57 protein-coding genes, 1 pseudogene and 2 riboswitches (2 of these 60 running past the window's edge) are annotated in these 57671 nt (G+C 38.4%); of the genes and pseudogenes, 15 read left to right on the top strand and 43 right to left on the bottom strand.

Going from position 1 to position 57671, the window contains the following annotated elements:
- Positions 1-25 carry the 5' portion of a glycerol-3-phosphate 1-O-acyltransferase PlsY gene (gene plsY, locus AC3WR0_RS06550; RefSeq protein ID WP_166026309.1) on the bottom strand. 563 nt of this gene lie to the left of the window's left edge, so only the first 25 of its 588 coding nucleotides appear in the window; the start codon lies at positions 23-25; its stop codon lies beyond the left edge, outside the window.
- Between the two features lie 176 nt (positions 26-201).
- Between plsY and AC3WR0_RS06545 the strand changes: the two genes are divergently transcribed.
- The 4 genes from AC3WR0_RS06545 to AC3WR0_RS06530 all read left to right on the top strand — a co-directional run bounded on the left by AC3WR0_RS06545 (position 202) and on the right by AC3WR0_RS06530 (position 5259).
- Positions 202-495: a DUF3243 domain-containing protein gene (locus AC3WR0_RS06545; protein WP_492551545.1), complete on the top strand. Its 294-nt coding sequence runs from the start codon at positions 202-204 to the stop codon at positions 493-495.
- 159 nt (positions 496-654) lie between these two features.
- On the top strand, positions 655-1845 hold the full coding sequence (gene chrA / locus AC3WR0_RS06540; RefSeq protein ID WP_492551544.1) for a chromate efflux transporter: 1191 nt from the start codon (positions 655-657) through the stop codon (positions 1843-1845).
- A gap of 100 nt (positions 1846-1945) precedes the next feature.
- Positions 1946-3682, top strand: a complete 1737-nt coding sequence (locus tag AC3WR0_RS06535) for a glycosyl hydrolase family 18 protein (protein WP_492551543.1) — start codon at positions 1946-1948, stop codon at positions 3680-3682.
- Between the two features lie 251 nt (positions 3683-3933).
- Entirely contained in the window at positions 3934-5259 is a 1326-nt protein-coding gene (locus AC3WR0_RS06530; protein ID WP_492551542.1) for a diguanylate cyclase, read from the top strand.
- 91 nt (positions 5260-5350) lie between these two features.
- Here AC3WR0_RS06530 and AC3WR0_RS06525 read toward each other — a convergent pair whose 3' ends face one another.
- Positions 5351-5503 carry a hypothetical protein gene (locus AC3WR0_RS06525; RefSeq protein WP_492551541.1) on the bottom strand — a complete coding sequence of 51 codons (153 nt, stop codon included), beginning with the start codon at positions 5501-5503 and terminating at the stop codon, positions 5351-5353.
- 280 nt (positions 5504-5783) lie between these two features.
- Here AC3WR0_RS06525 and AC3WR0_RS06520 point away from each other — a divergent pair, with 280 nt between their 5' ends.
- The 6 genes from AC3WR0_RS06520 to AC3WR0_RS06495 all read left to right on the top strand — a co-directional run bounded on the left by AC3WR0_RS06520 (position 5784) and on the right by AC3WR0_RS06495 (position 14213).
- Positions 5784-6995, top strand: a complete 1212-nt coding sequence (locus tag AC3WR0_RS06520) for a PAS domain-containing sensor histidine kinase (protein WP_492551540.1) — start codon at positions 5784-5786, stop codon at positions 6993-6995.
- A 483-nt stretch (positions 6996-7478) separates the two neighbouring features.
- Positions 7479-7892: a CoA-binding protein gene (locus AC3WR0_RS06515; RefSeq protein WP_492551539.1), complete on the top strand. Its 414-nt coding sequence runs from the start codon at positions 7479-7481 to the stop codon at positions 7890-7892.
- Positions 7893-8357: 465 nt separating this feature from the next.
- Positions 8358-10343, top strand: a complete 1986-nt coding sequence (gene parE, locus AC3WR0_RS06510; protein WP_492551538.1) for a DNA topoisomerase IV subunit B — start codon at positions 8358-8360, stop codon at positions 10341-10343.
- Complete coding sequence (parC, locus tag AC3WR0_RS06505; RefSeq protein WP_492551537.1) at positions 10340-12778, top strand: DNA topoisomerase IV subunit A; 2439 nt, start codon at positions 10340-10342, stop codon at positions 12776-12778. Before parE ends, parC begins: the two co-directional genes overlap by 4 nt.
- Before the next feature lie 100 nt (positions 12779-12878).
- On the top strand, positions 12879-13634 hold the full coding sequence (locus AC3WR0_RS06500; protein WP_492551536.1) for a YybI family spore inner coat protein: 756 nt from the start codon (positions 12879-12881) through the stop codon (positions 13632-13634).
- 99 nt (positions 13635-13733) lie between these two features.
- Entirely contained in the window at positions 13734-14213 is a 480-nt protein-coding gene (locus tag AC3WR0_RS06495) for a staygreen family protein (protein WP_492551535.1), read from the top strand.
- Positions 14214-15065: 852 nt separating this feature from the next.
- On the opposite strand, the gene AC3WR0_RS06490 is transcribed toward AC3WR0_RS06495, so the two are convergent.
- From AC3WR0_RS06490 to AC3WR0_RS06465, 6 genes are all read right to left on the bottom strand, one after another.
- Positions 15066-15197 (bottom strand): hypothetical protein, encoded by a 132-nt coding sequence (locus AC3WR0_RS06490; RefSeq protein WP_492551534.1) that lies wholly within the window; start codon positions 15195-15197, stop codon positions 15066-15068.
- Between the two features lie 97 nt (positions 15198-15294).
- On the bottom strand, positions 15295-15486 hold the full coding sequence (locus AC3WR0_RS06485; protein WP_492551533.1) for a hypothetical protein: 192 nt from the start codon (positions 15484-15486) through the stop codon (positions 15295-15297).
- 46 nt (positions 15487-15532) lie between these two features.
- Complete coding sequence (locus AC3WR0_RS06480; protein ID WP_492551532.1) at positions 15533-16384, bottom strand: type II toxin-antitoxin system SpoIISA family toxin; 852 nt, start codon at positions 16382-16384, stop codon at positions 15533-15535.
- Positions 16385-16555: 171 nt separating this feature from the next.
- Positions 16556-16951 (bottom strand): acyl-CoA thioesterase, encoded by a 396-nt coding sequence (locus tag AC3WR0_RS06475; protein ID WP_492551531.1) that lies wholly within the window; start codon positions 16949-16951, stop codon positions 16556-16558.
- Positions 16952-17077: 126 nt separating this feature from the next.
- Positions 17078-18871: a CocE/NonD family hydrolase gene (locus tag AC3WR0_RS06470; protein ID WP_492551530.1), complete on the bottom strand. Its 1794-nt coding sequence runs from the start codon at positions 18869-18871 to the stop codon at positions 17078-17080.
- Positions 18872-19035: 164 nt separating this feature from the next.
- Entirely contained in the window at positions 19036-20376 is a 1341-nt protein-coding gene (locus AC3WR0_RS06465; RefSeq protein WP_492551529.1) for a YheC/YheD family endospore coat-associated protein, read from the bottom strand.
- 224 nt (positions 20377-20600) lie between these two features.
- On the opposite strand from AC3WR0_RS06465, the gene AC3WR0_RS06460 reads away from it, so the two are divergent.
- The gene (locus AC3WR0_RS06460) at positions 20601-21995 is read left to right on the top strand and encodes a UDP-N-acetylmuramoyl-tripeptide--D-alanyl-D-alanine ligase (RefSeq protein ID WP_492551528.1); all 1395 of its coding nucleotides are present in this window, start codon (positions 20601-20603) and stop codon (positions 21993-21995) included.
- A 31-nt stretch (positions 21996-22026) separates the two neighbouring features.
- Here AC3WR0_RS06460 and AC3WR0_RS06455 read toward each other — a convergent pair whose 3' ends face one another.
- Together AC3WR0_RS06455 and AC3WR0_RS06450 are read right to left on the bottom strand one after the other, a co-directional pair.
- Entirely contained in the window at positions 22027-23121 is a 1095-nt protein-coding gene (locus AC3WR0_RS06455) for a YheC/YheD family protein (RefSeq protein ID WP_492551527.1), read from the bottom strand.
- A gap of 271 nt (positions 23122-23392) precedes the next feature.
- Positions 23393-25003: an Ig domain protein group 2 domain protein gene (locus AC3WR0_RS06450; protein WP_492551572.1), complete on the bottom strand. Its 1611-nt coding sequence runs from the start codon at positions 25001-25003 to the stop codon at positions 23393-23395.
- 288 nt (positions 25004-25291) lie between these two features.
- Between AC3WR0_RS06450 and AC3WR0_RS06445 the strand changes: the two genes are divergently transcribed.
- Positions 25292-25615 (top strand): winged helix-turn-helix transcriptional regulator, encoded by a 324-nt coding sequence (locus AC3WR0_RS06445; RefSeq protein WP_492551571.1) that lies wholly within the window; start codon positions 25292-25294, stop codon positions 25613-25615.
- A gap of 171 nt (positions 25616-25786) precedes the next feature.
- On the opposite strand, the gene fsa is transcribed toward AC3WR0_RS06445, so the two are convergent.
- The 6 genes from fsa to AC3WR0_RS06415 form a co-directional block, all read right to left on the bottom strand.
- The gene (fsa, locus tag AC3WR0_RS06440) at positions 25787-26449 is read right to left on the bottom strand and encodes a fructose-6-phosphate aldolase (RefSeq protein ID WP_027319595.1); all 663 of its coding nucleotides are present in this window, start codon (positions 26447-26449) and stop codon (positions 25787-25789) included.
- Between the two features lie 27 nt (positions 26450-26476).
- Positions 26477-27370: a phosphogluconate dehydrogenase (NAD(+)-dependent, decarboxylating) gene (gene gnd / locus AC3WR0_RS06435; protein WP_492551526.1), complete on the bottom strand. Its 894-nt coding sequence runs from the start codon at positions 27368-27370 to the stop codon at positions 26477-26479.
- 126 nt (positions 27371-27496) lie between these two features.
- Positions 27497-28993, bottom strand: a complete 1497-nt coding sequence (gene zwf / locus AC3WR0_RS06430) for a glucose-6-phosphate dehydrogenase (RefSeq protein ID WP_492551525.1) — start codon at positions 28991-28993, stop codon at positions 27497-27499.
- 592 nt (positions 28994-29585) lie between these two features.
- Positions 29586-30833 carry an L-lactate MFS transporter gene (locus AC3WR0_RS06425; protein ID WP_492551524.1) on the bottom strand — a complete coding sequence of 416 codons (1248 nt, stop codon included), beginning with the start codon at positions 30831-30833 and terminating at the stop codon, positions 29586-29588.
- A 150-nt stretch (positions 30834-30983) separates the two neighbouring features.
- Positions 30984-31745, bottom strand: a complete 762-nt coding sequence (locus AC3WR0_RS06420; protein WP_492551523.1) for a LytR/AlgR family response regulator transcription factor — start codon at positions 31743-31745, stop codon at positions 30984-30986.
- Complete coding sequence (locus AC3WR0_RS06415; RefSeq protein ID WP_492551522.1) at positions 31742-33403, bottom strand: LytS/YhcK type 5TM receptor domain-containing protein; 1662 nt, start codon at positions 33401-33403, stop codon at positions 31742-31744. Before AC3WR0_RS06415 ends, AC3WR0_RS06420 begins: the two co-directional genes overlap by 4 nt.
- A gap of 263 nt (positions 33404-33666) precedes the next feature.
- On the opposite strand from AC3WR0_RS06415, the gene AC3WR0_RS06410 reads away from it, so the two are divergent.
- A complete protein-coding gene (locus tag AC3WR0_RS06410; protein WP_492551521.1) occupies positions 33667-34839 on the top strand; it encodes a class I SAM-dependent methyltransferase in 1173 nt (390 codons plus the stop codon).
- Between the two features lie 914 nt (positions 34840-35753).
- Here the strand turns inward: AC3WR0_RS06410 and AC3WR0_RS06405 are convergent.
- From AC3WR0_RS06405 to AC3WR0_RS06385, 5 genes and pseudogenes are all read right to left on the bottom strand, one after another.
- Positions 35754-36755, bottom strand: a complete 1002-nt coding sequence (locus tag AC3WR0_RS06405) for an LLM class flavin-dependent oxidoreductase (RefSeq protein WP_492551520.1) — start codon at positions 36753-36755, stop codon at positions 35754-35756.
- A 222-nt stretch (positions 36756-36977) separates the two neighbouring features.
- The gene (locus AC3WR0_RS06400; RefSeq protein WP_492551519.1) at positions 36978-37112 is read right to left on the bottom strand and encodes a BA3454 family stress response protein; all 135 of its coding nucleotides are present in this window, start codon (positions 37110-37112) and stop codon (positions 36978-36980) included.
- 42 nt (positions 37113-37154) lie between these two features.
- Positions 37155-37550: a transcriptional regulator SpxA gene (gene spxA / locus AC3WR0_RS06395; RefSeq protein ID WP_027319604.1), complete on the bottom strand. Its 396-nt coding sequence runs from the start codon at positions 37548-37550 to the stop codon at positions 37155-37157.
- Between the two features lie 151 nt (positions 37551-37701).
- Positions 37702-38121, bottom strand: a complete 420-nt coding sequence (locus AC3WR0_RS06390) for an RrF2 family transcriptional regulator (RefSeq protein WP_492551518.1) — start codon at positions 38119-38121, stop codon at positions 37702-37704.
- A gap of 142 nt (positions 38122-38263) precedes the next feature.
- Positions 38264-39741: pseudogene (locus AC3WR0_RS06385) on the bottom strand (aldehyde dehydrogenase family protein).
- A gap of 285 nt (positions 39742-40026) precedes the next feature.
- Between AC3WR0_RS06385 and AC3WR0_RS06380 the strand changes: the two are divergent.
- Complete coding sequence (locus AC3WR0_RS06380) at positions 40027-41205, top strand: MFS transporter (protein WP_492551570.1); 1179 nt, start codon at positions 40027-40029, stop codon at positions 41203-41205.
- 28 nt (positions 41206-41233) lie between these two features.
- Here AC3WR0_RS06380 and AC3WR0_RS06375 read toward each other — a convergent pair whose 3' ends face one another.
- The 7 genes from AC3WR0_RS06375 to AC3WR0_RS06345 all read right to left on the bottom strand — a co-directional run bounded on the left by AC3WR0_RS06375 (position 41234) and on the right by AC3WR0_RS06345 (position 48030).
- The gene (locus AC3WR0_RS06375) at positions 41234-42013 is read right to left on the bottom strand and encodes an SDR family NAD(P)-dependent oxidoreductase (RefSeq protein ID WP_492551517.1); all 780 of its coding nucleotides are present in this window, start codon (positions 42011-42013) and stop codon (positions 41234-41236) included.
- Entirely contained in the window at positions 42013-42999 is a 987-nt protein-coding gene (locus AC3WR0_RS06370) for an aldo/keto reductase (protein ID WP_492551516.1), read from the bottom strand. The genes AC3WR0_RS06375 and AC3WR0_RS06370 overlap by 1 nt, the downstream gene beginning before the upstream one ends.
- Positions 43000-43147: 148 nt before the next feature.
- Positions 43148-44269, bottom strand: coding sequence for a 5-methyltetrahydropteroyltriglutamate--homocysteine S-methyltransferase (locus AC3WR0_RS06365; RefSeq protein ID WP_492551515.1), 1122 nt, complete (start codon positions 44267-44269; stop codon positions 43148-43150).
- Positions 44270-44337: 68 nt separating this feature from the next.
- Positions 44338-44446: riboswitch (SAM riboswitch) on the bottom strand.
- Positions 44447-44532: 86 nt separating this feature from the next.
- On the bottom strand, positions 44533-45726 hold the full coding sequence (locus AC3WR0_RS06360) for an LL-diaminopimelate aminotransferase (RefSeq protein WP_492551514.1): 1194 nt from the start codon (positions 45724-45726) through the stop codon (positions 44533-44535).
- 44 nt (positions 45727-45770) lie between these two features.
- A complete protein-coding gene (locus tag AC3WR0_RS06355; RefSeq protein ID WP_492551513.1) occupies positions 45771-46541 on the bottom strand; it encodes a TatD family hydrolase in 771 nt (256 codons plus the stop codon).
- A gap of 188 nt (positions 46542-46729) precedes the next feature.
- Positions 46730-47317: an ATP-dependent Clp endopeptidase proteolytic subunit ClpP gene (gene clpP, locus AC3WR0_RS06350; RefSeq protein ID WP_492551512.1), complete on the bottom strand. Its 588-nt coding sequence runs from the start codon at positions 47315-47317 to the stop codon at positions 46730-46732.
- A 17-nt stretch (positions 47318-47334) separates the two neighbouring features.
- Positions 47335-48030, bottom strand: a complete 696-nt coding sequence (locus tag AC3WR0_RS06345) for a sigma-70 family RNA polymerase sigma factor (RefSeq protein ID WP_492551511.1) — start codon at positions 48028-48030, stop codon at positions 47335-47337.
- 166 nt (positions 48031-48196) lie between these two features.
- Here AC3WR0_RS06345 and AC3WR0_RS06340 point away from each other — a divergent pair, with 166 nt between their 5' ends.
- Positions 48197-48340, top strand: a complete 144-nt coding sequence (locus AC3WR0_RS06340; RefSeq protein ID WP_492551510.1) for a hypothetical protein — start codon at positions 48197-48199, stop codon at positions 48338-48340.
- A 52-nt stretch (positions 48341-48392) separates the two neighbouring features.
- On the opposite strand, the gene AC3WR0_RS06335 is transcribed toward AC3WR0_RS06340, so the two are convergent.
- The 15 genes from AC3WR0_RS06335 to AC3WR0_RS06265 form a co-directional block, all read right to left on the bottom strand.
- Positions 48393-48596: a hypothetical protein gene (locus AC3WR0_RS06335; RefSeq protein ID WP_492551509.1), complete on the bottom strand. Its 204-nt coding sequence runs from the start codon at positions 48594-48596 to the stop codon at positions 48393-48395.
- Positions 48597-48916: 320 nt separating this feature from the next.
- Positions 48917-49108 carry a YbxH family protein gene (locus AC3WR0_RS06330; RefSeq protein ID WP_492551508.1) on the bottom strand — a complete coding sequence of 64 codons (192 nt, stop codon included), beginning with the start codon at positions 49106-49108 and terminating at the stop codon, positions 48917-48919.
- A gap of 24 nt (positions 49109-49132) precedes the next feature.
- Entirely contained in the window at positions 49133-49279 is a 147-nt protein-coding gene (locus AC3WR0_RS06325) for a hypothetical protein (protein ID WP_492551507.1), read from the bottom strand.
- Positions 49280-49363: 84 nt separating this feature from the next.
- Positions 49364-49528, bottom strand: a complete 165-nt coding sequence (locus AC3WR0_RS06320; RefSeq protein WP_492551506.1) for a hypothetical protein — start codon at positions 49526-49528, stop codon at positions 49364-49366.
- A gap of 87 nt (positions 49529-49615) precedes the next feature.
- A complete protein-coding gene (locus AC3WR0_RS06315) occupies positions 49616-49759 on the bottom strand; it encodes a hypothetical protein (protein WP_155899807.1) in 144 nt (47 codons plus the stop codon).
- Between the two features lie 23 nt (positions 49760-49782).
- Positions 49783-49953: a hypothetical protein gene (locus AC3WR0_RS06310; RefSeq protein WP_155899809.1), complete on the bottom strand. Its 171-nt coding sequence runs from the start codon at positions 49951-49953 to the stop codon at positions 49783-49785.
- 214 nt (positions 49954-50167) lie between these two features.
- On the bottom strand, positions 50168-51397 hold the full coding sequence (locus AC3WR0_RS06305) for a Zn-dependent hydrolase (protein WP_492551505.1): 1230 nt from the start codon (positions 51395-51397) through the stop codon (positions 50168-50170).
- Positions 51398-51498: 101 nt separating this feature from the next.
- Complete coding sequence (gene ribH, locus AC3WR0_RS06300) at positions 51499-51966, bottom strand: 6,7-dimethyl-8-ribityllumazine synthase (RefSeq protein WP_492551504.1); 468 nt, start codon at positions 51964-51966, stop codon at positions 51499-51501.
- Positions 51967-51978: 12 nt separating this feature from the next.
- Complete coding sequence (locus AC3WR0_RS06295; protein ID WP_492551503.1) at positions 51979-53169, bottom strand: bifunctional 3,4-dihydroxy-2-butanone-4-phosphate synthase/GTP cyclohydrolase II; 1191 nt, start codon at positions 53167-53169, stop codon at positions 51979-51981.
- Positions 53170-53183: 14 nt separating this feature from the next.
- A complete protein-coding gene (gene ribE, locus AC3WR0_RS06290; protein ID WP_492551502.1) occupies positions 53184-53825 on the bottom strand; it encodes a riboflavin synthase in 642 nt (213 codons plus the stop codon).
- Positions 53826-53963: 138 nt separating this feature from the next.
- A riboswitch (FMN riboswitch) is annotated at positions 53964-54092 on the bottom strand.
- Between the two features lie 134 nt (positions 54093-54226).
- On the bottom strand, positions 54227-55255 hold the full coding sequence (locus AC3WR0_RS06285) for a potassium channel family protein (protein WP_492551501.1): 1029 nt from the start codon (positions 55253-55255) through the stop codon (positions 54227-54229).
- Positions 55256-55258: 3 nt separating this feature from the next.
- Complete coding sequence (locus AC3WR0_RS06280; RefSeq protein ID WP_492551500.1) at positions 55259-56500, bottom strand: glutathionylspermidine synthase family protein; 1242 nt, start codon at positions 56498-56500, stop codon at positions 55259-55261.
- Positions 56497-56958, bottom strand: coding sequence for an RNA helicase (locus tag AC3WR0_RS06275; RefSeq protein WP_492551499.1), 462 nt, complete (start codon positions 56956-56958; stop codon positions 56497-56499). The genes AC3WR0_RS06280 and AC3WR0_RS06275 overlap by 4 nt, the downstream gene beginning before the upstream one ends.
- Positions 56959-56976: 18 nt before the next feature.
- Entirely contained in the window at positions 56977-57375 is a 399-nt protein-coding gene (locus AC3WR0_RS06270) for a DUF350 domain-containing protein (RefSeq protein ID WP_492551498.1), read from the bottom strand.
- A gap of 30 nt (positions 57376-57405) precedes the next feature.
- Positions 57406-57671 carry the 3' portion of a hypothetical protein gene (locus AC3WR0_RS06265; RefSeq protein ID WP_492551497.1) on the bottom strand. It continues 247 nt past the right edge of the window, so the window shows 266 of its 513 coding nt (coding positions 248-513); the start codon falls outside the window, past its right edge — the gene reads right to left on this strand; the stop codon is at positions 57406-57408.

Below are 57671 nucleotides of genomic sequence, written 5' to 3'. Positions count from 1 at the left end.
TCACGATTATGATTGTTATTGCCATTAAAAATTTCCCCTTCTTTAATTAGATCCAGTGCTTTTATTGTACCATTTATTTATGAAAACGCCATCCCACCTTTTAAAATCACATAGCACATTCGATGTGCTAACAGAAGTTTATTTATCCTGTCACGGGGAATCGTATAGGGAATTATTCAAAATTCTAAAGGAGTGATAAAGATGGACAAGCAATTAAATGAAGGCAAGTTACAAAACGAAGTGAATAAAAATGAAGAGGTTATGTCTAACTTCGATGAGTTTAAAAGCTTTTTGCAAGGAAAAGTAGAAATGGGAGAAAAAATAGGAATGGGTGAGGAACAGCTTGCAAAGGCTGCTGAAAAGGTAGCCGGTTTCCTTGCTGAAAAGCAATCTCCAAAGAATAGTGAAGAACGATTATTACAGGAACTTTGGAAGGTTGGAACTGAAGATGAGAGACATAAACTGGCTCATATGCTAGTCAAATTTGTGCAATAAGAAATTCTCTATTAATTTTGTGGAGATAAATAAAACGGATGAAAAATTAAAATGGTTCCTTCGGGAGCCATTTTTTATTTTTCAAGTACATTATTTTTTTTTAAAAATGAATTATAATTTAAATGATATTAATCAAACTCGAAATGGAGGTTTTCATTCGTGTCTGGCATTTCTGCCGAAAAATCAAAAATACATAGATTAAGTGAGCTTTTTCTTGTTTCCTTAAAGCTAGGGCTGTTCTCATTTGGCGGACCATCAGCCCATATTGGGTACTTTCATAATGAATACGTAAAAAAGAAAAGATGGCTTGATGAAAAAGCTTTTGCCGATTTAGTTGCACTGTGTCAATTCCTTCCCGGACCGGCCAGCAGCCAGGTTGGAATGGGAATTGGAATGATGAGGGCAGGTGTAATAGGCGGTTTGGCATCTTTTTTGGGATTTACCCTTCCTTCTTCAATTTTACTTGTCTTATTTGCTATATTTCTTAAGGGGTTAGATATTAGCAGTCAGGGCTGGCTTCACGGATTAAAAATTGTTGCGGTAGTGATAGTCCTTCAGGCAGTACTTGATATGGGAAGAAAACTGGCAAACCAGAAGATAACAGCCACTATAGCGCTGCTTTCTGCTGCGGCTGTTCTCATTTGGAATCAAAGCTCTGTGCAAATATTGGTGATTTTAATAGCTTCTGGATTTGGCTGGTTGTTTTTAAAAAAGAAACCTGAAAATATGGTAACTGCATTTTCGATTGATATAAACAGAAAAACATCCATAATTGCTCTTTTTCTTTTCTCATTATTATTAGCATTACTGCCCCTTTTAAGCTATTACAATGGTTCTGTTAGTCTTCAATTATTTGATAAATTCTTTAGAAGCGGTGCTCTTGTATTTGGAGGAGGCCATGTTGTGCTGCCATTACTAGAAAAAGAGTTTGTGCCTCAAGGATGGTTAAGCAAGGAATCATTTTTAGCAGGCTATGCCGCTGCTCAAGCTGTACCAGGACCTTTGTTTACCTTTTCGTCTTATCTCGGAGCAGCGATAGGTGGATGGAAGGCTGCTCTAACGGCTACTATAGCCATTTTTTTGCCTGCATTTCTGTTAATTGCCGGTACTCTTCCTTTTTGGGAGAAATTAAGACAAAAACCAGCTGTATCAGGTATGCTTGCAGGTGTGAATGCAGCAGTGGTGGGGATATTGCTGGCAGCTTTATATAATCCTATTTTTACAAGTGCTATTCAATCAGGGAAAGAGTTTGCGATCGGTTGTATTTTATTTGGGGTATCTTCTTACTGGAAAGCTTCTCCGTGGATCATTGTTCTCTTAGGGGCAGCTGCTGGATATCTATTTTTGTAACAGGAATCTCTAAATTTGAGGTTCCTTTTTTCTTTTTAATTCCAAAATGCCTTTTCATTTCCATGGGTTTTTTATACAGTAGAATGAAGGGGGAAATTGAATGGCTCGAATAGAATATCACAAACAGAAAACACCAGCATTTAAATGGATAATTGGCTGTACTTTAGTCCTTTTATTTTTAACATCATCTATTATTCTTCTTATTTCGTACCCTTTTGCCTCAAACGAAAGGAAATCCTATTTTCAAGGCAGCAATTCAATCATTTATCACGGGAGTACCAAAGGAAATGCTCTATTTTCAGCAAAGGAACTTTATCTGCCTTTTGATTTTTTTAAAAAATACCTCGATCCTAATTTGGTATATGACGGAAAATCAAAGTCTGTCATTTTAACGACTAAAGATAAGGTCTTGCAAATGCCTGAAAATTCACTTGTTTATTTTAATAATAGGAAGCCGGTAAATTTGCCCTTTCCATCTGTATTATCAAAAGAGGGGAAGTTATATTTAGCTGCTGATTCCTTAGCAGACTATTATGCAATCCAATATCGAAAGCTTCCCAAAAGTGGTGCAATCCTTATTGAGAAAAATGGGGACAGCTACTTTAAGGGCAAAATTGAAAAAAATAAAATAAAAAAAGCAAAGTTAAGACTTAGGACTGGTCCGGGTTTGGATTTTCCTTATACAGGTGAAACTGTTCTTGGAGAGCCCGTCCGAATCGAAAAGGAATTAAAAGATTATTATTTTGTCAGAAAAGAAGATGGGTCCGCAGGATATATAAATAAGGATTATGTGCATAGAGGCGAAAAAGTAGAGATTGCCATAAGCCAACAGGTGGAAAATAAGCCTCTTCCTCTATTAAAAAGTCCTATACAATTAACCTGGGAGGCTGTTTACAGTAAAACACCTGACTTTTCAAAGACTTCTCCGATGCCTGGAGTCAATGTCATCTCACCAACCTGGTTTTCTCTTACAGAAGCGGATGGAACCATTAGAAACCTTGCTTCTCTTCCGTATAGCCAGCAGGCAAAAGCAAAGGGGTATAAAATCTGGGGGTTATTTTCAAATGGATTTAATCCAGAGCTTACACATGAAGCGTTTAAAGACTTTAGTATACGAGATAAAATAATTCAGCAGCTTGTAGCTTTTACGCAAAAGTATCAGCTGGACGGTGTTAATTTTGATATTGAAAATGTCGATCCTAAGGATGGTCCGCTTGTCACACAATTTATGAGAGAAGCTGTACCTTATCTTCATGCTGAGGGCAAAACTGTTTCCATGGATATTACATTTGCTGTAGGATACAGTAACTGGTCCTCATTTTATGAAAGAGACAAACTGTCACAGGTTGCTGATTACCTAATTGTCATGGCATATGATGAGCATACAGGAAAATCAACCGGAGCAGGCAGTGTTGCTAGTTTTCCGTGGGTTGAAGACAATCTTCAAAATCTATTAAAACAAGTCCCAGAAGAAAAATTAATACTCGGTGTTCCGCTTTATACAAGACTTTGGAAGGAAGCGGTAATGGAAGACGGAAGCACTGAGCTTTCTGTACAGGCATTATCCATGGATAAAGTAAAGGCTTGGATAAAAGAAAAAAAACTAGTTCCTAAATACGATAGTGATAGCGGACAAAATTATGCAGAGTACCTCGATCCTATTGAAAAAGCCACTTATAGAGTGTGGATAGAAGACGAACTATCCCTTAAAAAGCGTGCTGATTTAGTGAGTAAATATAAACTTGCGGGACTAGGCAGCTGGTCACGTTACTTTGCAGATCAGTCGGCATGGATAGCGTTGCAGTTAAACTCAGAAAAGGAAGTAAGTAAAAAATAACGCTTTTAAATAGTAACATAAGCTATATTGAAATAAGTTTGATAGTGATTAATGTTTTTCGGTGTATTTAAAAAAGGACAAAAAAAGTCGAATTTATTACAAAAATGCGGATAGTTTTCAAACTATTGGTGCAATTTATTGAAGAAGCAGCTATATGTCAATATAATTTAATTTAATAAGACAAAAGTGAAACCGGCCATTGTCCTTATTGGCCGGTTTTTTCATAACTAGATTTTTGAAAGGGGAGGACCATGCCAAAACCCCCTGGGCAATTAGCGAAATACAAATTTCATAATGTCAGAGTCCTTTATGTTGAAGATGAAGCAGAGTCAAGGGAAAAACTTCTTCGGGTTCTTAACCGCCGCTTTTCTGATATTCATGTTGCTCTTGATGGTGAGGAAGGATATGAGCTTTATCACCGGCTGTTACCTGATTTGATCATAACAGATATTAAGATGAACCAGCTTAGTGGGCTGAATATGATCGAGAAAATTCGGGAACACAGCGATAAGGTTCAAATTATTGTTACGACTGCAGATGATGATAATGAATTTTTTATTCAGTCCATAGAAAACAAAGTAAACCATTTCATCCTTAAGCCCATTGATTTGAATAAATTTCATCAGGCTATCCAAAAGTCTGTTTACGAGGTACAGCTTGAAAAGGAGCTGGAAAAACAAAAGAAACTTACCAGAGCCATACTTGATTTTCAGGAAAACCTTATATTTGTTGTCGAGAATAATTCAATTGTTGAGTACAATCATGCGTTTTCCAATTTTACAGGATACAAAAAGGAAAATCCCTGCCCAAAGGCTGGCTCACTCATATCTCTATTTTCTGAGGAAGACGTATATTATTATCCTGATACTAAAGAGGAATGGATTGAAGAATTCCTAACTAAGGAGAAGGGGACAGCGAAGGTAAGCTGGAGAGGAAAAAATGGGAGGAAGGCTGTATTTATTTTAAAAGCAGCGGAAATTACACAGCAGGGACGGATATTATTCGTTTGCACAGATATTACCGAGTTAGAAAAAGAGAGTAAAAAAAATGCTCTTCTACCAATGATAGATCCTTTAACAAATATATTTAATCGCCTCAAATTCGATGAAATTTTCACCTCGGAAATTAGAAGAGCTGAAAGGTACGGACATACCTTTTCCATTATTATGTTTGATATTGATTTCTTCAAAAGAGTTAACGACCAGTACGGGCACCAAAGAGGAGATGAAGTTTTAACGACTCTTTCCACCATTGTCCAACAAAGAATCCGAGAATGTGATATTCTTGCACGCTGGGGAGGTGAAGAATTTATATTGCTAGTACCGGAAACAGATTCAATAGGAGCAGCTCAATTGGCGGAATCCATTCGAATACTTATTCAGGATTTCCCATTTAATGAAGAAGGGCAGATAACCTGCAGTTTTGGCATCTCAGAATTTACAAGTAACAAAACCAAATCACAGCTTCTTAGACAGGCAGATCAAGCTCTTTATGAATCAAAGAAAAGAGGCCGTAATTGTATTACCTTGTATGAGGAAACAATTCAAAAAGTGCAAGAATGTGCAAGTTCTAAATAAGGATTTTATTTTAAAAGCAACACCATCTCCTCCTTTTTCATATTGAAATGGCTTAGGAAAGACCTGCTTAATGAAAGGTTATTTAAAAGGGTCACTGGTATATAGAAAGATTCATCGGAATTATTCTGATGTTTGCAGGATTGGACCCTTTGGATTTATTAACCTGCGTCACCTTGATAATGGTTTTTGCTGCACTTGATGGCGGTTTACCGGCAGCCATTTTATCTGATTTTCTCACTTCCACTGTAGACTTCTTCTTTTTAGTTTTCATTCATCTTCAATAATTGCCGACATAGGCATACTATTATTCGGGATTAGTAAACAGTTTGTCAGTTTGAAAAAAAGGTCTATTTCTTTAAATTATGACAGTTGAACCGATTTAGCATGATGATGGTCATTGTAGCTCTTATTTCTAATCTGTGGAAAAAATACTGCTGAAAGTGCTTGCTATCATAAAACTAGTCAATCTTTATTGGTTACTTTGTTTTTTTATCTCCCAATATATTTTTAAGGGCAGTGAGCCTATGATCAAATTAAAAGCAGGCGAAAGTAATTTTAAGGAAATTGCAGAAAGGTACCAAATAGTTGTCAGTAATATAAAGGAAGCTATTATCCAGCTTGATCCTTATGGCAATATCCTTTTTATTAATAACTCATGGATGAATCTTACAGGTTTTAATGTTGAAGATAGTTTGGGCACATGCATCCTGGATTATATAATACCTGCCGAGCTCAAGGGAATAAGCAGCAGCGTGATGACAAAAGTCCTTACCGGGGAGTTTTATTTTGTTACTCAAAGCTTAAATACAAAAATTGTGGAATTTTCACTTAAACCAATTTTTAATGGAGAGGGAGCAATGGACGGATATACGGGTTCAATTACAGATGTCACTGAACGGAAACAGCAAGAAACACTTTTTAAAGCGGGAAAAACCTTTGCCGAGACCCTCAATCGTGATCTGGAAAAGCGGATTCATGAGGAGGTTGCAAAAAACAGAGAGAAGGATCACATTCTTATTCAGCAATCCCGACTGGCCGCAATGGGAGAAATGATTGCGAGCATTGGACACCAGTGGAGACAGCCCTTGAATAATCTTTCTCTTCTTATTCAGGATGTTAGAGAGGCAAGAGAATTTGGTGAAATTGATGACCATTATATTGACCAATTCACACGGGAAAGTATGATCCAAATCAAACATATGTCTCAAACTATAAATGATTTCCGAAGGTTTTACCGGCCAAATAAAGAAAAAATGAGATTTTCACTTGCAGAGTCGATTGAAGATGCTTTATCTATTTTCTCATCCAGCTTAAAAAGCCATTATATTCATGTGGAATTTGAATACCGCGGCAGTCAGATGGCCTATGGGTACCCAAATGAATTCAGCCAGGTGGTCCTAAATATACTTACGAATGCTCGTGATGCTTTTGTCCATAAAGGGATCTCTGACCGGTGTATCAAAATAAGGATAATTGAAAATGCTGATACTCTTGAAGCTGTATTTGCAGACAATGCTGGCGGTATAGCCGAAAATCATTTAAATAAAATTTTTGATCCTTATTTCACAACTAGACCTCACGGAACTGGGCTTGGCCTTTATATGGCCAGAATGATTCTCGAGAATATGGATGGAACTGCAACCGTCGTGGCGTATGATAATGGAGCGAATTTTTCTCTTGTTGTACCCAGAGTTTCAACATTTTTAAAACCAAAGCCGGAGCCGTTGCTTTTATAGCAAACATTTTTTAGGAAGCTGTTTAAATGGCTTCCTTTTTATTTTTGCCTTTGTTGAAAAAATATTGTTGTTAGTAAGGAGCGTAATCTCTTTATTAAAAAAAATGGCTATACACTGAATTAACTATGGATATCTGTTGTTTTTTTTACTTGTGCCTATTTTTGTGTAGGTGTAAGTCCCTTTGCCTATTGACTCTGTTTCATGGCTCGCATTTCCGCCGGTGCTGAATACCTCGTTCCCCTTTAAACTAAGGAAAGAATCCAGGGATTTACATCGTACAAAATTATGCGTAAGTATACTTTCTGATTTTCGAGGAGTCCGGCACCTTCTACCATAAGCTTTAACACAGCCAAATAAATAATAGCATAAGTAATGAGAACCTACTCAAAAAATTACTTTAAACTTAGTTTATGATTTTTTTCTTGAAAACAGGTAGAATAAATATAATGCTTTAATCTACAAGCTTTATAAGGAGGAACTGGTATGTCGATGGAAATCCCTTCAAGGGCTGAATTAGGAGAAATTCTAAACAAAGCAAAGCGGATTGCTGTAGTAGGACTTAGTGACAATCCGGCTAAAACATCCTATATGGTTTCAGAGGTTATGCAAAAAGCCGGTTATGAGATTATACCTGTAAATCCTACTATTAAAGAGGCACTCGGCGTCAAAGCTGTACCGACTTTAAAAGACATTGAAGGCCATGTTGATATCGTAAATGTCTTCCGCCGTTCCGAACAATTAATGGAGGTTGCCATGGAATTCGCTCAAGTAGACGCAGATGTTTACTGGGCACAGCTGGGACTTGCTAACGAAGAAGCTTACAATTTTTTAAAGGAAAAAGGATATACGGTTGTAATGGATCGTTGTATTAAAGTAGAGTATGCTCTGACTAGATAAATAAGTTGAGTGGCATGAGATTTTCCTTCTCATGCTTTTTTATTTGGCAAAAATGAATTTTATTTAGAAAATCTGCAAATATTGCAAAGAACAAAGGATATTCTGCCTCATGTTTTGTTGTTTTCTAAAGCTTTTAATTGTATGGATTAAAAACCGATTAAGAAGTTCATCATACCTGCTTGATTATTTAAAAAACGCCCTTATCAAGCCATTTATCGATATTACAAAATTAAGTTGTTTTACAAGAACCCTTTGCCAAATCGAAATAAATCGATACAATAGAGCATAGAGCTTGTCGAACTTATGGTACAATAGAATCGCGAACATAAGTTCTTAACCGTAAATTTCCTTGCCAACATAAAGGAAAACGGTTTTAATTGAACGAATACATTTACGGAAATTTTATTTGAAAATCGTTTTTTAGAATGTTAGCTTTTTCTGGAAGAAGTGAAAGGGGTATTTTTAGTGGCAAGAACACAGCAAGCATTTGATTACAATGATGATGCCATTCAGGTATTGGAAGGTCTGGAAGCGGTCCGCAAACGCCCAGGCATGTATATTGGAAGCACCGATTCCCGAGGCCTCCATCACCTGGTGTATGAAATTGTTGATAACTCTGTCGATGAAGCACTGGCTGGTTTTGGCAATCAAATCATCGTCAGAATACATAAAGATAACTCAATCAGCGTTATTGATAAAGGACGAGGAATGCCGACCGGAATGCATAAACTCGGCAAACCAACACCTGAGGTTATTCTGACAATTCTTCACGCAGGCGGAAAGTTTGGCCAGGGCGGATATAAAACGAGCGGAGGCTTGCATGGTGTAGGTGCATCCGTTGTAAACGCACTTTCAGAGTGGCTGGTAGTTACAATTAAAAGAGACGGATTTGTCTACGAGCAGCGATTTGAAAATGGCGGAAAGCCCGTAACAACTCTTGAGAAGACCGGGAAAACCAATCAGACGGGAACGACCATCCATTTCAAGCCGGATCCAACCATATTTTCAACGACTACGTATAATTATGAAACACTATGTGAGAGGTTAAGAGAATCTGCTTTTCTTCTTAAAGGTTTTAAAATAGAAATCATGGATGACCGAAACGATTTTCATGAAGTATTCCATTATGAAAACGGGATTGAAGCATTTGTAGAGTACTTAAACGAGGAAAAAGATGTACTTCACCCTGTTGTAAGCTTTGAAGGAACTCAAAATGGAATCGAAGTAGAGTTTGCATTTCAATTTAACGATGGATACTCGGAAAATATTCTTTCCTTTGTTAACAATGTACGGACCAAGGATGGCGGTACACATGAAGCTGGCTCGAAAACAGCTATGACAAGGGCTTTTAATGATTATGCAAGAAAGGTATCCCTTCTTAAGGAAAAGGATAAAAACCTAGATGGTGCCGATATCCGTGAGGGTCTTTCAGCCATTATCAGTGTTAGAATTCCCGAGGAGCTATTGCAGTTTGAAGGACAGACAAAAGGAAAATTGGGTACAAGCGAAGCAAGGTCTGCTGTTGATTCAGTAGTTTCAGAGCACCTGGCTTATTTCTTTGAAGAAAATCCAGATATCAGTTCCCTTCTAATCCGTAAGTCAATTAAGGCCTATCAGGCTAGAGAAGCAGCACGGAAAGCCCGTGAGGATGCGCGAAGCGGCAAAAAACGCAAAAAGTCTGAAGCCGTTTTATCGGGCAAACTTACTCCTGCCCAATCCCGAAACCCTCAAAAAAATGAACTTTACCTGGTAGAGGGTGACTCTGCTGGCGGTTCTGCCAAACAGGGACGGGACAGACGTTTCCAGGCAGTTCTTCCCCTGCGTGGTAAGGTTATTAACACAGAGAAAGCAAAGCTTGCTGACATCTTTAAAAACGAGGAAATCAATACCATTATCCATGCTATTGGAGCAGGTGTCGGTACAGATTTCAACCTGGAAGATGTGAACTACGAAAAAGTTATCATCATGACTGATGCTGATACAGACGGAGCACATATCCAAGTTTTGCTTCTGACTTTCTTTTATCGCTATATGAAACCACTTTTGGAAGCAGGAAAAATCTTTATTGCCCTGCCACCGCTTTATAAAGTAAGTAGAGGTACGGGTAAAAAAGAAGTCATTGAATACGCCTGGAATGATGATGAGCTTCAAGGTGCAATGAAGAAGGTCGGAAAAGGTTATATGATCCAGCGTTATAAGGGACTTGGCGAGATGAATGCCGACCAATTATGGGAAACCACTATGGATCCTGAAACCCGGACTTTAATCCGCGTTAAAATTGATGATGCTGCAAGGGCTGAAAGACGTGTGACAACCCTTATGGGTGATAAAGTAGAGCCTCGCCGAAAGTGGATTGAAGCCAATGTAGCTTTTGGCCTGGACGATGACGACGATATTGATACTATTTTAGAGAATGAAAACATTATGGTCGCAGAGGAGGAAACTGAATGAGCACACCAGAAAAATTCCGCGACTTGCCTCTTGAAGATGTACTTGGCGACCGATTTGGACGATACAGTAAATACATTATCCAGGAACGCGCCCTCCCTGATGCAAGGGATGGCCTGAAGCCTGTACAGCGAAGAATACTATATGCAATGCATGTAGAAGGCAACACTCAAGAAAAAGGTTTCCGTAAATCAGCAAAGACAGTTGGTAATGTAATTGGTAATTATCACCCGCATGGTGATACTTCGGTTTATGATGCGATGGTAAGGATGAGCCAGGATTGGAAGGTCCGTAACGTACTTGTTCAAATGCATGGAAACAACGGAAGTGTTGACGGGGATCCTCCGGCTGCCATGCGTTATACAGAGGCAAGATTATCAGCTATTTCTACAGAACTTCTAAGGGATATTGAAAAACAGACAGTTGATTTTATCCCGAACTTTGACGATACCTCCAAGGAGCCTACTGTACTGCCTGCAATGTTTCCCAACTTGCTGGTAAATGGCTCTACAGGTATTTCTGCCGGTTATGCAACTGAAATACCCCCTCACCATCTTGGAGAAGTAATTGACGGGGTTATCATGAAAATGGATAAACCAGATGTCACAGTAGATGAGCTAATGACGGTTGTAAAAGGTCCAGACTTCCCGACCGGGGGCATTATTCAAGGTTTAGATGGGATTAAAAAGGCTTATGAAACTGGAAAAGGGAAAATTATCATCCGCGGTAAAGCTGGTGTTGAAGATTTGCGCGGGGGCAAGCAGCAAATTGTTATTACAGAGATCCCTTATGAAATAAATAAAGCTAATCTTGTAAAGAAAATGGACGAGTTGAGATTGGACCGCAAAGTGGAAGGTATTTCAGAGGTTCGTGACGAGACAGACCGGACAGGCCTAAGAATTGTTATTGAATTGAAAAAAGATGCCGATGCGACAGGTGTTCTTAATTACTTATACAAAAACAGTGATCTTCAGGTAACTTATAACTTCAATATGGTTGCTATCCATAAGAAGCGCCCTAAATTAATGGGTTTAAATGACATGCTGGATGCCTATATTACCCATCAGAAAGAAGTAATTACTCGGCGTTCAGAATACGAACTTAAGAAAGCAAGTGAGCGCCAGCATATCGTCGAAGGATTAATGAAGGCACTTTCCATCCTTGATGAAGTGATCGCAGCGATCCGTGCGTCTAAGGACAAACGGGATGCAAAAGAAAACCTGATGGCAAAGTTTGCATTCACGGAACCTCAATCGGAAGCAATTGTTTCCTTGCAGTTATACCGTTTAACTAATACAGACATCACTGCATTGAGAGCAGAGGCAGAAGAATTGGCTAAAAAGATTGAAGAACTTACTTCCATCCTGGAAAGTGATAAGAAACTGATTTCTGTTATTAAAAAAGATTTAAAAGACGTTAAAAAGCGTTATGCAGATGAGCGCCGCTCAAAAATCGAAGCAGAAATCGAAGAAATTAAAATTAATCTTGATGTTATGATAGCAAGTGAAGATGTAGTCGTAACGATTACAAAAGAAGGCTATATCAAGCGAACCAGTCAGCGATCTTTCGCTGCTTCAAACGGCCAGGACCTTGCCATGAAGGATTCGGACCGAATACTTGCGACATTGGAAATGAATACGAAGGACGTCCTTCTTCTGTTTACAAGCAAAGGTAATTACCTATATATGCCGGTCCATGAGCTTCCTGACATACGATGGAAGGACCTTGGCCAGCATGTTGCGAATATCATTCCAATTGACCGAGATGACGAGCTTCTTCATGCCCTGCCAATTAAAGATTTTGAAACGGATGCCTTCCTGGTTTTTGTTACGAAAAATGGAATGGTTAAAAAGACTGAGTTAAAAAACTATAAAGCTCAAAGATATTCAAAATCATTAACGGCGATCAATCTTAAGGATGATGACAGGGTTATTGACATTCACCTTACAAATGGCAAACAGGAAGTATTTATGGTCAGTCATTATGGCTATGCCCTCTGGTTTGATGAAGAGGAAATAAGCATTGTTGGTGCCCGGGCTGCTGGAGTTAAAGGCATGAACCTTAAAGATGGGGATTATGTCATTGCAGGCAAAGTTTTTGAACCTGAATCCAAAGTTTCCATCTTAGTTTCTACCCAGCGAGGGGCAGTCAAGAAGATGAAATTAAAAGAATTTGAGAAATCATCACGAGCTAAACGCGGTCTTGTCATTCTTCGTGAGTTAAAAGCCAACCCTCATAAAATTATTGGTTTTGAGACTGTTACTGATGAGGATGAAATTTTTATACAGACAGAAAAAGGACAAATCGAATCCTTTAAAGCAGCAGATCTAAAAAATAGCGATCGCTACTCAAATGGCTCGTTCCTTATAGACGAGTCAGACAGCGGAAAAGCGGTTCGAATTTGGAAGGCTGAAGAACCAATAAGTATTCAAAAATAAAGAATTGAATGGCCGCCTGAAAATTCAGGCGGTTTTTTTCTGCATTAATTTCCCAAACCTGCGCAAAATAACCTTAAAGAAGGACTGGGAGGTTATTTTAATGGTTAGGGAATTGTTTTTTTCGTTTGCAGCATTCTTTTTCATGTCCATTTCAGCAATGACAGGCTTATTTTCAAATGAAGAACAGGCGAAGGATCTTACCCTTTATAAAAACGCAGTGGACCTCACTGGGGATGGCAGAAAAGAAGATATACTGCTGCATGCAGACCCTTACCATGGGAAAAGTCCCTTTTTAAAGAACGTATTTATTGAAATACATTCATCGACTGAAAAAACATACAGAATAGATTTAGATAGTGGATATAGGCCGAATTTAAGTTTTCAAGACTTGAATGGAGATGGAATAAAAGATATTTTTACAGCTATAGAAAAGGGAGGAAACGGAGGGATCATTCAAAACCATCTATATACTTTGAAAGACTTTAAACTAGAGGAACTACAATTGCCTGAGCCATTGGAAATGGACGGAAACTTCGTAAATGGATATAAAGCAGAATTGACATTAAACGCAAACGGAAAAACCTTTTTATTTGATCTCAAAAGCAAAAATAAAGAATATGAGAAACTTGGGCTTTACGTTGATGGAAAATTAAATGAACCAACTGAACTAAAAATAAATGGTTTTCATTCATTAGAACCCGTTTCTTTTCGAGACGGATCCTGGGGGCTTCGGGGAATACAACTTATAGATGGTATTGCAGCAGCCGACAGCATTGGGAATGTAAATACGCTCTGGAAGCATGAGGAGGGAGGATGGTCACTCAGTCAGGCATCTGTCCTGGAAGAAGGAAAATAATCTGAAGGAACTTCATAGCTAGGCCACTGTCACGGTTTTTACATTCTTTCATATATTGTGAGTAAGCATTTAACAACCTAAAGAGGGGGGATGCTTGCCATGAGTATATTTGATCCTTCAAAGTTATCCGTAAAGTTTTTAGCTCCAGCTACACCTTTTCGGCCAATTGACGGCCGGAAATATACACTCACTCATTCTGATCAAACCGGAGAATTATTTTTAAGTATTGGGAATGAATATGATTATCCGTCAATAAACATGCATTTCCGCGATGAGGTTATAGCAGAATGGCAGCCTCACATGGGGGAATTTACACTTTGCGGAAAAGTTTATGTTGATGGTGGGGAATTTGATGAGAATTACTCCAGTATCCGGTATAAGATTTTTAAAAAAGAATTGAAATTAGCGTTATCAGCCATCATTTATGGGGATCAGATCCTATTTTCTTATTTCCCATGGCTGCTGGATGCTCCAATTTACATTCAATTTGAATCAACATACGCTGCATACAGCCAGGTATTGTATTATGGGACACCTAGACATTATTTAACTGGAGCTTTGCAGACAACGACCATATAAGCACAGGACCAACACCTGTGCTGTTTCACTTTTGTTAATAATAAGTTTGCAGAAAAACAGGCAGTAAAATAATAATAATGTTATGTAAACTAAAGTCAGAAAAAATAACAGCAAGGGGATAACTAACTAGAATACTTAAGCCACGTTAAATATTAAATACAATATTTAAAACTAAGACTAAATCATTATGGAAATACGACTGCAAGCTAAAATAATGATCTTAAACAATCTAAGTTTAATAATTAGATATAGACTGTAAATTATATAGGTAGTTAGATATTAGAATTTAATAAATTATTTTAGCAACCATAGCTGGAAAAATAATTGGTACAAGCTTAAATTTAATATCCAAGGTTTTATCGAAACCAGCCAAAAGGATTATGCGTAAAACTGAAAACAAAATCCTAAGTTATTAAAGAAGTAAATCTGACTGTATGAGGTGAATTTTTTTGTTTTGTCTCATTATCTTAAGTATACTTAGTGATTGAGACGATTAAACAGTCTTTTTATCTAGGTTCCGAGAATATATATTATGTAAACTAGAAAATAAATTTTAGGGGGAGGTATTCTCCCCTTTGGGTTCTACGTAATTTATATTATGAGCAATGTTCTTCTCATCCTTTAAAGGAAAGTTTATTAGGGGCTGAACCATCTTGCACTTGTTTGAAAAAAATAGGATTAATAATTTTTTAATGGATTAGCAATTGATAGAAATTACTCACTTTGGACGAATTATGTTATGCTGGGAATCGTTTCACTAAGCGCACGAATTGAACTGCAGCTAAATATTGGTTGGATCGAAATATTATCTTAAACAAGATTCATAGCATTTCGGTTAATAAATTAGTTATTTTAGCTAAACATACCTTTAAATGCCCGAATCACTTTAAGGGCTTTTTCATTTTCTTTTGCCATTTTGGTTTCCGACTTTAGCCGGGTGATTTTCTTTGGTTCAACCTTTTTCGGTCTCTTTTTATCTCCCATTTCTTCGCCCCTCTTCTTGTAACTGCTGGTACTAACCTATACAAGAAAAGGAGGTTTTATACATAGAAAAAAGCAAGATGCTGTCATAGCACCTTGCTTATTGATTTCCGATGTATTGGAGAACCTTTTTGTTCATCTCTTTCACGTTCTGAGACAAGCGGCTGGTTGATTTATCCGATAAATGTGTGGTCTTGCTTGCTCTGGCAAGTGTTGATCCTGCCGTTTCTTTAGTCTTTGCGCCACCCGGCTTACCTGCTGATTTAAGAGTGCGCCCCATTGGTTTCCTCATATAAAGCCCTCCTCGTCAGTGGTCTTTTTACCATTATACCACTCATTTAATGAAACGAATAAAATAGATATATTAAATTGGTAATATGAACAGCATCAACTTCTAGAAGCTCGCCGCTTGTATTCTTTAAGACGATAAGCATGCTTCTTTGATCCATATAGACAGGAACAATCATGCTATCCTCCTTTATCACGGATATAATCTCCGATTGAAAAAGGGAGGAAACGTATTCTTCCTTTTCATTCCCTAACTCAAAGGAATTAAGCCTTTCGATGTCATCTACTAGCCTATGAATCGCTTGCAGGAGCGAGACGTCTTCGATATACGCTTCAAGTTCTTCATTGTTCATTTTTGCTCTTTCTTCACTTGGAATAAGGTTAGCATCAAATGGTTCAATCGTAAGATCCCATAGCTGAATGGCAAATCCATACTGGTCAGAATACAATTTCAGATATTTCTCCAATTCTTCGCTATCAAAAATGGCATTTGGTTCGGGAATCAATTCCCCAAAATATGTGCCTGCATTCTGTATCATCTCTGACATTGTTCCTACACGTCTCATGGTGCCTCTATGAATCTTGTTATTGGCTTCTATAACATTTTCCACATAATCCCCATATTGAAACTCGGCCTTCCAGATTTTCATTATACTTGGCGTTAATATCAGTGATAGGTCAATAAAGATAACAATTGCGGTTAGGGTAAGCAAAAACTGCCAATTGGATATCTTTATTTCATTCATTAGGATGCCCGATGCCACTGCACCTATAAAAATAGTATAAAGGCCTTTTCTCAATGCCCTTAGTGAAGCGTGGTATTTCATGTTATCAGCCAGGAAAAAGACCAGGTTTCCAATAGAAAAAGCCAACAATACACCTACAAATATCTTAAATGCCACTCCCCCAACTCCTCTCTTACTTCTTTCTTTCTACGAGTCGTTGAATTGACTTCTTTTATTCTATCATAATGAAATATCTTCCTGAGCAATTTGAAAGTAAAAAGATGCCTTAATCTTGGCATTCTCCTCTTGATTCAAAATAAGGAAGTGTTTCTTTTTCTCTTAGGTAACTTATTCCCGTTTATGTTCCTCAAGTTCCTGACGAATGTTAAATGGAATAGGTTCTGTCTTTCTTATCTTTTTGTTGAAATTAACATAAGTGGCAGTTCCTTTTGCACATAACTCTCCTGATTGATAAAGCTCTTCCTCGAGTATAAAACTGGAATTGCCTATATGTTTAACCCATGTATGTACTTCTACTTCCCGGCCATAAAAGATTTCTTTAATATAATCAATGTTAAGGTTAACTACAACGCATCTCCAGTCAGCAAATGATAAGTCAGGGTTAAATATCCTAAATATGTTTTCCCTGCCAGCCTCCAACCAGACAGGTACACAAGTATTATTGATGTGTCCCATACCATCTGTTTCAGAAACGCGGGGTTGAATGGTTAATTTAAACAACACATTCCCTCCATTTAATCTATGTATTTAAACAAGGCTCATAATAAGTCAATTTTTCTAAATAGTCAATCAATGTATTAGATAGTAACTAAAAGAAAGTCCATTCCAGGCTGGAACGGACTTTCCTCTTTACTTAACTATTGGTAAAACTACTGATGATGGATGCTGACTGTCATGCATAATTGTTACAATACCCCCAAGCTGTTTACCAAACTGCGGAAGCGGGGATAAGGAATGTGGGAAATCGCTCGGGCCAACCGCAATTCTTAGCTTATGCCCCTTCTCTAGAACGGCATTCGTTGGAAATATTTCTACATTGAGTTTCATAGGCTGGCCTGGAACAACCTCTTCTGCAGATTCAGCAGTAAAGGGATGCCACGGCTGAATTAGTTCGCCATCCAGGTATCTCGATTTGCTTTCATCAAGCTTCCTGAAACTCGCAGCCAGCCATCCTGCGGTCAGCTCAGTCGATGTCCCATCAGGAGCAACATCTGTTACCCTTACAGATACTACTGCCTCTCTCGCTGTTGTTTTAATATATAATTCAGCACCAATCGGACCGCTTAAACGATACTCAGCTGCAAAAGGACTTGAGGTATATGTCACTTCCGAAAGCTCAGTCAGACGGTTATCCTTCGAACAAGGCAACGAATCTATTAATCCGATCAGCCATTGATTTGTACTTCCCGAGCAAACTCCATTAATAGGTTCCTGAAGCATTGTATCTCCAGTTTCAAATACTCCAGGTCCGGCTTTGCTTAAACCTCTCCCACTGTTTAAAAACCACTTTTCCGCTCCAGTATCCTGATTAGGATAATCATTCTGAATCTCGAAGTGATCCTTTCCTAGGACAAACTGTGTTACATCCGGAATCTTCTCTACATTCGTATTCATTCTCTTTAAATAATGATCGAACCATCGAAGGGCAATTTGATCAAGTGTGGGAACTCCATCCCTTGGAAGCCCAGAGCCAAAGTCTCCATGTGTCCAGTTGCCCATAAGCAATTTAGCATTAACATTTTTCTTAAGCTTTTCATACAACAATGGTTCCCCGCGCTGGAAAATATCATGAAGCCCACCTGTAATAAATGCTGGCACCTTAACATTTTCAGCGGAGAAAATAGGCGATCTCATATGCCAGTTAGGGCCATCGTAAGCCATCTCTCCGCCTGTCAGCAATTCAGACAGTGTGTTCGCCGGAAATCCCGTCGTGCTTCCTGCATGGCCTAGCAGCAGAGTTGAAGCATCGATTGGGTCTGATAAGGTATATGTCGGCGGCAGCAACCCAGACGAAGTCACTAGACCCATCCAAAGCGGGATAAAACCTGTATTCATCATACCGCCGGACATTAAAATATCGCGGTATGTATCAGCCATTGGCACAATCGGAAAAATGGCTTTTAAAGCGGGCGGCTGCTGTGCTGCAGTTAAGAGCTGATTAATTGCACTATAGGATGCTCCCCATAATCCAACATTTCCATCGCTCCATTCTTGCTTCGATACCCAATCAACCAGCTCATAGCCATCTTTTTGCTCTGATTCACCGAATGAATCCCAGACACCTTCTGATCCACCAGTTCCCCTGACGTCTACCACTACATGTACATAGCCACGTTTAACGAAATAGTCGTTGGCTGCCCCTAGTGAACTATTTTTGTTGTAGGGGGTTTGAGTTAATATTACCGGGTACTTTCCTGGTGTATCAGGCCTATAAACATTCGCAGCAAGGCGGACTCCATCCCTCATTGTTATAAATACATCATTATCGGTTACCATTTGAAACTGCTCTGGCCTATCATATTGAGTCCATTGTTCGGGAATAGCCGTATCGGTTCCGGCTGCAAAAACAGGCAGGTTTGTAACCGTTATCATTAAAAGGATTACAAAAGTATTAACTAAGAATAATTTCTTTTTATAATACAAAAATATCACCCCTTTGTTCATACATACCTAAATCATACCCCTCATAAAAAGCAATTTATCTACGCAAAGAGCAGTATTTTAATAGTACAAAAGCAGTAATTTTAAAGAGATTTTCAGCAAAAAAGAACCTGAAGTAATATCCAGGTTCTTGAAAGTATCTATAATTAAAAGCCTGCTAGGTGTCTGGCATACAGCATATTTTTGAATCTTGCAAAGTAAAAAGTACTTTTATTATTAGCCTTAAGTGCTATATAGGGATCAGGGTTTTGGTGGTTAATTTCAATAATATAAATTAAGCAATTTTCATCCAACCCGATATCGAATCCAATATTCCCGAGGTGGTATCCATTTTTCTCAAGAAGCACTAGTGCTTCTTTTGCAACTCTTCCGATCTGTGCTTTAATCTTTATAATTTCCTCGTCCGTTAACTTCCAAACCTTTTTCAATGTTTTGTCAGCGGCTTCGGTTTCTCCGCCAGCTGTTATATTACTTACAATATTCCCTTTGGAACCCATACGAGAAAATATGCCTAAGTTTTCCCACAAACCCTTTTCGTTTTTTACCGCCATTAATCTAAAGTCAATTACTCTATCATCAAATTTCATTAAAGGAATGGTTTGCTGGATCAAAAACATATCAGAAACAAGCTCTTCCTGAAAAAATTCTCTTATCTCAGGCTCGTTTGTAAAAAACCTTATTTGTTTGTCACGGTTATGATCAAATAAGACAACTATATTTTCGCCATCTTTTATTACCCTATAGATTTTTTTGCCCAGCCTTCCATTCAAGGGTTTTATATACACACTTCCAAAGCTATTAACCATTTCAGCAATATCTTTTACATCATTATATAAAATTGTTTTTGGCAAGATTTCACCAAGATTATGCTGTAAAAGATTATACATTTCCCATTTTGAAAAATGAGGATAGTTAAATACCTTTGGACCTAAAATCGAGATGAGATGCTGCAGTTTGGTATGAAATTCTTCCCATTTGGATGTTAGGCTGGCTTCCAGTATGGACATAACAGCAGCAGGATAATAAAGAGTACCGTATATCCACGAACTCTTCCCAGGCTGATAAAGGAAACCGGAAACTGTTCGATTCTCCATATTAATACCTTCAAGCGAGAATATAATAATTGCTCCGCCAATTCGTTTATATTCTTTTACAAAACTGTTGTAGGTTGGGAGCATCTCAGCCGTTTTTTTATTTGTGAAATCTGTAAGGATTCCGATAAAAGGTCCTATAACCAATTCGTTATTTTTTATAAGGATGTCATAATAACATGTTATGGGGATACCTAAAGAATCAATAATATTTTTAGATAAAACGATATCTTTAATGTCCGTAGACTCCATGAAATTCACTTTAACTTCTATGGTTTTTACACCAAACCTAACGGACCTTATTTGTTTTATTTGTTCCATTTCCCCATCAAAGAATGCGCTAGGAGACAATATTATAGTACTGATTGTCATATTATTAGGTATTATTGAAAACATGGTGTTTCCTTCACTTCCCTCTCTATCCCCTATCTCCAGGCTCCTGTTTTTAATGCTTAACACTCACTTGGTAAATGAAAAATTTCTCCATATGTATAATATGTATTTTGAAAAAGTGATGAATCCGCTTAAGTCTAAGTTAGGCAAAATGGGCTTATAGCCGGACATCTGCCCCCCTTTATCAATATGATAAATGGAAGTCATAATAGAGAGCAGGTGAGTGAATGAAAACACTAAAATTACAAGAAATACTCTTTGTTTTAGAAGGAAGGCTGGTTTCCGGAAATGAATCACAGCTTATAAAAAACGCAGCAAAATATGGGGAACATCTTATTACCGATCATACCTTGGTATTTGTAATGAAGAATAAGAAGTACACACCTCTGCCTACTAACGTTTCCTCAATTACTGTCATTACTTCTAACCCAGATTCAATAACCAATGTTCCCAAAGAGACTGCCATTGTACAAGTTTCAAATGTGAGGAAAGCTTATTTCAGATTTATTCGCTATTACAGACAACTTTTTAATCTGCCAGTAATAGGTGTAACTGGTACATGCGGAAAAACAACAACAAAAGAAATGATTTCTTGGATATTATCTGAAAAACAAAATGTAGTTAGTACGCTCTTAAGCCATAATGGTTTAAGGAGAAATTTGGATTATTTATTAGAGATTGATGAAACCACCGATAGCGCTGTTTTTGAAATGGGTGTATCTGGTCCGGATCAATTACTATACTCAGCCCATTATTTTCAGCCGCAAATTGGAATTATTACCACAATAGGAACGGACCATACTGAGGGCTTTAGAACTCAGGAATTATATATAAAAGAAAAAGTAAAAATGTTAAGTGCTGTTAGTCAGCGTGGGACAATTATTCTTAATTATGACGATAAAAATATTAGAAACATAGATGTAGGCCAGTTTAAGGGTACTGTTATTTATTACGGTACAACTGAGGCTGCTCACATTCAGGCTCATACGATAAAGTTTAACCTAGAAAGAGAAGGCATGGACTTCTTATTCGTTTGCCGTGAAGGTAAATACCCTTGCTTTGTACCGGGATTTGGCACGCATAATGTTTATAACGCACTAGCTGCAATCATTGCGTCGACTCTGGCTGGTGTTAAGCTTACAGATGCCATCCAACGGCTGCAAACCTTTAAGCATGTAAAAAGTCATCTGCAGTTTCATAAAGGAATCAAAGGAAGCCTCATTATTGATGACACTTGGAATACAAATCCGACATCAATTGAATCTGCTTTGGAGGTTTTAAAGGAAACATCACAAGGCAGGAAAAAGATAGCCGTTATAGGGGAAATAGAAGAATTAGGTGATTATTCAGTATCAGAACATGAAAAAGTTGGATCTCTTGTTGTGAAAAACAAGGTTGATGTTTTAATTACAGTCGGAAAAAACACGCGTCCTGTCTGTAAAAAGGCTGGAGAATTAGGAATGAATCCTTCTGCCATTCATAATGTTACCAATAAAAAAGAGTTATATAATTTATTAAATACAATGGCAAATGAGCATACCTCTATTCTATTTAAAACATCAATGCGAAAGTCCTTCCAGGATTTAATGGATATCTTAATTAATCGTTCAAAAAAAGGCTGAACAGTTCTCTGATTCAGCCTTTTTTTCTTATTTAATATTTATCGAGTAAATATTTTGCATAATCAATAGGAGTGCTAAACACCTTTTCCCAATCTGGTTGAAGAATTTTACCATTTATGAACAATCCGCTTACATAATCGGAGATAAAATTACACTCAATAAAATACGGAAAACCTTCTCTGGTTATCCCTATATCAAACCCCAGATCAGCTAAACTTGGGTAATGATGATCGAGATTGTTTGCCACATAAAGAGCGAATTCCTTAATATTCTTTACTAGTGTTTGATAAGGAATATCAGAGTGAGTATGAGGAGCAATCTCTTCTAGTGAAAAGGTCGTTCCGCCTTGAGCACCATTTGTAAGAAAATCTTGATTTTGTGCTACTTTACACATAATCCCTGAAACCTGAAACTGTCCTTGGATATTTTTTTGTACTGCTACTCGCATATCAAATGGTTTACCATCTAGTGTTGCTAGAGGAATTAATTCTTGGATTAAGTAAGTATGATCATAAACACGTTTCTGTAAGATGGGAGGCAGCGTTTTTTTGAAATCCTCCTGCTTTAACTCCTTATCACCTTCGGTTTTATAGGACAGACGCCAATAGTCGTTAATTTTTTCCAGCTTCATAGTACCTATTCCGAATTCCCCATAGTTTTTCTTCAGTATTAATTTTTTATAGTGATATGCCATATCTCTTAATTGCTCAATAGAAAATAATTCGGTACGTGGTAAATGCTTGTTAATATAAGGATCTTGTGTAAGCAGTTTGTGTACTGTTAATTTTTCTATATCATAGTTTGGTGCATTGAATATGACTTTTCCATCTTTCATCAATGATTTTATATGTGATTGATATGCCGGCAAATTGTCCAGGACTCTGGAATAAATGACCTTAGGGGCGGGAATTTGTTTTAATATATATCTATCATTCTCTAATACGTAGGCATTCATCATTTGCTGGCCTGGACTTATATCGAAGAAACGAAAATAACATGGAATTAAATTATGCTTGGCAGCAGTTTTTTCCCAAATAGAAAACATACTTAGAACATTCACAGATAACACTGTCATCCTGTCATAAGTAGACTTAGGAATTATGATCCCTAGATAATCTTTATTCACCTGTATCTACTCCTTTCCCTATATCTTATTCAAGGGAAAGCTGGTTCGATTAAACATATGATGAATTATGTAAACAACATATAGTACAAAAAAAAGACCTGCTCCTGCAACATACATTGGCTGAGTAAGTCTTTTTTTACATTGTTTAATCCTCCTTTACTATAGGCAGCTGAGTTTATTAGCTGCCATTTCAGCTAGGATCCTTTTTATTAAATTGTTCTTTTAACGTTGAATTGAAATACACAAGTGTCTGTTAATTGTAGCTGGTTCCTTAATTACTGATCACAATATCATCGAAATTGATTCTTTGACCCGTTGTTCCTGATACGACAATTCGGAATCTGACAGGGGCTGTTTGTGTTAGTGTGAATGTTTTACCAGTTAGTGCTGAGGAACTGGTATTGGTACCGCCTATATTTGTCCAGGTTGACCCGCTGTTGGTGGACATCTGAAGCTGCCAATTGGCACCACTGTCCGTACTAAAGTTTGCATGCGAAATTTGAACACTTTTTGCTCCGCTCACATCAAAATTCATTGTTAGTGAGCCACTTGAACGAACTCGTGCTGATTGAGCCCCGGTTTTCTTATCGCCGGTTAAATTGCCAATAAGGGCATTGTTGAAGTTCCAGGACCCGCTCGAAAGAGTTACATTTCCGGAAGTATATGCTGTTTTGGCGCCGGACTCAAAATTTTCATTTAATATTGCTGTTCCACCTGTACTGGCAGTTCCATAACCAAATGAACCTGACTTAAATGTTGAGGAATCATACCATTTGTATCCTGTAGCGGGTGCAGCCCATGGTTCTGTAGCCGGTTCAGTTGATGTCTGGGGATTTTCCATTGAAAGCAATGCCGTTTTATTATCAAGCTGTAAACCGCTAACCTGTGATAATGCCGTAAAACTCTCTTGTTTTGATAGCCAGTCGATTATATTTACAAGTATAGTTCCGTCATTCTGTTCCTTAAATCCATCGTAAGTGGTTTTTTGTCCGCCCGTTTCTTCTTTTAAATATTTAGGGGTTGCATCTTCTACTGGTGAAGAATCACCAATGAACGCGGCTTTTCCAGCTCCCAGCTTGGAAACACCCACAAAAGGTCCTTCCGCTCTTCCGCCGCCGTTATAGACACCCTGGTCCACTGCCGATCCCCAGGCTAATGAAGTTGGAGGAAGATAGACGATTCCCTTTGCCTTATTAGGATCAGTTATGGCTAGGGTTGATCCTGCATGCATGGCTACAGCTGAAACACCGTTGGTAATCCCGAACGCTTGGCTTGGTGCCACTATATCATTGGCTGTCACATCTCCAATGGCATTGTAACGGAATCTAATGCCAAAGTTAGATGAGAGCCAGTCTGACCCCGCTACACCCTGCATTGCGGCCGAAGAAGCCTCCTCTGTCCCCATTCCTTTTGCCGGATTGGAATAGGCTCCCCGCCGGTAGCCATTAAATACCTCAGAAGCATCCCAGCGATTTTTATTCCGATCTGCATTATAATGGTCAGCTATAAAAAAGATGCTGCCCCCATTTTGTACATATTGAATCATGGCATCTTGCTCAGAGGTTTTATAAGGGATATTTGCTTCACCAATGACCAATACATTGTATCCCTGGAGATCCTGATAAGTAATAGGAGTACTTTTTCGAAGCTCTTTTGCATAATAGCCTTTATTCGCTAATGCATTTGCAAAATCCGAAAAGCCTCCATCCAAAACCCAGTCTGCTGCTCCGGCTGTTTGTCCATGTGTGTTATCAAATAAAATCTTTTTGCCATTTGATGTCCCGACTGGCTGGAGCTGTGGTGCAGGATCTAGAGAATTCTCTGCTGATACAAACGGAGTTTCATAGTAAAAAGAAGAAGAAAAAAGCATAAATAGAATCATAAATCCAAACCATGAAAGCTTTTGACGAGTCATTCAGGTCACTCCTTTTTGGTTTATTCCTGACTAGATTAGCACACTTAGGCTGACCCAATATAAGGAATAGTGTAAATTAAAAAATTTCCCAATATGAAACACTTCCTCTCTTCTGTCTTCCTACTAATGGCTATAGCTGATTTAATAAATTTGAACTTTTATTGAAATTTTTTGAATAAAGTTTAGAACCGATTGGCAGTAGGTTACAATTAGTACATAGGAAATAAATAGTGTTATGCCAGGGGGATGGATTGGATGGAGGAACAGCCGACATTATGTCCGAAGGTAGAGAAAACATTCGAATTAATAGGAAAAAGATGGACGGGTTTAATTATTTATGTTTTATTAAGCGGGCCCAAGCGGTTTAGTGAAGTTAACTCTATTATTCCTGACCTTAGTAAACGGGTATTAACAGAGAGAATGAAAGAACTTGAAGAATACGGAATCGTTTTGCGCCATGTTATTCCGGAGAGGCCCATTCGCACAGAATATCTATTGACGCAGAAAGGTACAGAACTGGGAAAAATTCTAGGGCCGATTAGTAAATGGTCTGACAAATGGATAAAAGATAAAAAGTAAAAGAGATTCCTTTGTTACTCAAATTAGAAATTTTGGATTTCCAGCTATGCTGAAACCTGTATAAATACAGAAACAGCAAAAACCCCCAGGCCAGATAAAAAGACCAGGGGGTTAATTTGTTTTATGGATTTACTCAATCAGCTACCGCTAAATGCAAATCCGCATCCTTATTTATTGGGCGTTTTTCCAGTCAGCAGCAAATTTTTCCATACCCTGATCAGTTAGAGGATGTTTAGAAATCTGCTCAATAACTTTAAATGGAATAGTAGCAATATGTGCTCCTGCCAATGCTACACGGGTAACATGGTCTGGATGGCGGACAGACGCTGCAATAATTTGGGAATCCAGTTTTTGAATTCGGAACAATTCTGCAATTTTAACGACAAGTTGTACACCATCTTCAGAAATATCATCCAATCGGCCTAGGAAAGGTGAAACATAGGTTGCGCCAGCACGAGCAGCCAAAAGCGCTTGGTTAACAGTGAAGATTAGAGTTACATTGGTTTTAACACCTTTTTTAGTTAAGTAGCGGCATGCCTCTAGACCGTCTAGTGTCATTGGCAATTTGATTGTAATATTTTTATCTCCGCCATTAATCTTAATCAGTTCATTTGCCTGAGCGATCATTTCATCTGCGGTTAAAGCATCAGGAGTTACCTCAGCAGAAACGGATTCTACTTCTGGAACAGTCTTAAGAATTTCTTCAATACGGTCCTCAAATTTTACGCCTTCTTTTGCAACAAGTGAAGGGTTCGTAGTGACTCCGGATAATACACCAATTTTATAAGCCTTTTTAATCTCATCAAGATTTGCAGTGTCGATAAAAAATTTCATTTAAATTACCTCCAAATATTTTGTTTGTTATTTATTCTCAACAGCATGTCCACCAAACTCATTCCTTAGTGCTGCTACCACTTTGCCTGTAAAGGTATCAGTTTCCTGAGAGCGGTAACGCATCAATAAAGAAAGAGCAATAATAGGAGTCGCTGTTTGGAGATCCAGGGCAGTTTCAACAGTCCATTTTCCTTCACCGGATGAATTCATTATTCCCTTAATACCATCTAATTTTGCATCTTTAGAAAAGGCATTCTCGGTGAGCTCCATCAGCCATGAACGAATAACAGAACCATTATTCCATACTTTTGCTACCTTTTCAAAGTTGTAATCATATTCGCTTTTTTCAAGAAGTTCAAAACCTTCTCCAATCGCAGCCATCATTCCATATTCAATACCATTATGGACCATTTTTAAGAAGTGTCCGCTGCCGGCTTTTCCAGCATAAAGGTATCCATTTTCTACTGCGGTGTCATGGAAAATTGGTTCAACTATTTCCCAGGCCTCGGGATCTCCGCCGACCATATAGCAGGCACCATTCCTTGCACCTTCCATGCCGCCTGATGTGCCCGCATCCATAAACCGAACACCCATTTCCTTCAGCTCATTATATCGGCGAATAGATTCTTTATAGTGTGAGTTCCCTGCTTCAATAATAATATCACCTTTATCCAATAAGGGTGTAATATCAGCTATTACTGAATCAACCACATGATGAGGAACCATAATCCAAACGACCCTTGGTTTATCAAGAGAGCCGACTAGGTCTTTTAAACTTGCTTTAGGTGCAGCGCCATAGCTTTCTATTTCTTTAACTGCCTCTCTGTTCAGATCAAAAGCTGCCACTTCATGCTTATGATCTAATAAGTTTTTCCCTAAATTCAATCCCATTTTTCCAAGCCCAATTAATCCTACTTGCATGCTGCACTCTCCTATCCTAAAACACAAAATATTAAGTAGTTTTATTTTTTGATCAAAACAACTTGCTCGGTTAGCTGAATTTATGATTGGCTGACGGCAAATTTAAAACCTTACTGAAAGATTGAATTATAATTTAACTTTCGCCTGTTCCCCGGACTCTTTATCAAGCCACCATTTAAATCCATCTTCTTGTAATAATAAATTTGCGGCTTCTGGTCCATTTGTTCCTGAAGAATAATATTGGAGAGGCACCTTATTTTCTTTAAATTGATCCAAAATAGGCTGAACCCACTTCCAAGCAAGCTCTACTTCATTCCAATGGGCAAAAAATGTAGAATCCCCGCGTAATGCATCATAAATAAGTAATTCATATGCTTCCGGGATATCTTTGCGGTTTGATATATAATCGATTTTAATTGGTTCCAGTTTTCCTGCTTTAACAGGATTTTTGCTGTTTAGTAATAAAGAAATACCCTCGTTCGGGTTAATTTCTACCACAAGCAAATTAGGAGGCGTGTTCATATCCCCCTTACTATAAAGATCCCTTGCAGGATTTTTAAACTCTACTACAATACGAGTTGATTTCTCTTTCATTCGTTTTCCTGTTCTAATGTAAAAGGGAACCCCACTCCAGAAAGGATTATCAATCCATAATTTTGCTGCAATAAAGGTATCATTCATAGAAGATGTTTCTACTCCTGGCTCCTCCGTATAGCCAACAACTGTGTTGCCAGCAACTGAACCAGATGTATATTGTCCTCGAATAATATTAGATCCTATGTCCTCTTTCTGTAATGGCCGAAGGGATTCCATTACTTTCTTTTTTTCATTTCTAATTTCGTTAGCAGTTAATTTTTCTGGCAAATTCATTGCCGTCATCATAACCATTTGCAGCAAATGATTTTGTACCATATCACGAAGGGCTCCGAATTTATCATAATATCCTGCCCGATCTTCTACCCCGACTGTTTCACTAGCAGTTATCTGGACATTGGCAATAAATTTGTTATTCCAAAGTGCCTGCAAAATAGGATTGGCAAATTCAAGAGCTTCAAGATTTTGTACCATTGGTTTACCAAGGTAATGGTCTATACGATAAATTTCTTTCTCACGGAAAGCTTTGCTTAATTTCTCATTCAGTTCCTGCGCCGATTTTAAATCATGGCCGAATGGTTTTTCGATAATAAGCCGTTTCCAGCCTTTAGTAGAGCCCAATCCACTTTCTTTAATATTTTGAGTGATGATATCAAAGAACTGAGGTCCTACTGAGAGATAGAACATCCGGTTTTGAGGAATGTTTAATTCTTCTTCTCTTTGTTCAATCACTTTAAGGAGTTTTTGATAGTCTTCTTGTTTAGCAGCATCAAGTGCTACATATCTAAAAAATTTAAGGAATTCATCTTTTTTATTCTGATCTATTATTCTCTTTCTTGAAAAAGAAGTTAATGATTGTTCGATATGGATATTAAAATCACCAGTTGAAAATTGTCGTCTTCCTAAAGCAATGACTGAGAAAGCTTTTGGTAATTTTTCTTCAAGAAAGAGGTTATAGAGAGCCGGATAAATTTTTCTCTTTGCCAGATCCCCAGTTCCTCCAAATAATACAAAAGTAGCTGAATCCATGTTTTTCATCCCCCATGCTGGAAATTCAAAGAAACATAAAGCATCATAAAGGTGCTTTTTTTGCTAATCAGAATTAAGATCAACTAATTCTGAACACACGACCGACACGATGTCCTAGTCAGGCGAAAAGACACATGATGTGCCGTTTTAGCGTGATAAGCAAAACTAGAGCGTTCACCTAAAGAACTTGGCGAAAGCCCAGTTTTCCTAGTACTTAGGTTACATTTCGTAACCCATATTAGACCTGTTAATTTCTTTCGTCAAGCGAAACAGTTTTATTGAAAAAACATTGAAAAATCAATATTCTCGGAACCTTTTAACCATAAAATTTGTAAAGCGGTTACATATCTTCTTTAATTAAGGAGGTTTTTTTGAGACTATTTTTAGTAATCTTCCAAGAAAAATAAGGTCTTCCAAGGGGATTGCCAAGGTGAAAAAGTTTCTTGGGGGAGCAATGATAAAGCTTGGAGGGTTATGTTTGAAAAGTGTAAGCAGGAAAGCTGCTATAGATTATAGATAAGGATGTTAATATACTTCTCAATAGAAAAAAAGAACCCTTATTCGGGTTCTTTTACATAATTAAATCCTTTAATTAACTTACTCGTGTATCTGGACTCATTCCGCGTAAATGAGGGTCTTTTCTTTGCTGTTTTCTCTTAGAAGTTCCTTGACCAGGAGCCTTGATGATCATTGCGATTAACAAAGAGATAATGTTAAGAACCGCGATTAAGGTAAAGGTTGGAACAAATCCACCTAATGCTGCTGCGATGAAAGCTCCAAATAAAGCACCGAAACCGAATCCCTGATAAATAACACCATAGTTTTTGCTTTGATTTTTCAAGCCGAAGAAGTCAGCTACAATGGCTGGGAAAATGGTAATATTACCGCCAAAGCAGAAGGCAATTCCTGCTACACATGCAAAAAACGTTCCATAATTTAAACTAGTAAAGCTTAATACAGTTACAGCAGCAGCTGTGACTAAAAGAGCACCTGAAACAACTTTTAAGCGTCCTACTTTATCAGATAATGCTCCAAGAATGATTCGGCCGCAAGTATTAAAAATAGCTACTAAAGCAACGGCGTTTGCTGCAGTCGTCACATCCAGTCCTGCAAGACTGACACCGATATCCTTAACGATACCAATTAAATATAATCCGCTCATACAAGCTGTAAAGAAGATGATGAATAACATATATGCTTCCTTGGTTTTAAGCATTTCCTTCACGGTGTAATCTTTTTGTTTAGATACTGCAGCGCTATGAGTTGCGTCTTCTATTTTGGCTTCTTTAACAAGGAATGAACCGCCAACGACCATGACCATAACAATTATTCCCCAGTATAAAAAGGCTTGAGACACACCCACTGATTGAATAAGTGAACCATTTATATACTTAAATAACAAGCTTCCAGTTCCGTAGGCTCCAACTGATACTCCTGAAATAAGTCCTTTTCTTTCAGGGAACCACTTAATAAGATTTGATAGTGAGGTAATGTATGCTGTACCGTCTGCAAATCCAACTACAGCTCCGGCAAGAATATAAAGCATCCATATGGATGAAATTTGAGACGTTAACATTAAACCAATTCCAAGAATAATGCCGGCGCTTCCAATTAACCGCCGGATGCCCCATTTATCTTGAAGCCTTCCTGCAAATAGCGTTGAAATAGCCAAGGCAAAGCTTGTGATTGAAAAAGTAATGGCAACCGAGCTTAACTGCCAGTTAAATTTTTCAACAAGCGGCTGGTTGAATAAGCTCCAAGTATAAATTGTTCCTAAACCCATTTGTACAATAATTGTACCTAATACAATAAGCCATCGATTTGTTTTACCTTTTTTCATTCAGAATCCCTCTCTTCTATTCGGGTAAACTCTTAGGTGTTTGTTAGTCCGCGGCTTTTGTGGCGCCGCCTTATAACGAAATTATACCTCCGAATATATAAATGAAATCGGTTTCAGAATGAAATGGCTAGATTACGGAATGAATTGCTCCTATAATCGCATTATTTGTTTAAACGCTTTCACCTTGCTTCTGCTAACTGGTATTTCCGCTTTAATATCAGCCAGACGGAGCATATAGGTTTGATTAAACCATGGCACAATCTCATTGATTTTCGCTAAATTAACTGTATAGGAACGATGGCATTGAAAAAAAAGATTAGGCGGGAGCTGTGAATGAAATTCAGATATACTCATATGCATGACGTATTCCTCATTCCGTGTATATACTAATGTCACCTTCTCACTCGCAGAGGCATAATAAATATCATTTACATCTGTAACAATAATTTTATCGTTCTTACGCAGATTTACTCTGCCAGCTACTCCGGGGATTCCTTCGCGTTCTGGAGGATGTGTTACTTCTTTTTTTCCCGTTATCCCAATTTGAGATTGGTCAAATGCAGCTTCCAGTCTGCTTAGCATGGCGGCTATTCTCTTTTCGTTATAGGGTTTTAAAATATAATCAAAAGCCTCCAGCTCAAAAGCCTTGGCTGCATGTTCCTTATAAGCTGTTGTAAATATAATAAAGGGTCTCTTTGCAAATTTACTAATGTTGCTAGCCAGCAGCATGCCATCAAGAGATGGGATATTAATATCGAGGAAGATGGCATCTGTTTCGCTCTCCTGTAAAAATTTCAGTACATCCAGCCCATCATCAAAGCTGTCTGTTATTTCAATGCTGCTATATTCTTTGACTAAATACTCCAATTCTTCACGTGCAGGTATTTCGTCTTCCACAATAATTGCTTTCATTTTTTCACCTTTGCTATATCAAAATAAATTTCTGTTCCAGGGGATAATCGTTTGATTACCAGTCCCTCACCGTATATTAGCTTGACCCTCTGATGTACATTGTACAAACCAATTTGTTTCTTTGGGACATTGTCATGGTAAAGGTTTTCCACCACTTCTTTATCGATACCCGCTCCTGTATCCTTAACGCTTATACGAACTTTATCAATCAAATCTTTAACGGCAATTGTTACTGTCCCAGGCCCTTTTATTTTTAGTATCCCATGGTTTATCGCATTTTCTACGAGAGGCTGGATAAGCAGACTTGGAATAAAAATATCCACTTCGTCAATGTCATAGACAACTTGAAGACGCGCACCAAATCTGACTTTTTCAATTTCTACATAATCACGTACCTGTTCAAGCGCCTGCTTTATCTGAATTAACTCATCGTTAACTTCAATATTAAAGCGCATAAAGCCAGAAAGGTTGTGAATGAGTTCCCTTGCTTTTTCCGGATCCTTTCGAGTCGTGGATGCAATAGCATTTAGGGCATTAAACAAAAAATGAGGATTAATTCTTGTCTGGAGCGCCTTCATTTCTGCTTTGTTGGCGGCTTCCTTAATCTGTTCAATCCGGGATACTTCCATAAGGGTAGAAATCATTTGAGATAGCCCGATTGCCATTGTTTTAAGCGGATAAGTCATTTTGGACGCTTTACGATAAAATACCTTTAGGGTTCCAGTTACTTCTCCTCTTTCCTCGAAGGGCATAATGAGGAGATACTCCATTTGAGGTGTATTCTGGTCAGCCACCTTGTTGCTAATGGTGATTTTACCGGTATAAATAGCTTCCCTTGTTAAATCGCTGATGATTTCTTCCCCAATTTTATATCTTTCCTCTCCATAACCTACATAAGCTAGTACATTTCGTGTATCCGTTATTGCAACAGCATCCGCCTTAATATCCTCCTTAATGATAGTGCAAATTTTCTTAAGGGATTCTGAATTTACAGAACGAAAATAAGGAAGTGTTTTATTGGCAATTTCCAGAGCTAATTTCGCCTGTCTTGCCGCAATCACTTCTTTTTCATTTTCCACACTCATGACAAGCAATATGATTAATCCAACACTCAGTTCGCCTGCAATCATGGGAAAAGCGATTTTTGAGACAATGTCGAATCCTAGTTTATAGGGATCCGCAAATAATAGAATGAGAAGCATCGTCATGATTTCACATATCATTCCTGCTGCAATTCCATAAATCCAACGATGTGATTTTTTTACCTTGCGGTTAATATATCCAGAAACTATCCCAGCAAGTATGCTTGTAATCAAGCAGGGTACAGATGTAATTCCGCCGGTATCAATCAAATAACGGTGAACACCAGAAACTAACCCCGTTATAATGCCGACCCAGGGCCCAAACAAAATACCGCCAGATATAACGGCGACGATCCTTACATTTACAAGAGAGCCTTCAACGTTTATCCCTGAGTAGGTCCCAAAGATGGCAAAGGCGCAAAAAATGATGGTCATGATGCTTAATTCAATAGGAGAAAGCCTATCTTTTTGGAAGGATTCCCTTAACCTTGGAATTCTTATCATAAAAAACAGACAGATAAATAAGAGTGCCGCCCGCTCAAACAAGTGTATCAGCATTTCTAGTGAAGTATTCATTTCAAGTCCCTTTCTGACAGTCTATTGAGATTAGACAAACTTGTTTCATTTTAACAGATACTTGAGAAGTATTCATGTGAATGGTTTTTTGTAGTATTATTTGCCGTCGAATCAAAATGTTTGTTTTTTTTTTCGTAATAAGAGTAAAATTTATTATGTTAGTTGCATAGTACAACTAACATAATAATGTATCGTTTAACGCAAACTTATAATTGGCGCAATTTATAGTTAGGAACTTAATTCATTTACCGAGGTGCTTTGAAGTGATTGATAAACTCTTTTATAAAAATATGCTAAAAAATACTTTCTCTGATCCTATAGAAATCACTTTCTGGGATGGTGAACAGGTTCAGTATGGGACTGGAATTCCCCAGTTTAAGCTTATCTTCCATGAAATAATCCCCAAAGCTGAACTAATTCAAAACCCTTCCATTGCATTTGGTGAAGCTTATATGAATGGAGTGATCGACATAGAGGGAGATTTACAAAAGCTGGTCTCCTCTATGTACAGAAAACAGGAAAGCTTTCTATCGAATAGCAAGCTTTACGCACATTTATTGAAAAAACTCTCTAATAATACCAAAAGAAGTAAAGAAAATGTTGCTTTTCACTATGATATTGGTAATGATTTTTACAGGCTATGGCTGGATGAAACCTTGACATATTCTTGCGCGTATTTTAAAACTCCTGAAGATTCTCTTAAAACTGCACAGCAAAATAAAGTGTCCCATATTTTAAAAAAGCTTAACCTGCTCGAAGGCCAATCTTTACTCGACATTGGCTGCGGCTGGGGTGAACTAATCATAACGGCAGCTAAAAATTATGGAGTAAAAGCAACAGGAATCACTTTATCAGAGGAACAGTTTGAACGGGTAAATGAACGGATTATTGCCGAAAATCTCGAGGATAAAATCGATGTTCAGCTGCTTGATTACCGGGAATTAAAGAAAAGGAAATTTGACCGGATAGTTAGTGTGGGAATGCTGGAGCATGTAGGAAAAGATCATTTACAGGAATACTTTCAAAAAGTAAATGAACTGTTAAATGACGGTGGTTTATCTGTACTGCATACGATTTCCTCTCCATTTGAAGGCGGAAACAATGCCTGGATTGATAAATATATTTTCCCTGGCGGTTACATTCCTGCGGTGGGGGAACTTGTTGGTCATATGACAGAGGAAAAATTCTGCTTAATTGATCTTGAAAGTTTAAGAAGACACTATGCCAAAACATTGGAGCATTGGGCTCAAAACTTTGAGAATGTCCTTGAAGAAGTAAGAAAGACAAAAGATGAACGCTTTATCCGTATGTGGAGATTGTATCTAAATGCTTGTGCAGCCTCTTTCGAAACAGGCAATATAGATTTATCTCAATTTATTTTTACAAAGGGAACCAACAACTCAGTCCCGTGGACCAGGGAATATATGTATAAATAAAAGCCTAATAGATGAATTGTAATTGTAGAAATTTGTCTGCTGGATTTTTCCGATTCCTGCACTCGCTTTCCAAAAGGGCATAGAGCATACTCTGTATTGTGTGCCTGCCCTTACCGCTCTTCCGAAAAACTGGTTCAAGTACAAATCCTTGTTATGTTCTTGAATCCATCTCTCGCTGGCAAAAAATTTCTCCTTGTTATTACTTATGCGATTTGTCTCTGAGAGTCTTGTTGCAAGGAGAAATTTCTTTTTTGCTGTGTTTGAGGCTGGTCATAGGATAATCGCTCAGAAATTTTATTTTCATAGCAAATTAATCACCACACAAGGAAATACGATAGAAATGTCGGACATCTCGCACCTTCCGCTTCGACTAAAAACGTGTGCCAATATAACACTTTATTTAGCATTAAAAAATTCTGCCAAAAACCCCCCTGTTTTAGTTCACCCCTTAAAGTAGATGTTGAAAAAAACCCAAATGGGCAACATTGAAACTTAGGGGTGATTTTTTATAGGAAAAACAGAACGAACGTTTCGGTCATAGGATATAAAAAGCGAGGATGGAATCTATCCTTTTAAAAGAAGTAGGACTTTCATTCAAATAAACAGTCTCCGGTAAGCTTAACTTGCTTCGTAAGGAAATGCTCCCCTTAAGCCTAATAACCGAATGATGGAAAAGAACAACTTGATATGGAGCAATGCATGAGACGGTTGTCAGGGAGCTAGTTGTATTGTTACTTGTCTCCTTGCTAGAAAATTATTTATAAAAGGCCTCATGTCAAGTGAATAAGCGTAACGTAACAAACGAAAAAAAAGGGAGCTATTTCCTATGGAAACAACTCCGATTTTTTTACATTTCGACTTTTTGGGTACTTCACCAGATTCCAGTGGTTGTTTTTTTTACAAATAGATATCTTTTATTTCCCTTCAACTACTTCTCTTAATATTTCATATGAACGTTTTTGTTTTTCAGGATCAAAAATATAAGAAACTGCCATAAGTTCATCAACATTATACTTTTCCTGAAAACTGCTGAGCTGTTCTCGAATAGAGTCTTTATCTCCCAGCAATGTTACACTGGACATTGATTTTGCCATTTCTTTCTCTGGCAGGCTCCATAATGAATCCATGTTTTCTACTGGAGGACTTAAAGGATTTTGAGAACCGCGAACAACATTAAGGAAAAATTGCTGCATGGTTGTTGATTCGTATTTTGCTTCTTCAACACTTTCCGCCCCTACCACGTTAAGGCAAACAATCATATAAGGAGATTCCAGATATTCAGATGGCTGGAATCGGCTCCGATAGATGGAAATGGCTTCTTCCATGTATCTTGGTGCAAAGTGTGACGCAAATACATAAGGCAAACCTAGCTTAGCTGCCAAATAGGCAGAATCAGTCGATGAACCGAGGATATATAAAGGAACGCCAGTCTCTACTCCTGGATATGCTTTTACGTAACTTTGCCTCTCTGCAGGCCCGAAATACGTAAGTAAAGCTTTAACATCTTCAGGGAAGGTATAGACAGAATCATTTTGTGATCTTCTTAATGCATTAGCTGTCATCATATCGGTCCCTGGTGCCCGGCCAAGGCCCAAATCCAAACGATTTGGGTAAATGGTAGCCATTGTTCCAAATTGTTCTGCTACTACTAAAGGCGAATGGTTTGGCAGCATAATTCCTCCGGAGCCAACACGAATGTTTTCCGTATGCTCCAGGATATGTTTAATTAAGATGGAAGTAGAGGAACTTACAAGAGTTGGTGTGTTATGATGTTCCGCTACCCAATAGCGAGTATAGCCCATTTTTTCAGTCGCTTGCGCTAAATCAACCATTGCGTCAATAGCTTCTTTAGGCCCCTGTCCTTTACGAATAGGTGCCAGATTTAAGACCGATACAGGTATTTGTATATTTGACATTTAAATTGTCCTTTCTTGATGAAGTATCATATTAATAGTAACAATAAGAGCATTCTAAACAAACTTAATTGCTTTGCAGATCTGGCGTATAACAAAGTCCCAATTTTATATTTTGCTTTTCATTTCAATAAATGCATGGCAAAAAAATAGAAATCAGTCAAATTGCTGATTTCTGTAACTTTTTTAATTACATTTGAATTATACGAAGTCCAAAAATTTCTATTACATACCCCACTGTTTTGAAACTTGTTCTTCTGCTAGAAGCCTGATTTTCTCCCAGCTCAGATCCTTAGTGACGAGTACATTGGTTTGATAATTTTTGTTTTTAAAATTTACCGTTACAATGACTTCTACCATTTAATCTCCTCCTAACTAAAAGTTTTATTAATTGCCTCTATATTAATTTGCTAATGCTGACTGTTCAATGCTAATAAACGTACGAAGTCTCCGAGGTAAAAAACTTCGAATTTCTTCCTCGTTATAACCAACCTGTAATCTTTTCTCATCCTGAATAATAGGCCTTCTAAGCATCGTAGGATGATTCATTAACAATTTATATAACTCCTGCAGCGGAAGTGCATCAAGGTCTACATTCAACTCTTGAAACGTTTTTGATTTTGTAGAAATGATTTCATCAGTACCCTCTTCTGTCATACGCAGAATAGACTTAATTTCATTAACTGTAAGAGGTTCAGATAATATGTTTCTTTCAATGTAATCAATTTGATTTTCCTCAAGCCAGGCTTTTGCTTTTCTGCAAGAAGTGCAGCTTGGTGTTGTATATAGATTTACCATAATTTCAACACACTCCATTGGGAAGTTTTAATTAATAAAAAGTGATCTTTTGAATGACACTATTTTTAATTCGAGATAAAAGAGAAAAAATTAACGCAGCGGCAAAATGTTATAAAAAAATATACAGTTTCCAGCCGAAAAAGCATTAATTCTAATCAAGGCTTTTTATTCTCTCAAGTACGCTGCTTATTGTAATTTCATTTAAATAAGATTGCAGATGCATCTCGGACTCATAAAAAATCTGGTCCATTACATTCTGGGCATTGGAAGAAATAACACATTTCTGTTCTGGGTCACCTGTACACCAGTTAGGTTTAAGAGATCCAGTGGAAATGGCAAGATAAATTTGAGATAAAGTGGTTTTTTCTGGGTTGCAATTTAAAATGTAACCCCCGCCTATCCCTTCCTTCGTCCTCACAAAACCTTTTTTGCGTAAGGTGCTCATTACCTTTCGGACCCGGGCAGGATTCGTACACACATTTTCTGCAATAGTGTCACTATTAGCCATGTGGTCAGGTAAGTTAGCTAATAAAACAAGACTATGTGAAGCAATGACAAAATCACTGTTCATCTTTATTCAAATCCCTTCCACCAGTTCATACTGTAACTTTAATATATACAGTTAAAAATGTCAAATGAAAAATTATTAAAAGGCAAAAAAGGATTCAATAAAATGAACCCTTCTTTACGTTTGATAGGGCTAATACACAACACTACTCAGGGATGTACGGAAGCTCAAGGTTTTTAGGTATATTAATTACATGTGTCTCTAGATAAGACTTTAAGCCTTCTTTGCCGTATTCACGGCCAACCCCAGATTGCTTGACTCCTCCAAATGGGAATCGAACATCTAGGCCTTGAATGGCAGCGGTATTAATCATAGTTGTGCCTGCCTCTATTCTGCGGGCAACACTGATTGCGTGTTCCTCTTCTCCCCAAACAGAACTTGTCAGACCATATATACTTTCATTATGTAGTTGAATGACCTGCTCTTCATCATCAAAAGGAAGAATGGGAACCGTTGGCCCAAATTGCTCTTCTACTACAATAGGATCGTGATAGTCTGCATTCAAAACTAATGTTGGCTGAAGGAAATAGCCATTGTCCATAAGCTCTGGATTTAGGATTTTTCCTAGCTTGATCACTTTTGCTCCCTTGCTTTCGGCGTCATCAATAAGGCTTTTTACATATTTCACCTGATTACGATTATTTACAGGTCCCACAGTTACTTCTGGATTAAATGGATCCCCTACGCGAATCCATTTATTTGCTGCTTCAATATATCTCTCGACAAATGCATCGTATATGGAACGGTGAACGTACACCCGTTTGGCAATCATACAGATTTGTCCCGCAGTCAGAAAGTTTGAAATAACCATTCTGCGCATTGCACGGTTGTCGTTTACATCAAAGCTTGGCAGGACAATAGCAGCATCATTGCCACCAAGCTCCAGAGTCATCTTCTTAATGGTATCTGAAGCAGCCTTCATGATACTTTTGGCTGTTTTAGTACCGCCTGTAAAAGCAATTTTTGCTACCTTAGCATTGGAGGTCAGCTCTACACCTACATCAGCTTCTCCATGAACAAGGTTGAGGACTCCGGGTGGAAATTCAGAAGCAATAATTTCAACTACTCGACTTACTGCAAGCGGAGCAAATGGGCTGGGCTTTAGCACCATCGTATTTCCGGTTAATAGAGCAGGAGCAATTTTTATGGTAGATAAGGAAATGGGATAGTTCCAGGGCGTAATTGCTGAAACTACACCAACAGGATCAAATGTAATAATAGTTCGCCCATTATCATGTTCTAGTTCTTGTTTTTCAGTAACTTCCTTTATAACGCTGCAGGCATACTCCATCCACATTAATGAAACCGCAATTTCACCCTGTGAGTCGTAAAGTGCCTTGCCATGTTCCCTTGATAATAGCTCTGCAATTTCAGGAGTAGCATCCTTTATTTTTTGGATAGCTCTCTGCATCCTCTCAATACGGTCATCAACTGAACCCCATGCCCACTTTTCAAACGCATTATATGCGGCTTCAATTGCTCTGACAGCCTCTTCCTTTGTATTTACCGGTGCATATCCTACTATTTCATCTGGATGTGCGGGGTTTTCGCGTGAAAAGTTTTTCTCTGTAGCACCTTTTTTCCGTTGATAAGAGCGTGTATAATAATCGGTTTATTTGCCAATATTTTTTCCTCCAAAAGTTTTTCTTGAATTTAGTATGAAGAGCTAAACCGAAAGATATACGAGTTCAATATATAAACAACTTTGAAAACGTAGTAATTTAACGTTTGAAAATAACCATAAGAGATAAGTTAAATTTAAACGATTAGAAGAGGACTAATTGACCTTCTCGCTTTTAATTTTTAAAAAATTTCGTTATTATAATATTTAGTGAACCGAAATATAAAAAAGAAAGAAGTGTTCATCCATTGAATTTACAGGAAAACGGCAGGCGGAATTTATTCATTATGTGGTTCGCCAACTTCTTTATTGGCGGGAGTATGACGATGGTCATGCCGTTTATTTCGTTGTATATTGAGTCCTTCGGTAAATATTCCGAAACATATGTTCAGCATTGGTCCGGCTTAACATTTGCCGTAACCTTCGTCTCAGCATTTATTTTTTCACCTGTTTGGGGAAAAATCGGTGATCTTTATGGAAGGAAAAAAATCCTGATTATTTGTGGAATTGGTATGGGAGTATCCATTCTATTAATGGGATTTGTGAATTCGGTATGGGAATTATTCTTCCTCCGCTTTTTCATGGGCTTTTTCTCTGGCTTTATCCCTATGTCACAGGCTTTTATTTCTACACAAACTCCAAAGGAAATTGCCGGACGTGTCCTTGGGACTCTTCAGACCGGAAGTATAACCGGATCGCTATTGGGTCCAATGCTTGGCGGCATTCTTGCTGATTCACTTGGCTATTCAACAACGTTTAAATGGACTTCCATATCAATTTTTATTTCCGCCATTCTTGTATTTGCTACTAGGGAATACAGAATAAGTGCCACTAGAGGAACTAAATCACATTATTCAAGCAAGGAAGTCATAGCTCATATTGTAAAAAACCCCATCCTGTTAACAGTCTTGTTCATATCTGCTCTCGTCCAGGTAGCACACTTCAGTATACAACCAATACTGTCTCTATTTGTTAGTGATCTTCATGGAAAAACAAATGTCGCATTTTTTTCGGGGATTGCCTTTTCTGCAGCCGGTCTTGGGAATCTAATAATGTCCAGGAATTGGGGCAAAATTGCAGATAAGTATGGCTACATTAAAATTCTTATCATCCTTCTTTTTTTGGCCGGGCTCGTTTACCTGCCAGGAGCTGGCGTCACTGAGTTTTGGCAGTTGGTTATTATCCGCTTTGCTCTTGGTATAACAATTGGAGGAATTATTCCTGTTCGGATAGCATACATCCGGCAGGAGGCCCCTATAGCCATGCAGGGCGAAGTTTTAGGATATAATACTAGCCTCCGCTTTTTGGGTAATATTTTTGGCCCCATGCTTGGCGGTTTTGTTTCAGGCTATTTCGGTTTCTCAGCTGTATTCTATAGCACCAGTGGATTATTGATTCTAAGCGGGATCATTTTATTGATATCAAAGATTAAAAATCCTAAATTATCTAAGCATACTGCTGCTTAAACAAAAAGACCCATAAGGGTCTTTTTGTTTATTTCTTAATAGATTCCAGCCAGCCTTTAAAGTTGATCGCAGAAATTCGTTCTCCTGTTATTCCTTCTGCGGCAGAGGAAGCTAAAAATACAACCGGTTCACCCATAATATCTGGTTTTAATAATTGGAACTGAGATTCTATTTCTGCTTTGATTTCCTCTGGGATCATCCCAGTTACAGTAGCTCCTCCTGGTAAAAGCATGTTAACAGATATTCCATACTCTTTTAAATCCTCAGCCATAATATGAGAAAGAGATTCTGTTGCTGCACGCGAAGGGCCATAAGGAACGAATCCTTTTCTTCTCATTGTTTCGTGGTTCATCGAAATATTAATAATTCTCCCTTTTCCCTGTTCTATCATTAAAGGCGCAAATCCTCTCGAAACCAGGAAATAGCCTGTGAGATTGGTATCAATCAAATCCCTGAAACCTTCAGGAGTAACTTCATAAAAGGGCTGGGGTTCGACTAAAAAGCGGGGATTTACCGTCCGCATTCCAATGCCAGCATTGTTAATCAATACATCAAGCCTTCCCCAATTACCCTTTACCCATTGAACCGCCTCTTCCACTGAATGCTCTGAACGGACATCTAAAGGAAGACCTACTGCATTAAACCCTTCGTTTTGCAGCCTGCTTACGGCCTCATCCAGCCTGCTGCCCGGCCTGGACGCTAATGCCACTGTCGCACCTGCTTTCAGTAATGCCTCAGCCATGGAGAAACCGAGGCCGCTGGAGGCCCCGGTAACCAGTACATTAATCCCATTTAACTTATAGGTCATTATAGGTTTACACCTTTCATGGTTGCCTCAGGGTATCGCAGACCAGAAGCGGCTCCCTGAGGTGCAGCTTTATTAATTCGGGAGAGATCTTCTTCCGTAAGCTGTACCTCAACTGCCTTAACGTTTATCTCGAGATATTTACGCTTTTTTGTGCCTGGGATTGGTACAATGTCTTCCCCCTGGGCAAGCAGCCAGGACAATGCAAGCTGAGAAGGCTCACAGCCCTTTTCTTCTGCAATTTCTTTAATCTTATTCACAAGCTCAATGTTGTGGGAAAAGTTTTCCCCTTGAAAACGAGGAGAAAATCTCCGGTAATCATCCTCAGCCAAATCTTCGAATTTTTGGATTTGTCCGGTTAAGAATCCTCTGCCTAATGGGCTGTAAGGCACAAACCCAATTCCTAGTTCTCTTACAGTTGGTAAAATTTCCTCTTCAACATCACGGCTCCATAAGGAATACTCTGTTTGCAGAGCTGTAATAGGATGAATTTTATGAGCAGTACGAATAGTATTTGGGGCTGCCTCCGACATGCCTAGATATCGAACTTTCCCTTCCTTAACCAGTTCAGCCATAGCACCAATTGTTTCTTCGATAGGGGTATTAGGATCCACTCTATGCTGATAGTATAGGTCAATGTAATCCACGCCAAGTCGGCGAAGGCTGGCATCACATGCTTGCTTTACATATTCCGGTTTTCCATTTACACCAAGAAAGGTTCCGTCCTCTGAGCGAACATTTCCGAATTTTGTAGCCAGAATGACTTGATCTCTTCTTCCTTTGATGGCTTGTCCTACAAGCTCTTCGTTTTTACCCACACCATACATATCAGCAGTATCAAGAAAATTGACGCCAAGATCAAGTGCATGCTGGATTGTTTTGATCGATTCTTCGTCATTGCGATCTGCATAAAAATCAGACATCCCCATACAGCCTAATCCAATTGCTGACACCTCTAGACCTGTATTTCCAAGCTTTCTTTTTTGCATATACCTCTCTCCTTTTCGGTTTTTTGGCTGCTAAAAATTAGCCTGCGTCGATTATTGAGTTTTAAAGAATTACCTTTATATAGCTTTTGTAGGTTACCCTTTCCCAATATCTAGAATTCTTAAAATAAATCGTTTCTTATTTCTGTATTTACTTCCATACATCGTTTGAAATATTTACAACATGCTGAAGCTTAGCCCATTGCTGATCTTCTGTTAGCATATTACCCTCTTCCGTGGAAGCAAATCCACATTGCGGGCTAAGACAAAGCTGGTTTAAATCAACAAATTTTGCTGCTTCTTCAATACGGCGTTTTATTTCATCCGCTTTCTCGAGTTCACCGAATTTAGATGTAATTAATCCAAGAACAATATTTAAATCTGGTCTATTTACAAATCGAAGTGGTTCAAAGCCGCCTGCACGATCGCTGTCATATTCCAGGAAGAATCCATCAATATTTAAACCGGCAAATAATTTTTCCGCAACAGGCTCGTATCCTCCAGAGGAAATCCAGGTAGAACGGAAATTTCCGCGGCAGATATGCATGGTGATTTTCATATCCTCGGGACGTCCTGCAACAGCTTCGTTCAAGGTTTTTAAATATATTTCACCAAGATAGTCGGGGTCCATGCCTTTTGCACGAAGTTGTTCCTTTTGCTCATCAGAACAGAGGTAAGCCCAGGAGGTATCATCTAGCTGAAGATAACGGCATCCTGCATCGTAAAAGGATTGAAGTGCTTTTTTGTACGTTAAACCTAAATCATGAAAAAATTCCTCATTGTCACTGTACGCACTTTTTTCCACTTCCCCTCGGAAATGAAGCATACTTGGACTTGGGATAGTCATCTTAGCTGTATGTTCTCCAGCAATACTATGTAAAAATTTGAAATCCTCGATCATTGGATGACTAGTAAAATCCAGTTTCCCGGTAACTTTAATCCCACGGGAACTAGTTTGTTTTTGGTGGAATTGAATCCCGTTTTCTGAATTATAACCCTCTACTCCATCAAGACCTTCAAGGAAATCGAAGTGCCACCAGGCACGGCGGAATTCTCCATCGGTAACTGCTTTTAGCCCAATTTCCTTTTGTTTATTTACGATTCTTACAATTTCATCGTTTTCTATATTGCGCAATTGTTCCAATGATATTTCTCCAGATGCTTTCTGTTCGCGAGCTTTCTTTATTGTAGACGGTCTTAAAAGACTCCCAACCTGGTCAGCGCGAAAAGGCGGCTGTTTTGATGTTTCATGCAAATTTTTAAATTCTGACATTTTAGTCCCTGCTTTCTTAGTAAAATAAAAACTCTCCCTGGTAAAGGAAGAGTTGGATGACATACTCCTCCTCATCTTTAAGAACAATATGCTCTTAAGGACTTAGCACCATTCTGTTAAAAAAACAGCGGTTGCCGGGTTTCACAGGGCCACTCCCTCCACCACTCTTGATAAGGATTACTATAAAATTCAATACTTGTATCATACCGATTATAAAAATATTTCGCAAGAAAAAGACATAACCAGGGTATCTTCTTCTATTTTTATATTTCTACTAACTTTTCAGAAGGATTGGTTGAAAGGAACTTCTGGATCCTATCTGCTGCCTCAGCAAGTCTATGTGGCGGCTGAACCAGTGCCATACGCACATACCCTTCTCCCTGTTTGCCAAAAGCATCCCCAGGGACGACTGCCACTCCCTCTTTTTCCATCAATTCAAAAGCAAATTGGCGGGACGTCCAGCCTGATGGAATTTTGGCCCAGACAAACATGGTAGCGGGGGATGACTGCACCCTCCATCCGCTTTTATTAAGACCGTCAATTAAGGTGTTTCGGCGGTCTTCATATAATTTCACCTGGTCATCGAGAACAGAAAAATCAGAGATGAGGGCTTTTTCAGCCGCTCTTTGAATCGGCAGGAAAACTCCATAGTCCATATGAGATTTCAGAGATGATAGGATACTAATTGCTTTTGCATTCCCAAGCACATAACCAATTCTGCAGCCGGCCATATTGAACGTTTTTGATAAAGAGTTAAATTCAATCCCAACTTCTTTAGCACCTTCAACAGAAAGAAAACTAATTTGCGGATTATTATCGAAAATAAGCTCAGAATAAGCAAAGTCATGAACAACAAGAATTTGATGGAGCTTGGCAAACTCTACTACTTTTTCAAAAAACTCCTCATCCGCTAACGCTGTTACGGGGTTTCCTGGATAGCTGAGAATCATCATTTTCGTTTTATTTAAAACTTCAGATGGAATGTCCTCCAATTTGGGCAGAAATTTATTTTCCTGCAATAAAGGCATTGGATAAATTAATCCTCCGGCAATAGTCACGCTAGCTTCATAAATGGGATAGCCGGGATCTGGAACGAGAACATATTCTCCGGGATTAACGACAGCAGTAGCTAAATGGGAAAGTCCATCCTGGGAACCCATTAGCTGAAGAACTTCGTCCTGTGGATTTACCTCAACATGATAACGCTGTTTATAAAAATAGCTTACCGCTTCGTTAAATTCAGGCGTTCCTTTTAATGTATAACCATAATTCGCAGGATTCCTGCTATATTCCGCAATGGTCTCCATAACTAACTTTGTTGGCCCTAAATCTGGACTACCTACACTGAGATCAATAACGTCTTTTCCTCTTTTAACACAATCCTGTTTTCGGTCTGCTAATTCAGTAAAAATTCCTGTAGTCAGAAGATCCATTTTAGCTGAGGGGATCATATCCATATGTATAGCTCCTTTGGTATATTTTAATGTCTTGGATTATAAAGTTATAGACTATAAAATTGCTTAGTATTAGTAAGCAGGATTTCGGCCAATTCATCTACTGGAAATCCCTTAAGATCGGATATAGCTTTAAGTGAATAAACAATTATATCCGGTAATATTTTTTGTCCTTGAAATGGTCCTTCAAATGGCCAAGGACCATCCGTTTCCACCATCACTTGCTCAAGCGGATACGCTCTGACAAGGTCCTGTGTTCGCTCTTTATAGACAATATCAGGTGTAACCGAAACATAATAGCCGTTTCCAGCCATTCTCTCGGTTGTTTTTTTATCTCCTTTAAACCAATGAAAATGTGCCTTTTTAATAGAATGCTTTTCGAGCATGTCACACACAACAGCTGCATCTTCATACACTGCATGTAAAATAATTGCTTTATCCCAGCTTTTTGCCTTTTGCATCATCGTATTTAAGAATTCAAGGTGCTGTTCATACTCTTTTGATGTGATCTTCTTTTCTTTTTTTAAATAATAAGGAAGTCCAACCTCCCCAACTGCCACCATATTATCTAGATTTTGATGCATCCAGTTAAGAAGTTCCTCGGCCTGCTGATGAGTCGGTAGAACCTGCTCTGGGTGATACCCGTAGGCGGCATTTATTTTCGGATAGCGTTTTGAAAGACCTTTATTTTTCCTGCAGGAATCAATATCTGAAGAGACTGTAATTAACCCTTGAAGCAGCGGGAGATTTTCTGCAATTTTTCTAATATCATTTTCGTCATATTTATCCAAGTGAATATGGCTGTCTATAAACTTCACGAGGCTTTTCATCTCCCGGATTCTATTAATCATTACTATTTTATACAATCTTTCCTTTGTATTCTATTACAGAAGTTTTAAAATAGTAAAATAATTAAATAGTCACAGTTTGAAAAATAAAAAAAAAGAGAAGCAGAGCTCCCCTAGATTGTAGCCGGGCTATGAATGAACTTGAACAGAAAAAGGGGTTAAGATGATTTCTTGCTTATAATCTTATCAATAATCCCATATTCCAACGCTTCCTGAGCACCCATGAAATAGTCCCGGTCGGTATCCTTTGCGACCTTTTCAACTGACTGGCCAGTTCGCTCCGAAATAATTTCATTAATGTGCTCCCTCAGCTTTAAAATCCTTCTGGCAGATATTTCGATTTCTGTAGCCTGGCCTCTGGCACCTCCAAGCGGCTGGTGAATCATAATTTCACTGTTTGGAAGTGCGTATCTCTTTCCCTTTGTTCCTGCAAGAAGAAGCATTGCACCGAATGAGGCGGCCATCCCGATACAGATCGTGCTAATATCCGGTTTAATGAGCTCCATTGTATCAAAAATGGCAAAACCCGCAGATGTGGATCCGCCTGGGCTGTTAATATAAATTGAAATATCTTTTTCAGGATTATCTGCCTCTAAAAACAAAAGCTGCGCTATAATACTGTTCGCTACCTGATCATTTATTTCATCACCAATAATGACGATGCGATCTTTTAACAATCGCGAATAAATATCGTAGGAGCGTTCACCATGGCTTGATTGTTCAATTACATAAGGAATAGTACTCATAAATTTTCCTCCCTTTTTTATGCTGCCAGACAGTACATATTGAGAGGTGAGCTGGAGCGCGCTGATTTAGCCAGCTTTGTTGCATCAGCAAAAGAAGGAAGCACTGATATGGAGTTGATGAGTGGTTCCGGATCCTGTAAGGCAAGAGAATCATAAAGTAACTGAAACAACAATTCTCTTTCTTGCTCATTATTTAACCAATCCAACGGCTGTTCCATTCTTTCTTTTTCAAGCCGTTTTTTCGCCCTGTAAAGGACAGCCTTTACAGCCGTCTCTGCAGTATCCAGCCTTGAGGCAATTTCCCTCGTTTTATATTGGAAAGCTTCCTTCAGGATAAAGATAACCGCTTGTTTTGGTGTCAGGCTGCTAAGGAGTTGTTTAACAACATCTATAATTACGCCGGACCTTAAAGTCTCCTCATTACCCGCTAAGACATCTTCTGGTATTCCAATTGTCTCTTTCTTTCTCTTTCTTATGGAGTCAATCCAATGATGGTAGGCTATTTTGTTTAATAAGGCAGGACTAATTTCTGACGGCTCATAAGACTGAATGGCCTTTAGGACAGCTTCCTGTACGAGATCATCCGCTTCCCATTTATCCTTGGTAAGAAATAAGGAGTATCTTTTTAAGCCCCTATATAAGTCATTTAAATGGCAGATCTCCATATCCAGTGAATCCGACTTTCTGACTGTTTTCCTTTTGCTGGCTTTCATTTATTTCACTCCTTATTAACCTCTCTGCCTTTATAACGCATGGAGAAGCAGAAAAAGATACGGGTCAAAAATTTAATTTTTTAATTACCACTATCATATGCATTTTGCAGCATGCTGAATATTTTTAGTTCTTATTGAAACGATAAAAAGTGGAGGTGCAGAATTTATGGAGAAAGAAAATCAACAAAACACTGTAAAATATAGTATTTGGGAAACGAAAACCAATGAAGATTTGCCAGGCATAAAGGAAGCAATAGCTGCACAAGGAAAAAAACGAGAAGCAAAGCCTGGGACAATTGAAAATCTATAATGAAAGGGCAGTGCTTTATCGGCACTGCCTTCCTATTTAGTACGAATATTTACTAATGAGCATGATGGAGAAAAGCTGCAATCATTCTTATTAAATGTACGAATCCAATTATTATGTATTCACCAAGTTCAAACATTATATCAACCAAAAAATCCCCAGCAGACCACCACCATCTTTCTTTCTTACCTTCACGCCTTATGTCCCTTGAATACTTCCGTTTTTCCAGCCTTATTTTTTTCTTTTCTACGAAAGTCATACTTATCCCCCAATCTAATATCGCAGACTTTGTATTTTTATTGTAATGGTCAATCGTACTTTCGCTTCACCTTTTATTTTCTTGTTCGATATCATCGCCCAATGGTAACTAAACCTAAAGATACCGGAAGTAAAATAAATAACAGTGGCCGCATCTTCTTTATTTTTATGACATCCTTTTTTCTAATTGTATAAGGAGCTGCCTGCTGCTATTACTTTTCTTTATACCTTACCTAATTTCCTTTAAATTCACCTTAGATTGGATAAAAACAGAAAAAGCATATCACCTATTGTGATATGCAATGTTTTTTTACTATAAAGTTAGATTTCTTTTTGCTCACAATAATCATCAATTAAGTCTTCAATTTGATCAAGTTCAGGAAATTTCCCATGAAAAGAAAATTTAATTTCTTCAACAAATTCACCTTTTTTGTAAACATGGATCGCACCATTTTGACTGATAACACTATACTCAGGTACAAACCGAAAATTATTTCGTTCTACCGCACCCATATAGAACCCCCTATCTGTCATTCGTTAATATGTATCTTGATTTGTCCTATCTTTTGGCTTTTCTTTTTCAGACGGATTCCCTGAAACAAAACCGTAGCCTGTTGAACTGATTTCAAGATTCTCAAAACTCGCCGCTTCTTCTCTTAATTCCTTAAAGTTATCTTTTTCCACATTTACCACCTCGTTTATTTTATGAAAGCCCAAACCCGAGTTTTGATTATCAGGTTTGGGCAGCAAAGTTTATCGTTTTATTCCCTAAATTCCTTTTTCACCCATGACTGTTTCTCCAACTTTAGGTTTCTTTGCCCCCATTTTAGAGCCATCTGTATCCCAGTCGAAACCAGCATGAGAAGTACCAGTGGACATAATGGGCTGGTCTACTGCATTGGATTCAGAAGTTTCACCAGTTCGTTCTCTCATACCAAATCATCCTTCGTTATAAGTCTAATCCTCAATAGGACCTCGGGTCATCCATTGACCTTCTGCCATTAGAGGAGAGGTTTGAGTCTATTGTTGTCCCTTTTTAGCCCGGCTATTGTCTAGAGTTGTGCGATCATCCAATCCAGCAAATTCTGGTGAGGATTTAATTACTTTTTGCCCGCCTTTTATTTCCGGAAAGGAACGCTTTTTGCTGCTGTCTTGGTTAGCCAAAAATATCCCACCTAATTATTAAATTAGAGCTTGTCCTGTGGACTTTTAAATCGGTCCTGTGGTTTTTTGCCTGTAGCAATTTCTCCTGGTGGTTCTGATTGTGGTGAATGACCTCTTTCACCAAATGGAGTTCCGTAAATAGCATTATCCTGAGTTACCTTAGCACCTCGTTGGAAGTTGTCTTTTGTTTTCAATTTTTTCACCTCCACTATTATTTTGTTCGTAATTTCCTTCTTTATGTCGAATAACCTTTTGGGAAAAATAAAGAAACTGAAACAACATCCTTTTGGGAATACTAAACTTAATCATTTGCCTGTCAAAACATAGTCCTTGATACGTCGGCTTAGCAAGAAACGCATGCTAAAAGAAAAAAAGCGTGAATTCATTTTTGAATTCACGCAAAATCACCTAATTTGCAAGTTTGACTAATGTTTTAAAAAGAACTTCCGCTCCCATTGCTAAATCTTTTTGATCGGACCATTCCTTTGGATTATGGCTTATTCCATCTTTTGAACGAATAAATATCATTCCCATATCCGTAATACTGGCCATGACCATCGCATCATGCCCGGCACCGCTAATAAGTTTAATACTTTGTACTTCTGTTTCAGCAAAGCTTTCTTCCATCTTCTTAATGATGCTTTCAGAACATGGAGAGGGATCGAGGCTGTGCAATTGTTGAATTTCAAGCTCTATCCCTCGCTCATCGCAGGTAGTTTCTATATATGCCTTCAGCTTTGAGAAAATATCATTCATATTTTCTTTCTTTATGTCTCGAATATCAAAGGAAAATGCCACTTCACCAGGAATAATATTTATTCCTCCGGGCTTGACCTCAAGCTGGCCAACGGTTACAACAGCGCTTTTTTCGTTTCGGGCCAGCTCCTCACCATAGCTCATTATTTTAGCAGCCGCCGCAAGAGGGTCCTTCCTAAGTCCCATTGGAGTTGTACCAGCATGGCCTGCTTCTCCCTTTAGGGTGACTCTGTACCAGTCAACACCCACAATTCCAGTTACAATTCCTACAGAGGCGTCTGCATTTTCCAGAACCTTTCCCTGCTCGATGTGCAGTTCAACATATGCTTTAATTTCTTCCGGGTTTCGCTTAGCATTTGCCGCAAGCTCTGGATCTAAACCAGCCTGTTTCATTGCTTCCGCGATGGTAACTCCATTTTTATCTTTTGCAGAATACAGCTCTTCTTTGCTAAGCTTTCCAGCAGCTGACAGGCTTCCCAGCATACCTGTTGAGAATCTGGCACCTTCCTCATCGGTAAAAACGATAACTTCAAGGGGAGATTCCGTTACTATGCCTTTTTCATTCATGGTCTGAAGTGCTTCTATTGCAGAAAGAACACCTGCGGGTCCATCAAAATTTCCTCCATTTATAACACTGTCAATATGAGAACCGGTCATCACCACTTGACTGTTAAATATTGCTCCCTCTCTTCTCCCGATTAGATTACCTACTTCATCCTCTCTTACAGCCAAGCCGGCATCCTTCATAAAAGTAATGACAAGATCCTTGGCTTTTCTTTCAGTTTCGGTAAAAGCAAGCCTTGTAACTCCGCCATTTTCGTCCTTTCCAATTTCGCTTAACTTATGTATCCGGTTCCATAATCGTTCACTATTAATGTTCATATTCCCTCTCCCTTTTAATTGTATTTGGATAAATTATATTTCCAACTTTCAAAAGTGTAAATAAAAACCACTCCTTAAAAAAAGGAGTGGCCCTATTGCTCTTAAGAAATAGATTTTTGAAGATTTGCCATTTCTATAGCGGAAACAGCTGCATCGTATCCTTTGTTTCCAGCTTTTGTTCCAGCGCGTTCAATGGCTTGCTCGATATTTTCAGTTGTTAGTACGCCAAAAATAACAGGTACACCTGATTCCAATGAAACGGAGGCAATCCCCTTGGCTGCTTCATTACATACATAATCATAGTGTGTTGTAGCCCCTCTAATTACGGTGCCAAGAGCTATAACAGCATCATAGTTTTGAGTGTTAACAAGTTTTTTAGCGATCATTGGAAGTTCAAAAGCGCCAGGAACCCATGCGATATCTATATCTTCTTCATTTACGCCGTGTCTTTTAAATCCGTCCATAGCCCCGCTAAGAAGCTTACCGGTGATAAATTCATTAAAACGTCCAACGACGATTCCAACCTTTAACCCTGAACCAACTAAATTTCCTTCAAATACTTTACCCATGATGCTTCCTCCTTAAATAAACAGATGTCCCATTTTTGTTTTTTTCGTTTCTAAATAACGTTCGTTCTCTTTAACAGCAGCCATTTGAATTGGGACTCTTTCGACAATCTCCAAACCATAGCCGGATAATCCTGAGATTTTCTTAGGATTATTTGTTAACAAACGAATGTTTTCTATGCCTAGATCTTTCAATATTTGTGCTCCAAGGCCATACTCGCGAAGTTCAGCAGGAAATCCCAGCTTTTCGTTTGCTTCGACCGTATCATAACCCTCTTCCTGGAGTTTATAGGCTTTGAGTTTGTTTAAAAGTCCAATTCCGCGTCCTTCCTGGCGCATATAAACAAGAACTCCGTTGCCTTCTCTTTCAATTTGAGAAAGGGCCGCATGAAGCTGAGGGCCGCAATCGCAGCGGTGAGAGCCAAAAACATCTCCTGTTAAACACTCAGAATGGACTCTGACTAAAACAGGCTCGCCTTCTTTCCATTCTCCTTTAACAAGCGCAACATGCTCGCGGTTATCAATAGGATTTGAATACCCTATCATTTTAAACTCACCAAATGCAGTGGGCATTTTTACTTCCACTTCTCGTTTTACGAGCTTTTCATTCCTATTTCGGTACCTGATTAATTCAGCAATAGTTATGAGCTTCAGATCATGCTTTGATGCGATTTCAATAAGATCAGGAACACGAGCCATTGTTCCGTCATCCTTCATGATTTCACAGATTACACCTGATGGTGCTGCACCGCATAATTTTGCCAAATCCACCGACGCCTCAGTATGCCCGGCACGTCTTAGGACACCGCCCGGCTTTGCTACGATTGGAAAAACGTGGCCAGGTCTTCTAAAATCCCCAGGAACAGAATTTTGATCTAAGAGCTCCAATATTGTGAAGGATCTTTCATAAGCACTAATACCTGTGGTGGTGGTTTTATGGTCGATACTGACAGTAAAAGCCGTTCCATGATTATCAGTATTTACTTCAACCATAGGATGAAGATCTAAACGATTGGCAATTTCCTCTGTTATTGTAACGCAAATTAACCCACGGCCATGAGTCGCCATAAAGTTAATGGCTTCAGGGGTCGCTTTTTCTGATAAGACAATAAGGTCGCCTTCATTTTCTCTATCTTCATCGTCAACCACGATGATCGGCTTGCCTTTTTTAAGATCGTCGATTGCCTCTTCAATGGTGTTAAACATATTCTCAGCCCCCTCTAATAAAATCCGTTATCAGCCAGAAAGTCCATCGAAAGCCCCTTTTTCGGAGTTTTTCCCTCCATTTGGTGGATAATGTACTTTCCGATCAAATCATTTTCAATATTAACGATGTCACCGGGATTTTTTCGTCCCAGGACTGTGTCCTGATGAGTGAGCGGAATCAGGGATACTGTCACCTGGTTTTTTTCTAAACCAAAGATGGTAAGACTAGTCCCATCTATTGCAATTGAACCCTTTGGAATGCAAAATTTGCTTAGTGACTCTTCTAGCTCAATCATGTAATAAACAGCATTATCCTTATGCTCTTTTTTCATAATCCTCCCGGTACCGTCAATATGGCCGGAAACAAAATGGCCGCCAAATCTTCCATTAGCACTCATTGCACGTTCCAGATTTACTGGGGAACCGGAATTTAACATTTTTAGCGAGGTATCCTTCATTGTTTCTGGCATAACATCAACAGTAAAGGTGCTTGAAGTAAATCTCGTTACAGTTAAACAAACGCCATTTACAGAAATACTGTCGCCAAGATGGACATCTCCCACTATTTTTTTTGATTCAATCGTAAGAACCATGCTGTTGCCGCTTGAATGTAAGGAAACAACCGAGCCGATATCTTCAATAATTCCAGTAAACATTTTTTCACCTTATTCCAATCCAAAATAAAACCCTTCAGAGGCCTGAAGGGTTTTTTGGGAGATTTATGAGATGAAAAGTATATCAAAATAAGCCTCATCCATATCAAAAATTGGACAGACCTCTACTATATACTTACCCATGTCCTTCTCCCATCCAGACTGTACTGTCGGCTTTGGAATCACACCAAATCCTGCCAAAAAGGCTCGCGGGCTAAGAATTTCTTCATTACCGCCGGTTGGGATTTTCACCCGACCCCGAAGGACAAATTAAACTGCACTATAGGTATTTATTTAAATTCTATATTAGTTTAGCATAAAAAAAATAATTGTAAAAACATATTGTTTGTTTTTTATGTTGAGGACAAATGAATGCCAAATAATTAGACACCAGCCGGCATCCTTTAACGATTTATTTTAAGATAGGTTTCTTCATCACAAATGACATATAGCTTGGCGTTTTCGGGAATAAGTTCTTTATGCCTTTTGGCGAGGTCAAGAGAACCGCCATCCGAAATTAATGTTGCTCCTGTATTGAAAAGCTCTATTGCTGCGTCTTTATATGTTGCCCAGTGGGGCTTTTTTGTTACCTCGTAGAGATTATCTCCGTCCGCATTGCTTAAAAGCTGTCTAAATAGTTTGCTGGAACCGTGGTTAATGGCCGCTTGTGCCATAAGCTTTGAAATCGAATCATTTGAAAGGATAAATTCATCTACATTAGCATGTTCAAATAACGAGATGTGGGTATCCTTTTTAATTTCAACTATCGTATAAATACTCTTGTTATATTTTTGGGATAAGTGTTCAACTCTTGATGCAATCAGTAAAGATTTTCCGTCCGCATATTCCGGATGGTCATTCCGGTCATCGGAAAAAATGGCTACTGATTTGGCAGCGAGAATATTAGCCTTTAAAAGCACTTCTTCTTCAGCTGGGTTCCCCGAAATAAAATGAAGACGGTCATGCTCAGATGGTGCACGCTCAGCATGGTCAACCACAATAATATCGCACTTTTGGCCGCTGCTGATAATTTCCCCAAGAACATTCTCCAGTTTTTCTCTGGAGGATCCTATCAATATGTAATGTCCTTTTCCTGAATAGGTCAATTTCCCTTCCTCCTTCAGCTTGCGGTAAACACTTAGACTTTCAAATATCTTACCAATTATGACACCCATTGCGCCTATTCCGAACGTATAGATAAGCAGCATTGTAAAGATTCTTCCAAAATCACTTTTCGGGAAAAAATCGCCGTAGCCAACTGTCACTAATGTGGTCATGGTCCACCAAAGTGCATCAATAAAACGCGGAAATGTCTCTGGTTCAGCAATCCTCATCGTAAAACTGCTAATTAAAATAAGAGAAAGTGCAAGTCCGGAGGCCTGCAGCAGACTAATTTTGCTTATCCTAGAAAAAATCTTATGCAAGATCCACATCTTCTACCCTCCGTGCCTGATACCAATTGGCATATAATAGGACAAATTATTGGTAATCCTTTCACCAACTCTATAACCTATGGCTGACGGAGCCCCATTGAGGAGAAAGCTGCCGATCAGCAGATGTCCTTTCTGTATCCCTTTTTCACTTTTAAAGTGAATGGAGGGCATATTTACAAACTGCTGGTACACAGGCAAAAATTCCGTATAGCTCAGCTGTGGTGCAGGATGCTCGATCAGCCCCTTTCCGCTGAATATTTCAACTGTATCCCCTTCCCGCCCGTAGGAAGGTTTTTTAACATATGAAATTTTCTCTTTAATAAAGTAGTCAGGATCCAAAAATGTTGGCAGGAAATATTCCTCGATCCAGTCATGCTCTTCCGAAGTAAAAAACGTATTTTTTTCCTGATGCAGCCCCCAAATAACAGCTTGTACCGCTTTATTCTGCAAAAGAAAGGCAGAAGGAGGATTAAGAATGACTAGTTTGCCTGCTTTAACCAAATCAAGAAGCCAAATGCCAATCTTATTGCCTTGTTCATCCTCATCTAAAATAAGGTTTTCGATGGGAAAGGTCTGCCGATAAAGGATATCAATCTTTTGACCGATTTCATCGAAGAGTCCGATATCTTTTTTTATTACAAGTTTATTAAGTGGGACAAATTTTGAAGGAAGACCTGAAAGTTTTTGTAAATAGAGAACCGTTTCACTATCTTCCTGATTTTCTTCGTATGCCGTAAAAGCAATAGTAGGTTTATTTTCTTTAAGTTCTGAGGCAGCTTGACTGATTCCCGAATTAATTGCGCTTCCCAGTGTTTTATCCATACTTTCATTAGGATTTAAAAAGCCAAAATGATCGCATACCTTTCCGTTCACTTCGAATAATTCCTTTATAAATGTCGGAGTGTCGGCATTTAATTCAATGCACTTATATGTATTTTCGACTGCAACAAGATCAAGCCTGGATATGATGCTTTCAGGTATTTTGCTTGAAAGTCGGATAAAATGAAGTGTTTCCTTTGGAAAGCCCATCTCTAATAATGTTTGGTCTGGAGCCTGTCTTAGTAGGCGGGCTACCTTAAAAAAAATATGGCCAATCCTTTTGCTGGCATAATGAATTTTTTCGAGTTCATTTTTACTAATGAAGGCAAGGTCATATAACGCATACTCCTGATCGTACAGATCGGCCCAAAAAGCTTCTATATCTTTATAAAATTGTTTTCTTTTTATGCTGTATTCAGAAGTCAATCCTCTGCCTCCCCAATATCCTTTACATATATCACATACACTCCTCTGTCCTCATCTATTTCCGTTGACGTTACCGCCATCTGCCCAATTCCAGGAATATCGACGATGTCCTTTACTAAGAAACGGATAATATCAAAGTGGGTTTGACAAGGAATCATAGATAGCCTTTTATAATTTTCACTTTCTCTAAATCTGCGAATCTCAATATTTAAGCCTTTTCCACGGTAACTGAATTCATCGGCAGTGGTCACATTTCTTCCGCTTTCTGTGACAACTAAAATTTCTTCTTCTCCGTCCATCTCATTTGAAACTAGCTCATACTGGTTTCCTTTCATGATAAAATAAGTACAAAGCTGCCTCGCATAAAGTTCATCTATTCCAACTTCGGAAACATTATATTCATATAAATGTCTATACTTTCCGTTACGATCTTTCAGATAATAAATGAGTTTCTTCAAATCTTCACCCCAGTTTATTTAATAGGACAGGCATTTCGCGACAATCCAGCCAATAGATAAGGATAATGAGAATAAAGTAATACCTACTGCCCGATTATCTTCCTCAATCGCCTGTCGTATGCTATATCGGATAGTAACTGCTTCTGCTAGGAAATAAAGAATAATCTGGGATAGGATTCCGATCGCTCCCCAAATAGCCATATCAAGAAGTGAAACAGAATACTCCGCTGCTGCCCCAAGTACTAAAGCCAGACCTGCCATTTTTCCCCCAAGCGATAAGGCTGCACTGACATTCTTCTTCCCAATAAGAGTAAATTCCTTTAATTTAGGAGTGGTAATAACAAAAAGTAAAATACCAAGAAGCAATAACAACAAGGCAACCGTTAAATACGAAATAAAGTTTAGATATAAGTTCATTTACATTCTCCCTTTAATACATTTTTATAGTTATCCACCAAAGCTGTGTGAACCGCTGCCGAACCCTGAGCTTCCCTTTACTGACGATGTTCCTGTGCTTTTATTAGTAGAACTGACCGATTCTGATCCTCCTGAAGAGACAGAAGTTGACGGGGAAGCTGCAGATGTTGAGGAAGAAAAGCTTTTCCCTTTAAAGTTAGTACTGCTTTTATAATTGAGGTACTCTTTGCTCTGATATAAAAGTGCTTTGCTTCCATAATACCGGCTGCCATGATAATAATGTCCGAAATGGGATG

It is taken from the genome of Neobacillus sp. FW104-15D2 (genome assembly GCF_058790155.1).
Note: the sequence above shows the minus strand (reverse complement) of the source record. Positions and strands in the feature narration are given on the sequence as shown.

Excerpts from the sequence above, each read along its gene's own strand:
- AC3WR0_RS06320 (WP_492551506.1), bottom strand. The coding sequence starts at position 49,528 with ATGAGAGAACGAACTGGTGAAACTTCTGAATCCAATGCAGTAGACCAG.
- AC3WR0_RS06445 (WP_492551571.1), top strand. The coding sequence starts at position 25,292 with ATGGAGGAACAGCCGACATTATGTCCGAAGGTAGAGAAAACATTCGAA.
- AC3WR0_RS06270 (WP_492551498.1), bottom strand. The coding sequence starts at position 57,375 with ATGAACTTATATCTAAACTTTATTTCGTATTTAACGGTTGCCTTGTTG.
- AC3WR0_RS06500 (WP_492551536.1), top strand. The coding sequence starts at position 12,879 with ATGGTTAGGGAATTGTTTTTTTCGTTTGCAGCATTCTTTTTCATGTCC.
- AC3WR0_RS06340 (WP_492551510.1), top strand. The coding sequence starts at position 48,197 with ATGGAGAAAGAAAATCAACAAAACACTGTAAAATATAGTATTTGGGAA.
- AC3WR0_RS06460 (WP_492551528.1), top strand. The coding sequence starts at position 20,601 with ATGAAAACACTAAAATTACAAGAAATACTCTTTGTTTTAGAAGGAAGG.
- ribH (WP_492551504.1), bottom strand. The coding sequence starts at position 51,966 with ATGGGTAAAGTATTTGAAGGAAATTTAGTTGGTTCAGGGTTAAAGGTT.
- AC3WR0_RS06545 (WP_492551545.1), top strand. The coding sequence starts at position 202 with ATGGACAAGCAATTAAATGAAGGCAAGTTACAAAACGAAGTGAATAAA.
- AC3WR0_RS06415 (WP_492551522.1), bottom strand. The coding sequence starts at position 33,403 with ATGAATACTTCACTAGAAATGCTGATACACTTGTTTGAGCGGGCGGCA.
- AC3WR0_RS06375 (WP_492551517.1), bottom strand. The coding sequence starts at position 42,013 with ATGACCTATAAGTTAAATGGGATTAATGTACTGGTTACCGGGGCCTCC.
- AC3WR0_RS06495 (WP_492551535.1), top strand. The coding sequence starts at position 13,734 with ATGAGTATATTTGATCCTTCAAAGTTATCCGTAAAGTTTTTAGCTCCA.
- AC3WR0_RS06405 (WP_492551520.1), bottom strand. The coding sequence starts at position 36,755 with ATGTCAAATATACAAATACCTGTATCGGTCTTAAATCTGGCACCTATT.
- AC3WR0_RS06465 (WP_492551529.1), bottom strand. The coding sequence starts at position 20,376 with ATGTTTTCAATAATACCTAATAATATGACAATCAGTACTATAATATTG.
- AC3WR0_RS06305 (WP_492551505.1), bottom strand. The coding sequence starts at position 51,397 with ATGAACATTAATAGTGAACGATTATGGAACCGGATACATAAGTTAAGC.
- AC3WR0_RS06330 (WP_492551508.1), bottom strand. The coding sequence starts at position 49,108 with ATGGGTGCGGTAGAACGAAATAATTTTCGGTTTGTACCTGAGTATAGT.
- AC3WR0_RS06520 (WP_492551540.1), top strand. The coding sequence starts at position 5,784 with ATGATCAAATTAAAAGCAGGCGAAAGTAATTTTAAGGAAATTGCAGAA.
- ribE (WP_492551502.1), bottom strand. The coding sequence starts at position 53,825 with ATGTTTACTGGAATTATTGAAGATATCGGCTCGGTTGTTTCCTTACAT.
- fsa (WP_027319595.1), bottom strand. The coding sequence starts at position 26,449 with ATGAAATTTTTTATCGACACTGCAAATCTTGATGAGATTAAAAAGGCT.
- AC3WR0_RS06490 (WP_492551534.1), bottom strand. The coding sequence starts at position 15,197 with ATGGGAGATAAAAAGAGACCGAAAAAGGTTGAACCAAAGAAAATCACC.
- AC3WR0_RS06400 (WP_492551519.1), bottom strand. The coding sequence starts at position 37,112 with ATGGTAGAAGTCATTGTAACGGTAAATTTTAAAAACAAAAATTATCAA.
- AC3WR0_RS06390 (WP_492551518.1), bottom strand. The coding sequence starts at position 38,121 with ATGAACAGTGATTTTGTCATTGCTTCACATAGTCTTGTTTTATTAGCT.
- parC (WP_492551537.1), top strand. The coding sequence starts at position 10,340 with ATGAGCACACCAGAAAAATTCCGCGACTTGCCTCTTGAAGATGTACTT.
- AC3WR0_RS06335 (WP_492551509.1), bottom strand. The coding sequence starts at position 48,596 with ATGACTTTCGTAGAAAAGAAAAAAATAAGGCTGGAAAAACGGAAGTAT.
- zwf (WP_492551525.1), bottom strand. The coding sequence starts at position 28,993 with ATGGATTCAGCTACTTTTGTATTATTTGGAGGAACTGGGGATCTGGCA.
- spxA (WP_027319604.1), bottom strand. The coding sequence starts at position 37,550 with ATGGTAAATCTATATACAACACCAAGCTGCACTTCTTGCAGAAAAGCA.
- AC3WR0_RS06370 (WP_492551516.1), bottom strand. The coding sequence starts at position 42,999 with ATGCAAAAAAGAAAGCTTGGAAATACAGGTCTAGAGGTGTCAGCAATT.
- AC3WR0_RS06515 (WP_492551539.1), top strand. The coding sequence starts at position 7,479 with ATGTCGATGGAAATCCCTTCAAGGGCTGAATTAGGAGAAATTCTAAAC.
- clpP (WP_492551512.1), bottom strand. The coding sequence starts at position 47,317 with ATGAGTACTATTCCTTATGTAATTGAACAATCAAGCCATGGTGAACGC.
- AC3WR0_RS06295 (WP_492551503.1), bottom strand. The coding sequence starts at position 53,169 with ATGTTTAACACCATTGAAGAGGCAATCGACGATCTTAAAAAAGGCAAG.
- AC3WR0_RS06360 (WP_492551514.1), bottom strand. The coding sequence starts at position 45,726 with ATGGATATGATCCCCTCAGCTAAAATGGATCTTCTGACTACAGGAATT.
- gnd (WP_492551526.1), bottom strand. The coding sequence starts at position 27,370 with ATGCAAGTAGGATTAATTGGGCTTGGAAAAATGGGATTGAATTTAGGG.
- AC3WR0_RS06365 (WP_492551515.1), bottom strand. The coding sequence starts at position 44,269 with ATGTCAGAATTTAAAAATTTGCATGAAACATCAAAACAGCCGCCTTTT.
- AC3WR0_RS06420 (WP_492551523.1), bottom strand. The coding sequence starts at position 31,745 with ATGAAAGCAATTATTGTGGAAGACGAAATACCTGCACGTGAAGAATTG.
- AC3WR0_RS06535 (WP_492551543.1), top strand. The coding sequence starts at position 1,946 with ATGGCTCGAATAGAATATCACAAACAGAAAACACCAGCATTTAAATGG.
- AC3WR0_RS06380 (WP_492551570.1), top strand. The coding sequence starts at position 40,027 with ATGTGGTTCGCCAACTTCTTTATTGGCGGGAGTATGACGATGGTCATG.
- AC3WR0_RS06425 (WP_492551524.1), bottom strand. The coding sequence starts at position 30,833 with ATGAAAAAAGGTAAAACAAATCGATGGCTTATTGTATTAGGTACAATT.
- AC3WR0_RS06285 (WP_492551501.1), bottom strand. The coding sequence starts at position 55,255 with ATGTGGATCTTGCATAAGATTTTTTCTAGGATAAGCAAAATTAGTCTG.
- AC3WR0_RS06450 (WP_492551572.1), bottom strand. The coding sequence starts at position 25,003 with ATGATTCTATTTATGCTTTTTTCTTCTTCTTTTTACTATGAAACTCCG.
- AC3WR0_RS06530 (WP_492551542.1), top strand. The coding sequence starts at position 3,934 with ATGCCAAAACCCCCTGGGCAATTAGCGAAATACAAATTTCATAATGTC.
- AC3WR0_RS06485 (WP_492551533.1), bottom strand. The coding sequence starts at position 15,486 with ATGAGGAAACCAATGGGGCGCACTCTTAAATCAGCAGGTAAGCCGGGT.
- AC3WR0_RS06345 (WP_492551511.1), bottom strand. The coding sequence starts at position 48,030 with ATGAAAGCCAGCAAAAGGAAAACAGTCAGAAAGTCGGATTCACTGGAT.